Below are 46253 nucleotides of genomic sequence, written 5' to 3' on the forward strand. Positions count from 1 at the left end.
TGGCCCCGGTCCGGGACATGTCCCGCACCCCGCTGTGCCAGGTGGCCTTCACCATGCACCGCGAACGCACCACCGGCTTCACCCTGCCCGGCGTCGACACCGAGCCCCTGACCGCGACCTCCCGGGTCTCCCGCTTCGACCTCACCCTCCAGCTGCGGGAGAGCGACGACGGTTCCGTCACCGGCACCCTGGAGTACAGCACGGCCCTGTACGACCGGACCACCGTCGAGCGCATGGCCCGCCACCTGGTCCGGCTCCTGGCCTCCGCCGCCGCCGACCCCGACCGTCGCCTGTCCCGGCTGGACATGCTCGACGAGACCGACCTGGCCGTCCTGCTGCCCGAGGTCCACACCTTCGACGCGCCCACCCGCTGCGTCCACCAGCTCGTCGAGGAACGCGCCGCCGCCACCCCCGACGCCGTCGCCGTCGTCTGCGGCACCGAACGCCTCACCTACGCCGAACTCAACACCCGCGCCAACCGCCTCGCCCACCACCTGCGGACCCTGGGCGCCGGCCCCGGCCGCCTCGTCGGCGTCGGTCTCGACCGCGGCCCGCACCTGGTGCCCGCCCTGCTCGGCGTCCTCAAGTCCGGCGCCGGCTACCTGCCCCTGGACCCCGAGCACCCCACCGACCGCATCGCCTACACCCTCCGCGACGCGGGCGCCGACCTCGTCGTCACCTCCACCGGCCACGCCGCCCACCTGCGCGACGCCGCCGAGGGCCGGCTCGTCGTCCTCGACGACCCGGACGAGGCCGCCGCGCTGGCCGCCGCACCCGGTCACGACCCGGACTCCGGCGCCACCCCGGACGACCTGATCTACACGATCTACACCTCCGGCTCCACCGGCCGTCCCAAGGGCGTCGGCCTCAGCCACACCAACGTGCTGCGCCTGTTCACCGCCACCGAGGAACACTTCGGCTTCGACGCGGACGACGTGTGGACCCTCTTCCACTCGTACGCCTTCGACATGTCGGTGTGGGAGATCTGGGGCGCCCTCGTCCACGGCGCCCGGCTCGTCGTCGTACCGCCGGACGTGTCCCGCTCCCCGGAGGACTTCCTGCGCCTCCTCGCCGACGAGCGGGTCACCGTCCTCAACCAGACCCCGTCCGCCTTCCGCGGCCTGGTCGCCCTGGCCGCCGACGGAAACCCCCTGATCGACGAACTCGCCCTGCGCGTCGTCTCGTTCGGCGGCGAGCGGCTCGACGTTCCCGCGCTGCGGCCCTGGGTGGAGCGCCGCGGCCTCGACGTCACCGCCCTCGCCAACCTGTACGGCATCACCGAGACCTGCGTGCACACCACGTTCCACCGCGTCACCGAGGCCGACCTGGCCGCCGAGACCGGCAACCCGGTCGGCGTGCCGCTGCGCGACCTCCAGGTACACCTGCTCGGCCCGCACGGCGAACTCGTGCCCGTCGGCGTGCCCGGCGAGATCCACGTCGGCGGCCCCGGCGTCGCCCTCATGTACCTGGGCCGGCCCGCCCTCACCGCTGAGCGCTTCGTACCCGACCCCTACGGCACGCCCGGCACCCGCCTCTACCGCAGCGGCGACCTCGCCTCCCGCCGGCCCGACGGCGGCCTCGACTACCTGGGCCGCATCGACCACCAGGTCAAGATCCGCGGCCACCGCATCGAACTCGGCGAGATCAAGGCCGCGCTCACCACGCACCCGCGTGTCCGCGACGCCGTCGTCGTCGCCCGCGAGGACACCCCCGGCGACCGCCGTCTCATCGCCTACGTCGTGCCCACCGGCGACGCCGTCGCCGCACCCAGCGAACTGCGTGCCCTGCTCGCCCGCAGCCTGCCCGACTACATGATCCCGGCCGCGTTCCTCGTCGTCGGCCGCATCCCGCTCACCGTCAACGGCAAGCTCGACCAGGCGGCCCTCCCGGCCCCCGACCGCGGCGCCCTCGGCGTCGAGGCCGCGCACGTCGCGCCCCGCACGCCCGCCGAGGAGGAGATGGTCGCCGTCTGGCGCGAAGTCCTCGGAGTGGAGACCGTCGGCGTCGAGGACAACTTCTTCGACCTGGGCGGCGACTCGCTGCGCGCCGTAGCCCTCGTCGGCGCGCTCCGCGGCAGCGAGTACGACGTCACCGTCCGCGACGTCTTCGAGCACCGCACGCCCGCCGAACTCGTCGCCTTCGTCACCGGCCGCCCCGCCCCCGCCTCCCCCCGGCCGCCCGTCGCCCCGTTCGCCCTGATCGGCGACGACGACCGCGGCCGGCTCCCCGACGGCCTGGTGGACGCCTATCCGCTGGCACAGGTGCAGCTCGGCATGGTCGTCGAGATGCTCGCCGACGACGGCCGCAACCACTACCACAACTCCACCTGCTTCCGGATCCTCGACGACCGGCCCCTCGACCCCGACGTCCTCCAGCGGACCGTCGACACCGTCCTGGCCCGGCACGAGATCCTCCGCTCCTCCTTCGCCGTCGAGGGCTACTCCGTCCCCCTCCAGCTGGTGCACCCCGCCGCCGACGTGACCTCGCCCGTCGTCACGCGGGACCTCACCGGCCTGGACGCCGACACCGTCGAGCGCTCGCTGCGCGCCTACATGGCCGAGGAGCGCACCCGCCTCTTCGACCTGACCCGCGCCCCGCTGATCCGCTTCACCGGCCACGCCTGCGACGACGGCTCCTGGTGGCTGACCCTCACCGAATGCCACGCCGTCCTCGAAGGATGGAGTCACCACTCCCTCCTGATGGAGCTCGTCACCACCTACCACGCCCTGCGCGGCGGCGAGCCCCTCCCGGACCCGGACACCCCCGACATCCGGTACGCGGACTTCGTCGCCGCCGAACTGGAGTCCCTCGCCTCCGACGACGACCGTGCCTACTGGCGGGGCATCCTCGACGGCCACGCGCCCTTCGAGATCCCCTCCGGCCTCGGCGACGACCCCGCCACCACACCGCGCGGCCTCAACCGCTCCTGGGTGCCCTACCACGACCTCGAGGCCGGCCTGCGCACCCTCGCCACCCAGGCCAAGGTGCCCATCAAGAGCGTGCTGCACGCCGCGCACCTGAAGGTGATGAGTCAGCTGACCCCCGAGGAGGCCTTCTTCACCGGCCTCGTCACCAACGCCCGCCCCGAGGCGGCCGGCGCGGAACGGGTCTACGGTGTCTACCTCAACCCGCTGCCGTTCGCGCACCGGCGCGGCGCCCGCACCTGGCGCGAGCTGGTGCGCCAGGTCTTCGACCAGGAGATCGAGGTCTGGCCGCACCGCCGCTACCCCCTCGGTGCCATGCAGCGCGAGCTGGCCGGCACCGAACGCCTCGTCAACGTCCGCTTCAGCTACCAGAACTTCCGCCAGGTCGACCAGGACCTCGTCGACTACCCGGCCACGATCGACGACAGCCCCACGGAGTTCCCGCTCGGTGTCTCCACCCGGGCCGGCTTCATGGTGATCACCGCCCAGCGGCACTACTTCGGCCGGGCGGCGGTGGACCGGCTGGCGGCGATGTACCGGGCGGTTCTGGAGTCGATGGCCGCGGATGTGGACGGCGACGCGCGGGAGGCCTTCCTGCCGCAGGGCGAGCTCGAGCGCGTGCTCATGACCTGGAACGACTCGGTGGTGTCGGTGCCGGATCGCTCGGTTCCGGAGCTGGTCGCGCGGTGGGTGGCCGAGCGGCCGGATGCGGTGGCGGTCGTGTCGGGTGGTGAGGTCTTGTCGTTCGCGGAGTTGGATGTGCGGGTGAATCGTCTGGCGCATGCGTTGCGCGGGGCGGGTGTGGGCCGTGAGTCGTCGGTGGCGGTGCTGCTGGATCGTTCGGTGGATCTGGTGGTGGCGTTGCTGGCGGTGTGGCGTGCGGGTGCGGGGTATGTGCCGATGGATCCGGTGCTGCCGGTGGGCCGGGTCGCGGGGATGGTCGCGGATGCCGGTGTGGCGGTGGCGGTGACCTCGCAGGCGTATGCGGACCGGTTCGAGGTGCCGGTGGTGCGGGTCGACGACCCGGCGCTGTCCGAGTTCCCGGATTCGTCACCCGCTGTGGAGGTGGATCTGGACGGTGTGGCGTACACGGTGTTCACGTCGGGTTCGACGGGCCGGCCCAAGGGGGTGCAGGTGTCGCACCGGAGTCTGGTCAACCATGTGGACTGGGCGGTGCGGGAGCTGGCGTCGGCCGGGTCGGGTGGTGCGCCGGTGTTCTCGTCGGTGGCGTTCGACCTGGTGGTGCCGAACGTGTGGGCGCCGCTGGCGGCCGGGCAGCGCACCTGGCTGTTCGACGGTGAACTGACCGGTCTCGGTGAGGCGTTGTCGGAGGCTCGTCCGTTCTCCTTCATGAAGATGACGCCCGGGCATCTGGAGGTGCTGTCCGGTCAGCTCACCGACGACGAGATCGCCGCGCTGGCGGGCCGGGTCGTCGTGGCCGGTGAGGCGCTGCCGGGTGCTCTGGTGGATCGGTGGCGTCAGGTCATGGGGGACGGGGCGGTCCTCAACGAGTACGGGCCGACCGAGACGACGGTGGGTACGTGTGTGTATCCGCTGGTGGAGGCCGTGGACGGGGTGGTGCCGATCGGGCGTCCGCTGCCGAACATGACCATGCGTGTCCTGGACGGTGGCCTGCGGCCGGTGCCGGTGGGTGCGGTGGGTGAGCTGTTCGTCGGCGGTGCGGGTGTGGCCCGTGGCTACGTGGGCGATCCGGCGCGTACCGCGGACCGTTTCCTGCCGGATCCGTACGGGCCGGCGGGGAGCCGGATGTATCGCACGGGGGATCTGGCGCGGTGGCGGTCGGACGGTGCGGTGGAGTTCCTGGGCCGGATCGATGATCAGGTCAAGGTCCGTGGTTATCGCATCGAGCTGGGTGAGGTGCGTGCGGCGTTGATCGCGCGTCCGGAGGTGACGGACGCGGCGGTGGTCGTCTCGCAGGACCAGCGGCTGGTCGCCTACGTCGTGGGTGAGGTGCCGGATCTGGCCGAGGTGCTGCCGGAGTACATGATCCCGTCGGTGTACGTGCAGCTGGACGCGCTGCCGCTGACCGCCAACGGCAAGCTGGACCGTCGTGCCCTGCCCGACCCCGACGAGACCGCCGGCGACTCCTACGTCGCCCCGCGCACCCCCACCGAGGAACGCATCGCCGCGGTCTGGAGCAAGGTGCTGGGCGTCGAGCGGGTCGGGGTCGAGGACAACTTCTTCGACCTCGGCGGTCACTCGATCAAGGCGATCGCCCTGGTCGGCGCCCTGCGCGCGGAGGGCTTCGAAGCCGCCGTCCGGGACGTCTTCCAGCACCGGACCGTCGCGGGTCTGGCCGCCACCCTCACCAGCAGCGAAGCAGACGGTGCGGGGGAGGCGCTCGTCGCCCCCTTCGCTCTGATCGGCGACGAGGACCGGAGCCGGCTGCCGGAAGGGATCGTGGACGCCTATCCGTTGGCGCAGGTCCAGCTCGGCATGCTGGTCGAGATGCTCGCGGACGACGGGCGGAACAAGTACCACAACACCACGACGTTCCGCATCAACGACGGCCGCCCGTTCGAGGCGGACGCCCTGCGCCGCGCGGGACAGGCAGTGGTGGAGCGCCACGAGATGCTGCGGGCCTCCTTCGAGCTCGACGCCTTCTCGGTGCCACTGCAACTGATCCACGCCACGGCCGACCTCCCCGTCACCGTGCACGACCTGCGCGGCATGAGCCCCGCACAGCAGGCGGAGGCACGCCGGGCGCACATCGTGAACGAGCGGGCCACCGCCTTCGCGCTCGACCGGGCGCCCCTGCTCAGGGTGTCGGCGTTGGTCGAGTCCGACGAGGCGTGGTGGCTCTCGGTCAGCGTCTGCCACCCGATCACGGAGGGCTGGAGCCACCGCACCCTGCTCAGCGACATCGTCGAGGGCTACCTGCGCTTGCGCGCCGGCGAGCGGCTGCGCGCGGTCGACATCCCCGACGTCCGGTACGCGGACTTCGTGGCGGCGGAGCAGGCGTCCCTCGACTCGGAGGAGGACCGCGCCTACTGGCGGAACGTCCTCACCGACCACGCCAGGTTCGAGCTGCCGGCCGGCTGGGGCGACGCCGAGCCCGGCGACCGCGCGGTGACCGTGCAGGTGCCCCTCGGCGACCTCACCACGGCACTGCGGTCCGCGGCGCGCACGACGGGCACCTCGCTCAAGGCGGTTCTGCACGCCGCGCACCTCAAGGTGATGAGCGCGCTCACCGTCGAGGACGCCTTCTGCACCGGTCTCGTCTCCAGCGGCCGCCCCGAGGTCGAGGGTGCCGAGCGGGTCTACGGCATGTACCTCAACACGGTGCCGTTCGCGCACCGGCGCGGCGCCCGTACCTGGCGCGAGCTGGTGCGCCAGGTCTTCGACCAGGAGGCCGACCTCTGGCCGCACCGCCGCTTCCCGATGCCGGTGATGCAGCGCGAGCTGGGAGACGGTACGCGTCTCCTCGACGTCCGCTTCAGCTACCTCGACCTCTCCGACGCCCAGGCCGACAGCGATCTCGTCGATGCGGACTCCGGCGACGGCGAGGGCGCCACGGAGTTCGGCCTGGCGGTCGCCGCCCGCGGCAGCGGACTGCTGCTCACGGCCGACCCGGCCGTGCTGGGCCGGGCGGCGGTGGACCGGCTGGCGGCGATGTACCGGGCGGTTCTGGAGTCGATGGCCGCGGATGTGGACGGCGACGCGCGGGAGGCTTTCCTGCCGCAGGGCGAGCTCGAGCGCGTGCTCATGACCTGGAACGACTCGGTGGTGTCGGTGCCGGATCGCTCGGTTCCGGAGCTGGTCGCGCGGTGGGCGGCCGAGCGGCCGGATGCGGTGGCGGTCGCGTCGGGTGGTGAGGTCTTGTCGTTCGCGGAGTTGGATGTGCGGGTGAATCGTCTGGCGCATGCGTTGCGCGGGGCGGGTGTGGGCCGTGAGTCGTCGGTGGCGGTGCTGCTGGATCGTTCGGTGGATCTGGTGGTGGCGTTGCTGGCGGTGTGGCGTGCGGGTGCGGGGTATGTGCCGATGGATCCGGTGCTGCCGGTGGGCCGGGTCGCGGGGATGGTCGCGGATGCCGGTGTGGCGGTGGCGGTGACCTCGCAGGCGTATGCGGACCGGTTCGAGGTGCCGGTGGTGCGGGTCGACGGGGATCTGTCGCATCTGCCGGAGACCGCGCCGGAGGTCCGGGTGGACCTGGACGGTGTGGCGTACACGGTGTTCACGTCGGGTTCGACGGGCCGGCCCAAGGGGGTGCAGGTGTCGCACCGGAGTCTGGTCAACCATGTGGACTGGGCGGTGCGGGAGCTGGCGTCGGCCGGGTCGGGTGGTGCGCCGGTGTTCTCGTCGGTGGCGTTCGACCTGGTGGTGCCGAACGTGTGGGCGCCGCTGGCGGCCGGGCAGCGCACCTGGCTGTTCGACGGTGAACTGACCGATCTGGGGTCGGCGTTGAACGCGGCGGGCCCGTTCTCCTTCATGAAGATGACCCCCGGGCATCTGGAAGTCCTCTCGGGTCAGTTGTCGGACGACGAGATCGCCGCGTTGGCGGGGCGGGTGGTGGTGGCCGGTGAGGCGCTGCCGGGTGCTCTGGTGGAGCGGTGGCGTCAGGTCCTGGGGGACGGGGCGGTCCTCAACGAGTACGGGCCGACCGAGACGACCGTGGGCACCTGCGTGTATCCGCTGGTGGAGGCGTTCGAGGGTGTGGTGCCGATCGGGCGTCCGCTGCCGAACATGACCATGCGTGTTCTGGACGGTGGCCTGCGGCCGGTGCCGGTGGGTGCGGTGGGTGAGCTGTTCGTCGGTGGTGCGGGCGTGGCCCGTGGTTATGCGGGGGATCCCGGTCGCACGGCCGAGAAGTTCCTGCCGGATCCGTACGGGCCGGTGGGGAGCCGGATGTACCGTACGGGGGATCTGGCGCGGTGGCGGTCGGACGGTGCGGTGGAGTTCCTGGGCCGGATCGATGATCAGGTCAAGGTCCGTGGTTATCGCATCGAGCTGGGTGAGGTGCGTGCGGCGTTGATCGCGCGTCCGGAGGTGACGGACGCGGCGGTGGTCGTCTCGCAGGACCAGCGGCTGGTCGCCTACGTCGTGGGTGAGGTGCCGGATCTGGCCGAGGTGCTGCCGGAGTACATGATCCCGTCCCTCTACGTGCAGCTGGACGCGCTGCCGCTGACCGCCAACGGCAAGCTGGACCGTCGTGCCCTGCCCGACCCCGACGAGACCGCCGGCGACTCCTATGTCGCCCCGCGCACCCCCACCGAGGAGCGCATCGCCGCGGTCTGGAGCAAGGTGCTGGGCGTCGAGCGGGTCGGGGTCGAGGACAACTTCTTCGACCTCGGCGGTCACTCGATCAAGGCGATCGCCCTGGTCGGCGCCCTGCGCGCGGAGGGCTTCGAAGCCGCCGTCCGGGACGTCTTCCAGCACCGGACCGTCGCCAACCTCGCGGCCACGCTCACCGACGGCGAACCCGTCGACGGCCACCGGGCGGTGGAACCCTTCGCCCTGATCGGCGACGAGGACCGGAACCGCCTCCCGGACGGGATCGTGGACGCGTACCCGGTCGCCAAGGTGCAGCTCGGCATGCTGGTCGAGATGCTCGCGGGCGACGGGCTGAACAAGTACCACAACACGGCGACCTTCCGGATCAACGACGGGCGCCCCTTCGACGCCGAGGCCCTTCGCCGGGCGGCCCGCACCGTGGTCGAGCGGCACGAGATGCTGCGGACCTCCTTCGACCTGGAGGCCTACTCGGTGCCGCTGCAGCTGGTGCACCCGGCGGCCGAGCCGCAGGTCACCGTGCGGGATCTGCGCGGCACGGACACGGAGGGGTTCGCCGGAGCGCGGCAGGAGCACATCGCCGCCGAACGGTCCGTGCTGTTCGACCTGGACCGGCCACCGCTGCTGCGGTTCGCCGCCCTGGTCGAGTCGGAGGAGGCCTGGCACCTCGGCTTCACCCACTGCCACGCCATCACGGAGGGCTGGAGCCAGCAGTCGCTGCTGCGTGAGGTCCTCGACCTGTACCAGGCGTACGCGTCCGGCGCCACGCCCGAGGAGCCGGAGCCGGTGGCCGTGCGCTACGCCGACTTCATCGCCGCCGAGCAGGAGTCCCTCGCCTCCGGCGAGGACCGGTCCTACTGGCAGGGCGTCGTCGACCGGTACGCGCCGTGCCGGCTGCCGCAGGAGTGGGGGGCGGGGAACGGCGCCCCGCGGGAGGACTTCAAGCTGTCCGTGGACTTCCGCGACATCGAGCCGGCGCTGCGCGAGCTGGCCAGGTCCACCGACACGTCCTTCAAGGCGGTCCTGCTCGCCACCCACCTCAAGGTGCTCAGCACGGTCACCGGGGAGGACGCCTTCCACACCGGCGTCGTATACAGTGCCCGGCCCGAAGCGCCGGGCGCCGAGCGGGTGTTCGGGATGTACCTCAACACGCTGCCCTTCGCGCACGACCGGACCGCGCGCACCTGGCGCGAGCTGGTGCGCCAGGTCTTCGACCGGGAGGCCGAGGTGTACCCGCACCGCCGGTACCCGCTGCCCGCGGTGCAGCAACTGGCGGGCGGCCGACGCCTGTTCGACGTGATGTACCGCTACCAGGACTTCCACCAGACCGCCGGCAGCGCGGTGGACGTGCAGGCGGGCGCCGGGGACAGCTCCAACGAGTTCACGCTGTCCGTGGCCAACGTGCCGGGCCGGCTCGTGCTGCGCGCCGTCAGCACCGGGCTCGACCGGGCCAACGCGGAGCGCGTGGCCGGCATGTACCGGGCGGTGCTGGACGCGATGGCCGCCGACCCGGACGGCGACGTGGCCGCCTCGCTGCTGTCGGTGACGGAGCTGGCCCAGGTCCTGGACGACTTCAACGACACCGAGGTGGAGTGGGGATGAGACGCTACGTCCACGAGGTGATCGAGGGGCAGGCCGCGGCCACCCCCGACGCCGTCGCCGTACAGGCCGGCGACCAGACGGTCACGTACCGGCAGCTCGACGAACAGGCCAACCGCGTCGCCCACCGGCTGCGGGAGGCCGGGGTGGGGCCCGAGTCGGTGGTCGGGGTGCTGCTGCGCCGGGGCCCCGACACCCTGCCGGTGCTGCTCGGCATCTGGAAGGCGGGCGGATCCCATCTGCCGCTGGACACCGGGCTCCCCGCCGAGCGGCTGCGGTACATGCTGGACACGGCGGGGGCGCGGCTGACCGTGGCGCACGGCGGCAGCGCCGCGCTGCTCGGCTCCGCGTACCGGGGGGAGATCCTGGACCTGGACCGGGAGCGCGAACGGCTCTCGGCCTGTCCCGTGACCCCGCCCGACCGGTCCGGGGACCGCGACCCGGACGATCCCGCGCGCACGCACCGGCTGGCGTACACCCTCTTCACGTCCGGCTCCACGGGCCGGCCCAAGGGGGTGCAGATCGGCCAGTACGCGCTGCTCAACCTGCTCTTCTCGATGCGGCGGTGGCACCGTTCGCAGCCGGAGCACCGCTGGCTGGCCGCCACCTCGCTCGCCTTCGACGTGTCCACCGCAGAGCTGTACCTGCCGCTGGTCACCGGCGGCCGGGTGGTGCTCGCCGACGACGCCGAGGCCCGCGACCCGGCCGCGCAGCTGCGGCTCGTCGAGCGCGCCGGGGTCACCCATGTGCAGGCCACGCCGGCCGGCTGGAAGCTCCTGCTGGCCGCCGGGATGGACCGGCTGCCGGTCACCGCCGTCACCACCGGGGAGGAGTGTCCGCCCGGCCTGGCCCGTGACCTCGTGGGCCGCGTCGACCGGCTCAGCAACCTGTACGGGCCCACCGAGGCGACCGTCTGGTGCACCGGCACCGACCTGGTGCCGGACACGCCGTCGGTGCCGATCGGTCGGCCGCTGCCCAACTACCGCGCCTACGTGCTCGACGCGGCGCAGCGACCGGTGCCGGTAGGCGTGACCGGTGAGCTGTACGTGGCGGGCGCGGGGACGGCCCGCGGCTATGCGGGGCGGCCGGACCTCACCGCGGAGCGTTTCCTTCCGGAGCCGTACGGCGGGCCCCCCGGCTCCCGTATGTACCGCACGGGTGACCTGGCCAGGTTCCGGACCGACGGGCAGCTGGAGTGCCTCGGGCGCGTCGACAACCAGGTCAAGATCCGCGGCTTCCGCATCGAGCTCGGCGAGATCGAGGAGGTGCTGCGCGGCGGACCGGAGGTCCGTGACGCAGCCGTGGTGGCCAGGGACGACGACCAGGGCGAGAAGTGGCTGGTGGCCTACGTGGTCGGCGCCGACGGGCAGGACCCGGACCCGGCGGCGCTGCGGGACCGGCTGGCCGCCACCCTGCCGCCGTACATGGTGCCCGCCGCCGTCGTCCCGCTGCCGGAGCTGCCGCTGAACCCGGCCGGCAAGGTCGACCGGGCGGCGTTGCCCGTGCCCGGCCGGGCCGCACTCGCCGGCGACCGCGCCTACCTGGCCCCGCGCACCCCCACCGAGCGGCGGCTGGTGGAGATCTGCGCCCAGGTGCTGGGCGTGACCGACGTCGGCGTACGGGACCGGCTGCAGGACCTGGGCGCCGACTCCATGCGGATCGTGCACGTGATGGCCGCCGCGCGGCGGGCCGGGCTGGACCTGACCCTGCGGACGCTGCTGGACAGCGAGACCGTCGAGGACCTGGCGGAGGCCCTCGACGGCGCCTCGCCGAACGGGCCCGAGGACGGGACCGGCGACGGGAACGGCACCGGGACGGAAGGGACACCGGAGAGTGAGGAAGCGGCGATGACGTGGACGGCACCGGCGGGCGGGACCGCCGACCCGACCCGGACGATGGCCACGCACCGCGTGCCGGGCGCCGCGGTCGCCCTGCTGCGGGACGGCCGGCTGGTGGGGGTGCAGGCGTACGGGGTGCGGTCCGCGGAGAGCGGACTCCCGGTGACGCTGCGCACCCGCTTCCAGGCGGGGTCCATCAGCAAGCAGGTCACCGCGTTCGCCGCGCTGCGCCTCGTCGCCCGGGGCGTACTGGACCTCGACGCGGACCTGGACCGGTACCTCGCCGGGCGTCGCGCGCCCCGCACCGCCACCGGCGCCCCCGTCACCCTGCGCCACCTGCTGTCGAACACGGCGGGTTTCTCCGGGGCCACCCCGACCTGGTGGCGTCCCGGCGAGCCGATGCCGAAGCTCGACACCGTGCTCGACGAGGTGAGCGCGGAACACGAACCGGGCACCCGGTTCCGCAAGGCGGGCAGCCAGTGGGCGCTGGCCGAACGGCTCCTCGAGGACGTCACCGGGCAGGACTTCGCGGACCTCGCGACGGAGCTGGTCTTCGCACCGCTCGCCATGACGGACAGCTCCTTCACGCCGCCCGGCGACGCCCGCGACGAGCACGACGCCCGCGACGACTGGGCCTCGGGGCACGACCAGCACGGCCGGCCGCTGCTCGACGGCTTCCGGGTGCGGCCGGTGCGGGCCGGCAGCGGGCTGTGGTCCACCGCCGCCGACATCGCCCAGCTCGCCGCGGAGATCCGCCAGGCCCATCTGGGCTGCTCGGGCCTGCTGCCCGCCCCGCTCGCCACGCAGATGCTCACCGAGGCGTTCCCCGGCAGCTTCTACGGCCTGGGCACGGTCGTCGACGGGTCCCTGGGGGAGCCGGAGTTCGGCCACGGTGGGCAGACCGCCGGATTCCGGGCGCTGGTGTCGGTACGGCTGCGCTCCGGCAGCGGCTGCGTGGTCCTGACCAACGGCGACGGCGGCAAGCACGTGCACAGGACGGTCGCCGCGTCCCTCGGCCGCGAGCTGGTCGTCGGCGACGACTGACCTGCGACGACCGGCCGGCCCCGTACGTCACCGTGCCGAATCGGTGGTGTTACCGAACGGATAACGCGAGAATAGGTCTCCCGCGTAGCTTCTGTCACGAGCACGTCGTTCGTACATGCCAAACGGGGGGAGTCGCATGGACTTTCGAGTCCTCGGCCCGGTAGAAGCTCACAGGGGCGGCTTACGGATTCCGCTCTCCGGATCCAAGGTCCACACGGTACTGGCGGCCCTGCTGCTCGCCAAGGGCCGTGTGGTGTCGGACAGCAGACTCAACTTCCTGCTGTGGGGCTGGGAACCCCCGGCCACGTCCGGAGCGCAGATCTACACGTACATGTCGCGGCTGCGCAAGCTCCTCGGCGACGAGGTGTGCATCGAGCGCAGACCGCCCGGCTACCTGCTCCAGGCGCCGCACAGCGCGGTGGACCTGCTGGAGTTCGAGCGGCTGGACCGGCTCGGGCGCGCCGCGCTCGCCCAGGGCCGTCACCGGGAGGCGGGGGCGCTGCTCGCCGAGGCGCTCGGCCACTGGCGCGGCACGGCCCTCGCCAACGTCACCGAGCACCTCGCCGACGCGGAGCTGCCGCAGTTGGAGGAGGCGCGGATGCACGCGCTGGAGAGCCGCATCGAGGCCGACCTGGCGCTCGGCCGGCACGAGCAGCTCACCGCCGAACTCACCGGCCTCGTCGCCCGGCATCCGCTGCGGGAGAAGTTGCGGGCACAGCTGATGACCGCCCTGTACCGGGGCGGCCGGCAGAGCGACGCCCTGCAGAGCTACTACGAGGGCCGCACCCTGCTGGCCGACCAGCTGGGCATCGACCCGGGCGAGGCGCTCGACTCGACCTACGCGGCGGTCCTGAAGGGCATCCAGGGGCCGGGCCCCGGAGGCGCCACCCGGCCCGCGCGGGAGCCGGCGGCCGGCTTCGCCGCACCGACCACCCTGCCGCCGGACGTCGACGAGCTGATCGGCCGGGACGGCGAGACCCGGGTGCTGCGCACCCAACTGGCGGAGTCGGCGGCCGGACGGGGCCCGCGCCATCTGCTGATCACCGGCATGGCCGGCGTCGGCAAGACCGCCCTCGCCGTGCACGTCGCACACGCCGCCCCCGAGGACTTCCCCGACGGCCGGCTCTTCGCCGAACTGTCCGAGGCGGACGGACGTCCCCGCCGCCCCCAGGACGTCCTCGCCCGGATCCTGCGCGATCTCGGCGAACCCCTGGAGGAGACCGACGCGACGCCGGCCGTCCCCGGTGCGCGGGCCGACCGCAGACAGTGCGAGGACCTCGTACGGCTGTTGCGCGCCCGCACCACGGGCCGCCGCCTGCTGGTGGTGCTGGACGGGGCGGCCGAGGGAAGGCTGCTCGACCCGCTGCTGGCCGGCCTGCCGGACGTCGTGGTGCTGATCACCGGCCGTACCAGGCTCACCCAGGTCACCGGTGCGCGGACCACGGCCCTCGCACCGCTCGGTGACCCTGCGGCGCTCGACCTGCTGGCCGCCACCACGGGCCGGTCCCGTCTGCTCGCCGAACCCGACGCGACGGACGACCTGCTCGGCTACTGCGGCGGGCTGCCGCTCGCGCTGCGCATCGTCGGGAGCCGCCTGACCGCCCGCCCGTTCTGGCCCGTGGCCCGTCTCGCCCAGCGGATGGCAGCCCCGGGGAACCGGCTGCGGGAGCTCTCCCACGGCGGGCTGGACGTGGCCGCCGCACTGCTGCCGTCGCTGTACGCCCTGTCGTCGCCGGCGCGTGCGGTACTGGCCCGGCTCGCGGACATCGGCACCGAACCGTTCCCCGCGCATCGCGCGGCCGGCCCCCTCGGTATGACGGAGGCCACCGCGGAACAGTGGCTGGAGCAACTCGTGGACGGTGCGCTGCTCGACCTGTGCGGCGTGGACCTGAGGGGGCGGCCCCTCTACCGCTTCCACGAACTGGTGCTGCTCTTCGCCGCCGCCCGGCCCGCCCCGCCCCGCACCCACCCGAGGTCTCCGGCCGCCCGGTGAACCGGCCGGGCCCGGACGCGACGCGGCCCTGTCCCCGAGTCAGGCTCGGGGACAGGGCCGCGGTGTGGCTCGGTGGGTGGCTCAGTGCCAGCTCTCGTCGTCGGAGCCGGTGGCCCGGGCGGTGTGCGGGTGGGTGACGCGGATGTCCATCATTTTTCTTCCCCCATGGATCGGATCCTGTGAACCACACGCTAGTGCGGAGAGTTTTCCTCTGATTATCGAAATGCTTTTCCGCCCTCTTTTTCTCTCCCTGTCAGTTCGCATCGGGAAGTTCGGCGAGAGCGGCGTGGGTCCGCTTTATCCAGGCGTCCACGCCGATTCGCTCGAAATTCGCCAACGCGCCCAGGAAATTGCGTCGCGCCTCGAAGGGGTCGCCGCATTTCCAGCCGGCCGTGCCGAGGGCGAGCTTGATGCGGCCCTCGACGAGCGCGCCGCCCGCCAGGGCGGCGGCCTCCAGGGCCTGCCGCAGCGTGGCCCGCGCCTGCTGCCACCGCCCGGCGCCCATCCGGGCCTCCCCGAGCGCCAGCAGCCCGTGCGCCAGCCCCAGCATGTCCAGCTGACCCCGCACGATGTGGATCACCCGGAGCAGGGCCTCCTCGGCCAGGTCGTACTCCCGGCGGGCCAGATGGACCCGGGCCAGCCGGTGGGTGCCCAGGGCCAGGCTGCGGGCGCCGCCCTCCCCGATCCCCATGGACACCCGCACCGACTCCTCGCTCAGCCGCTGCGCGTCGTCGACGTCGTCCTGGTCGAGGCGGATCTGCGCCATGTTGTTCAGCACGTGGGCCTCCGAGGAGCGGTCGCCGACCGCCCGGAAGACCTCCAGCGCCGCCGTGCTGTACCGCATCGCGGTCTCCAGCTCGCCGCGCATCTCGTCGATCATCGCCATGTTCCGCAGCACCAGGGCCCTGCCGTGCTCCTCCCCGGCCCGCTCGTGCAGGTCGAGCGCCCGGGCGAACAGGTCGTAGGCGGTGGTGAAGTCCCGCTGGCGCATCTCCAGCGCGCCGAGGACGTGCAGCATGGCCGCCTCGCCCCGCGCGTTGTCCGCGGCGCGGGCCGCGGCCAGCGAGCGCTCCGCGCACTCGCGCCAGTCGTCGAGGTAGTTGCGGGTCTCGAAGAGGACCAGGACCGAGAGCGTCAGGTCCCAGGCGAGCTCGTCCAGACCCGCGGCGGCCGCCCGGGCGACGACCGCGGTCAGCGAGAGCCGCTCGGCCTCCAGCCAGTCCAGCGGCCGGGCCAGCAGCACGTCGGTCAGCTCCCGCGGCAGCGGGTGCGGGACGACCGTGCCGTGGATGATGCTGAAGTCGCCGCCGTAGGACCGCCGGTGGGCCTCGGACGCGAGGAACAGATAGGTGCGGAAGACGCGGTCCAGGACGGCGTGCCGCTCCTCGGCGCTCTCCTCCTCGGCCCGCTCCCGGGCGAACAGCCGCAGCAGGTTCTGGAAGCGGTAGCGGGTGTGTCCGGACGCGTCCTGGCCGACCACGTCGAGGAACTGGGCGTCGACGAGTTCCTCGATGAGACGGTCCCCCGTGTAGAGGTCGGTGTCGAGCAGGGCGGCGGCCACCCAGGAGGAGAAGTCCGGCACGTCCAGCAGCCCGAGTCTTCGGTAGAGCCGCGCCGTCTCGGGGGCCAGCCCCCGGTACGTCAGCGCGAAGCTGGCCCTGACCTGCGACTCGCCCTGGCTCAGCTCGTCCAGCCGGAGCCGCTCGTCGCTGAGCCTGCGCACCAGGTGCTCCACCGTCCAGTGCGGCTTCGAGGCGAGCCGGGCCCCGGCGATGCGCAGCGCCAGCGGCAGCAGGTCGCACAGCTCGGCCAGGGTGGCGGCGGCGCCCGGTGCCTGGGCGACGCGTTCCTCGCCCACGATGCCGCCCAGCAGCTCCACCGCCTCGTAGGTGGAGAGCGGCCCGAGCCGCACCCAGGCCCGGGGCGGCCAGGCCACCAGCTCCGGGATCTGCTCGCGTCCCGTGACGAGCACGCAGCAGCCGCCGCCGCTCGGCAGCAGCGGGCGCACCTGCGCGTAGCTGCGGACGTTGTCCAGGACGACGAGCACCCGCCGGTCGGCGAGCAGGCTCCGGTAGAGCGCGGCCCGCTCCTCCGGCTCCGCGGGTATCTGGGCGGCGGGCACGGACAGGGACCGCAGGAAGCGGCCGAGGACCTCGTCGGCGCCGGTCGGCTCCAGATGCTCGTCGTAGCCGTGCAGGTCGGCGAAGAGCTGGCCGTCGGGAAAGGACTCCGCGACACCGTGCGCCCAGTGGATCGCCAGACCCGTCTTGCCGACTCCGGCGACGCCGGTGATCAGGCCGGTGGCCGGCCCCCGGGTGGCGCCGTTCGTGTCGAGCAGCTCGCCCAGCAGGGCCAGCTCCTCCTTGCGGCCGGCCAGCCTCGGCACGTCCGGCGGCAGCTCCAGCGGGTCGCCGGGGTTCGGCCGGGGCACCGGCTCGCCGTCCGGGTCGTGCACCGACAGCGACCGCTCGTCCTGCAGGATGGCGTCGCGCAGCTCCGTCAGGGCGGGGCCCGGCTCGATGCCGAGCTCCTCCATGAGCCACCGCCGCCCCTCCTGGAAGGTCTCCAGCGCCTCGGCCCGCCGGCCGGAACGGTACTGCGCGGTGATCAGCTGGTGGCGGGCGCGCTCCCGCAGCGGATGGCTGCGGACCATCGCCGCCAGGTCGGGCAGGACCCGCTGGTGGTCGCCGAGCTGCAGCCGTACGGCGGTGGCGTCCTCGAAGGTGTTGAGCCGCAGCTCCTCCAGCCGCCGGGCCTCGTCCTCCACGCGCAGGCCCATGACACCGGACAGCGGGCGGCCGCGCCACAGCCGCAGCGCGTCCGCGTAGGCGCGGGACGCCTCCGGCAGCCGCTCGTCGCGCACCGCCGCCTCGGCCCTGGCGACCAGCCCGGTGAACTCGGCCGTGTCCAGCGTGTGCCGGTCCGGCCGCAGGAGGTACCCGGGATGCGTCGTGACGATGACCTCCTCGGGGCAGCCCGCGGTCTTGAACGCCTTGCGCAGCGCCGCGATGCAGATGGAGACCTGGGTGCGCGCCGTCGCGGGCGGGTGCTCGTTCCACACCGAGTCGATCAGGGAGTCGACCGGGACGACACGGCCCGGACTGAGGAGCAGCAGAGCGAGAATCGTGCGGTGCCGTGGCCCTCCCAAAGGCACCTGGGCGTCCCCGAACCGTACTTCGAGTGGCCCCAGCATCCGGAATTCCAGCCGCTTCTCCATGCTCCCCTTGATCCCCGTGCTTCGCGGACAGATGGAAGCGGTATCCCCGTTGCCACCCGAATACCGACGACCCGACCCTGATCCCACGATACGACGGAGGCAGAAGTTACTGAACGGTAGACAAGCCCTAACCGGCAGTAACGAAAGGGAGTTGACCCAAAAAGTGTCCGCTTCGGGCTTCCGCCGAATGAAGGTGAGTACTGTTCAGTTTTCCGGTGGTGACTTCCGGCCATACGAAATTGGCCCGGTGGTCACCCGGCGGCCACGCCCACTCCCGTGGCACACGGGCGGGGCGCCGGGGCGTGCGCGAAGATGGAGGCATGCCCAATCGACTCGCGCAGGCAACGTCCCCGTACCTCCTCCAGCACGCGGACAACCCCGTCGACTGGTGGCCCTGGGAGCCGCAGGCGTTCGAGGAGGCGCGGCGGCGCGACGTCCCCGTCCTCCTGAGCGTCGGCTACAGCGCCTGCCACTGGTGCCACGTGATGGCGCACGAGTCGTTCGAGGACGGACCGACCGCCGAGTTCCTCAACTCGCACTTCGTCAGCGTCAAGGTCGACCGCGAGGAGCGCCCCGACGTCGACGCCGTGTACATGGAGGCGGTGCAGGCGGCGACCGGGCACGGCGGCTGGCCCATGACCGTCTTCCTCACCCCGGACGCGGAGCCCTTCTACTTCGGCACGTACTACCCGCCCGAGCCCCGCCACGGCATGCCGTCCTTCCGGCAGGTGCTCCAGGGTGTCCACCAGGCCTGGACGGAGCGGCGGGACGAGGTCACCGACGTCGCGGGCAAGATCGTGCGCGACCTCGCCGGGCGGGAGATCTCCTACGGCGACCAGCGGGCACCCGGCGAGACGGAGCTCGGGCAGGCGCTGCTCGGGCTCACCCGGGAGTACGACCCGCAGCGCGGCGGATTCGGCGGGGCGCCGAAGTTCCCGCCGTCCATGGTGATCGAGTTCCTGCTGCGGCACCACGCCCGCACGGGTGCCGAGGGCGCGCTGCAGATGGCGCGGGACACCTGCGAGCGCATGGCGCGCGGCGGGATCTACGACCAGCTCGGCGGCGGCTTCGCCCGGTACTCCGTCGACCGCGAGTGGGTCGTGCCCCACTTCGAGAAGATGCTGTACGACAACGCCCTGCTGTGCCGGGTCTACGCCCACCTGTGGCGGACCACGGGCTCGGGGCTCGCCCGCCGGGTCGCCCTGGAGACCGCCGACTTCATGGTCCGCGAACTGCGCACCGCCGAGGGCGGGTTCGCCTCCGCGCTGGACGCGGACAGCGACGACGGCACGGGCCGGCACGTCGAGGGCGCCTACTACGTGTGGACGCCCGCGCAGCTCACCGAGGTCCTCGGGGCCGACGACGCCGCGCTCGCCGCCCGGTACTTCGGCGTCACCGAGGAGGGCACCTTCGAGCACGGCTCCTCCGTGCTGCAACTCCCCCAGGAGGAGGGCGTCTTCGACGCGGAGCGGATCGCCTCCGTCAGGCGGCGGCTGCGGGCCGCGCGGGACGGGCGGCCCGCCCCCGGCCGCGACGACAAGGTGGTCGCCGCCTGGAACGGCCTGGCGATCGCCGCGCTCGCCGAGACCGGCGCCTACTTCGAACGCCCCGACCTCGTCGAGGCCGCCGTGGCCGCCGCCGACCTGCTGGTGCGGCTGCACCTCGACGAGCACGCCCGGCTCTTCCGCACCAGCAAGGACGGCCGTGCGGGCGCCAACGCCGGTGTGCTGGAGGACTACGCCGACGTGGCGGAGGGCTTCCTCGCGCTGGCCTCCGTCACCGGTGAGGGCGTCTGGCTGGACTTCGCCGGGCTGCTGCTCGACCACGTCCTGACCCGCTTCACCGACGACTCCGGCTCCCTCTACGACACCGCCGCCGACGCCGAGAAGCTGATCCGCCGCCCGCAGGACCCCACCGACAACGCCACCCCGTCCGGCTGGAGTGCCGCCGCGGGCGCCCTGCTGACCTACGCCGCCCACACCGGCTCCGAGCCCCACCGCACCGCCGCCGAGCACGCCCTCGGCGTGGTGAAGGCGCTCGGCCCGCGCGTGCCGCGCTTCATCGGCTGGGGCCTCGCCGCCGCCGAGGCCCTGCTCGACGGGCCCCGCGAGGTCGCCGTCGTCGGACCCGGCCCGGGCGACGGCGCCACCCGGGGCCTGCACCGCACGGCACTGCTGGGGACGGCGCCGGGCGCGGTGGTCGCCGTCGGCGCCGAGGGCAGCGACGAGTTCCCGCTGCTCGCCGGCCGCCCGCTGGTGGACGGCGCGCCGGCCGCGTACGTCTGCCGCGACTTCACCTGCGACGCGCCGACGACCGACCCCGAGCGACTGCGGGCCGCGCTGAACAGCTGAGACGACACGGACGAGCCCCCGCGACGGGACCGGTGGGCGAACTGTTCGGAACCGGTTCTCGTTGTGAGGAAACACGCTCTTCACCGAAACAGCTGATGCGTTTCACAGAAGACCCCTAGCCTCTTCACCGTGACGTGACGGACGCCTGATCCGGGCGGTCCGTCACGACAGGGGGATTTTCGAAGATCTGGGGGGATCTTTCCTTGCTGACGTCCGTTTTCGTCGCCGCCGTCTCACTGGCGCTCTTCTGGATGGCCGCGTTCACGCTGTGGTGGCAGATGCACGCCTGGCGTACGCCCGAGGTGCTCGCCTCCACCCGGTTCAGCAGTCCCGACGGCGACGAGCACGTGTCGTTCTCGCTGCTGCTGCCCGCACGGCACGAACAGGCCGTGCTCGACCACACCGTCCAGCGGCTGCTGACCTCGACGCACACCGACTTCGAGATCATCGTGATCGTCGGCCACGACGACCCGGAGACCACCGCGGTCGCCGAGCGGGCCGCCGCCCGCGACCCGCGCGTGCGGGTCGTCGTCGACACCCACGAGCGGAAGAACAAGCCGAAGGCCATGAACACGGCGCTGCCGCACTGCCGCGGCGACGTCGTCGGGGTCTTCGACGCCGAGGACCAGGTCCACCCCGAGCTGCTCGCCCACGTCGACCACGCCTTCCGCACCACCGGCGCCGACGTCGTCCAGGGCGGTGTCCAGCTGATCAACTTCCACTCCAGCTGGTACAGCCTGCGCAACTGCCTGGAGTACTTCTTCTGGTTCCGCTCCCGGCTGCACCTGCACGCGCAGAAAGGGTTCATCCCGCTCGGCGGCAACACCGTCTTCGTCCGCACGGACGTGCTGCGCGAGGCGGACGGCTGGGACCCGGACTGCCTGGCCGAGGACTGCGACCTCGGCGTCCGGCTCTCCAGCACCGGCAAGAAGGTCGTCGTCGCCTACGACTCCGACATGGTCACCCGGGAGGAGACCCCGGGCACGCTGATGTCCCTGCTCAAGCAGCGCACCCGCTGGAACCAGGGCTTCCTCCAGGTGTACCGGAAGAAGGACTGGAAGCAGCTGCCCACCTTCACCCAGCGGCTGCTGGCCCGCTACACCCTGATGACGCCGTTCCTCCAGGCCTTCACCGGCGTGATCATCCCGCTGAACGCGGCCGTCGCGCTCTTCCTGGACGTGCCCGTCGGCATCGCCTTCGTCACCTTCCTGCCGGCCGTCACGGCCCTGGTCACCTTCGTCTTCGAGGTCGTCGGCCTGCACGACTTCGGCAAGCAGTACGGACTCCGCGTCCGCTTCACCCACTACCTGAAACTGATCGTCGGCGGCCCCTTCTACCAGGTCCTCCTCGCCGGTGCGGCCGTCCGCGCCGTGTGGCGCGAGCAGCGCGGCCGCACCGACTGGGAGCTGACCAGCCATGTCGGCGCCCACCTCGCGCCCGTGGACCGAGAGGACGTTCCCGCGTGACCTCCACCCTTCCCGCGGCGGCCGGCACCACGGTCCCCGGGCAACGCCGGCCTGCCCACGACACCGGCGCCGCCCCGCACGGCGCCGCGCCGCCGGACCGCCTGCGCTCCCGGCGCCCCGACCTCCTGCTGTGCGGCACGCTGCTCCTGGCGATCATGGTCGTGCAGGGCTGGAACATCTCCGACTACCCGGCCCTCAGCGACGACGAGGGCACCTACCTCGCCCAGGCCTGGGCCGTCCAGCAGGGCGAGGGCCTCGCCCACTACACCTACTGGTACGACCACCCGCCGCTCGGCTGGATCCAGATAGCCCTGCTGACCTGGATACCCTCACTGATCAGCCCCGAGTCGATGACCGTCGGCACCATGCGCGCGGTGATGCTCCTGGTCTCCGCCGTCTCCGCGGTCCTCGTCTACGTCATCGCCCGCCGGCTCTCCCTGCCCCGCTGGGCCGCCGGACTCGCCATGGCCCTGTTCGGCCTCTCCCCGCTGTCGGTCGTGCTCCAGCGGGAGATCTTCCTCGACAACCTCGCGGTGATGTGGACCCTGCTGGCGTTCGCGCTGGCCGCCTCCCCGAGCCGCCATCTGTGGCACCACTTCGGTGCGGGCGTCGCCGCCGCCACGGCCGTGCTCACCAAGGAGACGATGCTCGTCGTCCTGCCCGCCCTGCTGGTCACCATGTGGCGCCACAGCCACCCCGACACCCGCAAGTTCGCGCTGACCGGCGCCGTCACGGCCTGCGCGCTCATCGGGTTCGCCTACCCCCTGTTCGCCCTGCTCAAGGGCGAGCTGCTGCCGGGCGGCGGACACGTCTCCCTGTGGGACGGCGTCGTCTACCAGATGACCCGGCCCGGCTCGGGCTTCATCCTCGACGAGGGCTCCGGTTCCTGGGGCGTCCTCCAGTCCTGGCTGTACTACGACCGCGTCCTGCCCCTCGGCGGCCTCGCCGGGGCGCTGCTCCTGCTGGCCACCTGGCGCTGGTCGGTCACCGCGCGGGCCCTGGCCGGGCCGGCCCTGACGGTGGCGATCCTCGCCGCCCTCGCCCTGCGCCCGAACGGCTACCTGCCCGCCATGTACGTCATCCAGGCCCTGCCCTTCCTCGCCCTGGTGCTGGCCGGCGGCGCGGCGAGCATCGCCCACGCCGTGCTGCGCAGAGGCCGGGCCGAGGCGGAGAAGCGGGCCCTGAGCGCCGGCCGGTACGCGCTCGCCGCCGTCCTGGTGCTCGCCGCCGGCGCCTACGTCGTACCCCGCTGGTACGACGGCGACCGCACCGCCGTCACCGCCGACGCCAACGCCCCCTACGAGGCCGCCGCCGACTGGCTGGCCGACGAGGTGGCGGACCCCGCCGGCACCCGGGTGCTCGTCGACGACGCGCTCTGGCTGGATCTGGTGCACGCGGGGTACCGGCCCGGACTCGGGGTCATCTGGTTCTACAAGGCGGACCTCGACCCCGCGGTGACGAAGACGATGCCGCGCGGCTGGCGCGACCTCGACTACGTGGTCGCCTCCCCGACGGTACGGCGCGACGCGGCCGACCTGCCCAACGTCCAGGCCGCGATGAACCACTCCACCCCGGTCGCCGTCTTCGGCTCCGGTGCGGACCGCATCGAGATCCGCCGTATCCAGCCCACCGGAGCCGCCCGATGAGCCACGAGTCCACCGTCCCCGGCGAGCTCGGCCGTCCGGCCGTCCGCCCCGCGGCCGCGGAGGTGCCCGAGCCGGGCGCCGTCACCATCGTCGTACCGACCTTCAACGAGTCGGCCAACGTACGGCAGCTGCTGCACCGGATCACCGAGTCGGTGCCCGCCCGGCTGCCCTGCGAGGTCGTCTTCGTGGACGACTCCACCGACGACACCCCCGACGTCATCCGGGAGGCGGCCCTGGACTGCCCGTTCCCGGTCACCGTCCTGCACCGCGACGAGCCGGCCGGCGGACTCGGCGGGGCGGTCGTCGAGGGCCTCAAGGCGGCCGGGTCGGACTGGATCGTCGTCATGGACGGCGACTGCCAGCACCCGCCGTCCCTGGTGCCCGAGCTGGTCGCCACCGGCGAGCGGACGGGCGCCGGACTCGTCGTCGCCTCGCGGTACATCGAGGGCGGCAGCCGCGCCGGACTCGCGGGCGGCTACCGGGTGGCCGTCTCGCGCGCGGCGACCTGGCTGACCAAGGCCCTCTTCCCGCGCCGGCTGCGCGGCATCAGCGACCCGATGAGCGGCTTCTTCGCCATCCGCCGCAGCGCGGTCACCGCGGACGTGCTGCGGCCGCTCGGCTACAAGATCCTCCTGGAACTCGCCGTCCGCAGCCGCCCGCACGCCGTCACCGAGGTGCCGTTCGTGTTCGAGGAGCGGTTCGCGGGCGAGTCCAAGTCCACCGCGCGGGAGGGCCTGCGCTTCCTGCGCCACCTGGCCGGACTGCGCACCGCCTCGGCGCCGGCCCGCATGATCGCCTTCGGGCTGATCGGGCTGAGCGGTTTCGTGCCCAACCTGGCCGCCCTGTGGGCGCTGACCGCGGCGGGGCTGCACTACCTGCCCGCGGAGATCGTCGCCAACCAGTTCGGGGTGGCCTGGAACTTCCTCCTCCTGGACCGGCTCCTGTTCCGCGACCGGCGCCGGCACCGGCACTGGGCCGACCGGACCCTGCGGTTCGCGCTGATCGCCAACGCCGACCTGGTGCTGCGCATCCCGCTGATCGCCCTGCTCGTCGGGCAGTTCGGGCTGGCCGTGCTGCCCGCCACCGCGCTGGCCCTCGTCATCACCTTCGTCCTGCGCTTCGCCGGGACGGAGGCCCTCGTGTACCTCCCGCGCCGACGCCGTACGTCAAGGAGCGACGCATGAGACGACCCCTGAGACCCCTGAGACCCCCGAGACCCCCGAGACCTCCGAAGCCCCGGAAGCCCAGGAAGCCCCGGGGGAGGACCTCCGCCCTCCTGGCGGTGTCCGCCCTCACCGGAGGCCTTCTGCTCACCGCCCCCCAGCCCGCCTCGGCCGCCAACCTGATCAAGAACCCCGGCTTCGAGACCGCCGGCACCGGCGACATGCCGTACTGCTGGGAGAAGTCCGGCTGGGGCGACAACGACTTCTCCTTCACCACCACCGCCGACGCGCACACCGGCACCCGGGCCATGAAGGTCGAGCTGACCCGCCGGGTGGACGGCGACCGCAAGGCCCTGATCACCGAGTCCGCCGCGTGCGCGCCCGTGGTGACGCCGGGCAGGCAGTACGACCTGTCGCTCTGGTACAAGACCACCACCCCGGACGCCTCCCTCACCCTGTTCCGGCACGACGCCACCGCGGGCTGGCAGTACTGGACCGACCTCAAGACCCTCGGCATGGCCGCCGACTGGACCGAGGCGAGCGTCCGCACCCCCGAGGTCCCGGCCGGCACCGACCGCATCAGCTGGGGCGTCTCCGTCTACGGCACCGGTTCCGCCACCACCGACGACTACACGATGGAGCAGGTCTCCGACCCGGTCCCCGAACCGGAGTGCACCGCCACCGCCGAGGAGTGCGCGAACGGCCGCTGGGACGTGCTGCCCACCGAGAACCCCGTCCGCTCCATGCACTCCGTCGTCCTCCACAACGGCAAGGTGCTGCTGATCGCGGGCTCCGGCAACGACCCGGAGATGTTCGAGGCCGGCACCTTCACCTCGGCGGTCTACGACCCGGAGACCGGCGAGTACCGGACGATCCCGACGCCCAAGGACATGTTCTGCGCCGGGCACGTCCAGCTCCAGGACGGCCGCGTCCTCGTCATGAGCGGCAACAAGGGCTATCCGTCGGCGGACGGCACCATCGGCTACCAGGGCTACAAGGACTCGTACGTCTTCGACCCGCAGACCGAGACCTACACCCGGACCAACGACATGAACGACGGCCACTGGTACCCGTCGGCGACGGTCCTCGGCAACGGCGACGTCGTCTCCTTCGGCGGGCTGCGCGAGGACTCCAGCGGGTCGGTGACGGCCGAGCGGTGGTCGGACGCGCAGCAGAAGTGGCTGCCGGCCTGGCAGGTCAACCAGACCTGGTCCTACTGGGGCCTGTACCCGTCGATGATCCTCATGCAGGACGGCCGCCTCTTCTACTCCGGCAGCCACGTCTTCGGCGACAACATCCCCGGCACCGGTTCGGCGATCTACGACTACGACGCCAACACCGTCACGCAGGTGCCGGGCCTCCAGGACAAGGACGTACGGGACCAGTCGGCCAGCGTGCTGCTGCCGCCGGCGCAGGACCAGAAGGTGCTGACCCTCGGCGGCGGCAACATCGACTCCAACCCGGAGGCGAACCGCCTGACCGACATCATCGACCTCAAGCGGCCGAACCCCTCCTACGTCGCCGGGCCCCCGCTCCCGCAGGGCACCGTCGACCTCGGCGCCGGGCCGGTGCCGCAGACCGGGAAGCAGGGCAAGATGTACGTCTCCGCCGTGCTGCTGCCCGACGGCACGGTGCTGGAGACCGGCGGCGCGCTGCACAACCGGGCGAACCCGGTCTTCGAGTCCTCGATCTTCGACCCGGCCACGGAGACCTTCGACCCGGTGGCCGCCGACCCGGAGCCCCGCGGCTACCACTCGTCGTCGTTCCTGCTGCCCGACGGCCGGGTGATGTCCACCGGCGACAACCCGGGCAACGGCTCCTGGAACCACGACGTGTCGGTCTACACGCCCCCGTACCTCCTCAAGGGCGAGCGGCCCGTGATCACCTCGGTGATCGACACCGAGTGGACCTACGGCGACACCCAGCGCATCACCGTCGACCGGCCCGTCGCCAAGGCCGAGCTGATCCGCCCGGCCGCCGTGACCCACTCCTCCGACCCGAACCAGCGGTTCGTGGACCTGCCGCTGTCCGTGGACGGGAACAACGTCGACCTGAACGTGACGAGCAACCCGAACCTGGCGCCGCCCGGCTGGTACATGCTCTTCGCGGTCGACGCGAACGGCGTGCCCTCGGTGGCGAAGTGGGTGCACCTGAAGGGCCCCGACGCCCTCTCCGCGAAGGACGCGTCCGCGCACGTCCACTCCTTCGCCGACGCCCCGCGGGGCAAGGTCACCGGCCCCGGCCGCAAGCGCGCCTCACAGCCCGTCAGCCCCACCGTCTCCGGCTGCGACCGGCACTACGGCTCCGCCAACGTCTGCGTGCCGACCGCCTTCCCGGCCGAGGTGAGGAACACGACGGCCGCCCGCTGCACCTGGCTGGCCCGCAACGACTACGGCCGCCTGGAGGTCAACGGCGAGGACGACCCGCTGCGCCTGGACCCGGACGGGGACGGCGTCGCCTGCGGCAAGGGGGACGTCAGGCGCCGCTGAGGATCAGCGCGCCCAGCGTGAGCTGAGCGCACCACTGCAGGACGACGGCCCCGCACCTGGCGGACGTCCACCGGGTGCGGGGCCACGCCACCGCCAGGACGCCCAGGGCGGCCGCGGCCCAGAAGCAGCCCCACACGGCGCCGGGCGGAACGGTCGAGCACTGCTCGCCGTACATCAGGCAGCGGCTGCCGCGTTCGCCGGCGAGCACGACGATCCAGGCGAGGACGACGGTCGGCAGGAGCAGGACGAGACCGGTCACGGACCATCCGGTCAGGGCGCGGGAGACGGGCCGCGGCGTGGTGGCCCGCGGTGCGGTGGGCCGGGACGTGATGCTCATGCCGCCCATCCCACCGCGCCGGCCGGCCCGCGGGGACCGGCCCGGATACTCAACCGCCCTGAGTACCCCGGCTCACCGCGCGCTCCACGATGGCCTCCAGCTGTTCGTGGTGCGCGCCCTTCCAGTACGCCCTGCCGCACGCGGTGCACCGGGCGAACACGTCGTACGACCGCTGGGTGCCGCCCTTGAGCTGGTCCGCCACCTCCTCCTTGCTCGCCCGTCTCAGCAGGCCGTTGCAGGCGGTGCACCGGGTCCAGGGCCGCAGTTCGGGCCGGAAGCGGTCCAGGACGTCGTGGAGCTGGTCGTCGGGGCGGGTGCTGTAGACGTAGGCGCCGGACCACAGTTCGCGGCGGCGCAGCAGGCCCCGGTCGCGGCTGAGCAGGACCCGTTTCTCGGCCGCCGACAGCGCGGCGAGCGCCGGGTCGCCGAGGTCCGTCGACTCGTACGCCGTGTCCACACCGAGCAGCCGCAGCCGGCGGGCGAGGGTGCCGAGGTGCACGTCGAGGAGGAAGCGCAGGGGCGCGCCCGGGACCCGCTGGGGGTGCTCGACGGCCCGCACGGTCACCGACTCGCCGCCGGCGGGGACGTGTCCGGGCGGCACCTCGCGGCCGTCCACGAGGAGCGCGCCGACCTCGGTCAGCGGCACGCCGAGGGACTCGACGACATGGCCGAGGGTGGAGACGCCGTCGGTGGCGGCGCGGACGGCGCCGGTGGGGCGGGCCCGGGGGACGAACAGGCGCAGCCCGGGGGCGAACTCGACGTGGATCTCGGGACCGTTCACCTGGTCAGGATGCCACGCGGGAAGCCGGTGCCCTCAGGCTTTCCCGGAGGCCGGCAGGCCGTGCTCCAGGACGTCCAGGGCGCGTTCGGCCAGGTCGGCCAGGTTCTCCTCGTGACCGTGCTCGGCCCAGTACCGCGAGACCTCCACCAGGCAGGCGACCAGGGACGCCGACAGGACCCGCACCTCCACCCCCTCGGGGTCGAGGCCGGTGCGGGCGGCGATGGCGCGGGCGAGCAGACGGCCGGTGACCGACGTGCTCTCCAGCATCCGGGAACGCACCGCGGGCACCTCGGACATCAGCCGGGTGCGCAGCCGGGCCGCCTCGGGATCCGCCTCGACGCCCCGGACGATCACCTCGCGCATCACGCACCGGACGGAGACCGGCCACGGCTCGTCCGCGGGCCGCGCCCGGAACCCCTCCAGCAGGAGCGGGTCGTACGCGTCCGTGAGGACGATGTCCTCCTTGACCGGGAAGTAGCGGAAGACGGTGGACGGCGACACCTCGGCGCGGTCGGCTATCTGCTCGACCGTGATGGTGTCGTAGCCCTGCTCCCGGATCAGTCCGTAGGCCGCGGCGCGGATCGCCTCGCGGGTCCGGGCCTTCTTGCGTTCCCGCAGGCCGGGCCGCGGCCGGCCTGCGGGGGAGGGGGCGGAGAGGGGAGAGGGGGGCGCGGCCGTCATACGGCCCATTGTCGGGCACCACCGCGAGCCCCGGCCACGCCCGGTGACGCCGGCATGATCCGGACGACGGGCCTCAGCCCTGCTGGTACGCCACCAGCGAGATGCCCACGTAGTGCGCGATGAAGGCCGCCAGGGTGAAGGCGTGGAAGACCTCGTGGAAGCCGAACCAGCGCGGTGAGGGGTTGGGGCGCTTGATGCCGTAGATGACGCCGCCCGCGCTGTAGAGGAGGCCGCCCACGATCACCAGGACGAGGACGGCGATGCCGCCGGCCCGCATGAACTCGGGCAGGTAGAAGACGGCCGCCCAGCCCATGGCGAGGTAGCAGGGGGTGTAGAGCCAGCGCGGGGCGCCGACCCAGAAGACCCGGAAGGCGATGCCGGCCGCCGCGGCGGCCCAGATGCCCCACAGCAGCCACCGCCCCTGGGAGCCCGGCAGGAGGAGCATCGTGAGCGGGGTGTAGGTGCCCGCGATGATCAGGAAGATGTTGGCGTGGTCGAGCCGCCGCAGGACCCCGTCCATGCGCGGGCTCCAGTTGCCCCGGTGGTAGAGCGCGCTGACTCCGAACAGCAGGCACGCCGTGAGGGCGTAGATCCCGCAGGCGACACGGCCTCTGGTCGAGTCGGCGAAGGCGGTGAGCGCCAGGCCCGCGACGAGGACGGCCGGGAACATGCCGAGGTGCAGCCAGCCGCGCAGCTTGGGTTTGACCGGGTGCGGGAGGGAGAGCGCCACGGGGCCACGGCCGGCGGCCTGTGTGTCCCTGGGCGCGTCGGAGGCGGACGTCGTCATGGGCGCATCGTACCTACGGGACCGTAAGTTACGCATCAGTACAGATGCCGGACAGACGGCAAGTGGCCATCGTCTCACGGGAGTACCCGGCCCGGCGCCTTCCATGCGCATCGTCTGCGCACCCGCGACCGTCCCGTCGGCCGCGGAGTAAAGGAAGTTTCAGGCGGACTCCAGGTGTACGCAAAAAAACGCGGACGCCGCCGCTGGTACGTGGCGATCCTCACGCCGCTCAGGTGTGAGGCCCTCTGGACAGATGGGCACTCTCATCGGATGATCAAATGAGTGCGGTCGGCACCGGATGAGCAGCGTGAGCTCCTCGCGTGACGCATCCGGGTCGCAGCCCCCACGGGGCCTCCAAACAAAAACCCCTCATCTAGGAGCAATCGTGGCGCGCGACATCGTGGCATCCCCGGACGTCCCCACCCGGCATCAGGAGCTGATCTCGTGGGTGAACGAGATCGCCGAACTGACGCAGCCCGACCGGGTGGTGTGGTGCGACGGGTCCGAGGCCGAGTACGAGCGGCTGTGCGAGGAGCTCGTGGCGAAGGGCACCTTCAAGAAGCTCGACCCGATCAAGCGCCCCAACTCCTACTACGCGGCCTCCGACCCCTCCGACGTCGCCCGCGTCGAGGACCGCACCTTCATCTGCTCCGCGAAGGAGGAGGACGCCGGCCCGACCAACCACTGGAAGGACCCCGCCGAGATGCGGGAGATCTTCACCGGTGACCAGGGCGAGGGCGGCCTGTTCCGCGGCTCCATGCGCGGCCGGACCATGTACGTCGTGCCCTTCTGCATGGGCCCCCTCGGCTCGCCGCTGGCCGCGCTCGGCGTGGAGATCACCGACTCCGCGTACGTCGCCGTCTCCATGCGCACCATGACCCGCATGGGACAGCCGGTCCTGGACGAGCTCGGCGACGACGGCTTCTTCGTCAAGGCCGTGCACACCCTGGGCGCCCCGCTCGAGGAGGGCCAGGAGGACGTCCCCTGGCCGTGCAACAGCACCAAGTACATCTCGCACTTCCCCGAGGACCGCGAGATCTGGTCCTACGGCTCCGGCTACGGCGGCAACGCCCTGCTCGGCAAGAAGTGCTACGCCCTGCGCATCGCCTCCGTCATGGCCCGCGACGAGGGCTGGCTCGCCGAGCACATGCTCGTGCTGAAGCTGACCCCGCCCGTCGGCGAGCCCAAGTACGTCGCCGCCGCCTTCCCGTCGGCCTGCGGCAAGACCAACCTCGCCATGCTGGAGCCCACGATCTCCGGCTGGACCGTGGAGACCATCGGCGACGACATCGCCTGGATGCGCTTCGGCGAGGACGGCCGCCTGTACGCCATCAACCCCGAGGCCGGCTTCTTCGGTGTCGCGCCCGGCACCGGTGAGCACACCAACGCCAACGCCATGAAGACCCTGTGGGGCAACTCCGTCTTCACCAACGTCGCCCTCACCGACGACGGCGACGTGTGGTGGGAGGGCATGACCGAGGAGGTCCCGGCCCACCTGACGGACTGGAAGGGCAACGACTGGACGCCCGAGTCCGGCACGCCCGCCGCGCACCCCAACGCCCGCTTCACCACGCCCGCCGCGCAGTGCCCGATCATCGCGCCGGAGTGGGAGGACCCCAAGGGCGTGCCGATCTCGGCGATCCTCTTCGGCGGGCGCCGCGCCACCGCCGTACCGCTGGTCACCGAGTCCTTCGACTGGAACCACGGCGTCTTCCTCGGCGCCAACGTGGCCTCCGAGAAGACCGCCGCCGCCGAGGGCAAGGTCGGCGAGCTGCGCCGCGACCCGTTCGCCATGCTGCCGTTCTGCGGCTACAACATGGGCGACTACATGGGCCACTGGATCGACGTGGCGAAGGACAAGGACCAGTCCAAGCTGCCGAAGATCTACTACGTCAACTGGTTCCGCAAGGACGACGAGGGCAGGTTCGTCTGGCCCGGCTTCGGTGAGAACAGCCGCGTCCTGAAGTGGATCGTGGAGCGCCTGGAGGGCAGGGCGGACGGCGTCGAGACCCCGATCGGCGTCCTGCCGACCAAGGAGTCCCTGGACACCGACGGCCTCGACCTGCCCGAGTCCGACCTGGACTTCCTGCTCAGCGTCGACAAGGAGGTGTGGCGCGAGGAGGCGGCGCTCGTCCCCGAGCACCTCGGCACCTTCGGCGACCACACGCCCAAGGAGCTGTGGGACCAGTACCACGCGCTGGTGAAGCGCCTGGGCTGATCCCCCCTGGTTCCGCGGCCGGTCCGGCTAGCCCTGACCCGCGAAGTCGTCACGAAGGCCGGCCGCGAGGGGTCTCCTCCCGCTCCAGTAGCTCGATGTCCCGGAGCACGGGGAGGCCCCGCTCGGGCCGGGTCACCGCACAACGGCGTGCGGAGGACCCGGCCCTTCGGCGTGTCCGGCACTCCTCGGCGGCCGGCGACCGGCGGCGGTGCGACGCCGGCCGGGGGAGCCGGGCGACGCGACGGACGGCCCCCCCGGTCCGTTCCGCGTGCGCCACGCCGCCGGAAACCCGCCACGCTGCGGGGCGGGGCGGTGTACGCTCCCGATCTTGCACGACCCGAACTGCTGTTCCCCACCCCGCGGGGAGGGGGACGCCGTTCCGCAACGGTCGCCAACACAGCCTGTGGGGGGCACAGTTGAATACCACTCGAGGTGCCGGACGTACCAGACGCACCGGACGTCTCGCAGCCACGCTGATCGCCGCCGCGCTCGCCGCCGGCGGTCTGACCGTCGGCGCCGCACCCGCCGCGTACGCGGCGGCCTCCGACGTCGTGGCCAAGCTGCCGATCTCCTCGTTCTCGGCGCTGACGGTCGACTCCGCGCACCAGCGCGTGTACGTCGCCGACAGCAACCTGGGCAGCTACGACAACAAGGGGCTCGTCGCCGTCTACGACTTCTCCGGCGAGCGCGTCACCACCATCACCACCCAGCGCCACGTCTCCGGCCTCGCGCTGAACGCCGACGCCACCACGCTCTACGTCGGCGGACGCGAGGGCATCCTGAAGTACGACACCGCGACCCACCAGCCGCAGGGCGGTCTGTCCCTGTCCACGGACACCTGCGGACGGAGCGTGGCCCTCGCCGGCGGCACGGTGTACTACACCTCGTCGTACACGAACTACGTGTCCGAGTGCGACGCGTCGCTCACGTACCTGAACTCGTACCACGCCGACAACACCGCCCAGGTCACCGGCTGGCAGGACTACGGCCGGCTGCAGCTGGAGGCCGGTCCCGGTGACCGGCTGCTGATGGGCCAGCCGCTCAACCCGAAGGCGGCCGACCCCTTCCTCGCGGTGTACGACGCGAGCGGGGCGACCCTGGTGCGCACCGCCGGACGCCGCTTCGCCGACGCCGACGGCAAGGGCGCCCAGAACCTCAAGGACATGGCGTTCTCCGCGGACGGCACCAAGGTCGCCGTCGCCGACGCGGCCGCCGGGACCCGGCTGCTGAACACCGCCGACCTGTCCGACGCCGCGACCGGCTACCCGGCGCTGCCGGCCGGGTCCTCCGCCTCCGCCGTCGCCTTCAGCGGTGACGGGAAGTACCTCGCGCGCGGCGCCTCGGCCTCCGGTGCGACGCCCGACCTGCTGCTGACGCCCGCCGACCCGGGCGACGCGACCGCTCCGCTGGAGTTCGTCTTCGAGGGCAGCCTCGACGGCGACCGGGTGGCGCCGCGCGGGCTGGAGTGGTCCGCCGACGGCTCCCGGCTGTTCGCGGTCACCGCCAACGCCGTCGGGAACCAGTACTGGCTGCACGTCATCCAGCCGCCGGCCGTCCAGTACGACGCCCGCTTCACCGGCGGGCTGACCCACAGCCCCGCCCAGGCGGTCGCGGGCGAGGCGCTGGCGGTGCGCGGCAGGCTGGAGCTGGACGGCCCGGCCCCCGCCGAGCCGCTGAAGGTCACGGCGACCCGCACCGACGCGAGCGGTACGCACGCGCTCGGCACCGCGACCGTCAAGGCGGACGGCACCTTCACCGTGCTCGACGAGCCGGACCGGCTCGGCGACGCCACGTACACCGTGTCGTTCCTCGGCGACCTCACCCACCGCCCGGCCACCGACGTCATCCACACGGTGTCCGTCGGCAGGGCGGCCAGCTCGATCGCGCTCACCGCCCCGGCGGAGGCGTCGAAGAGCACGGGCGTCCACATCACCGGCACGTTCACCGCGCAGGGGAAGGCGCTGCCCGAGCGGGCCGTGCTGAAGGTGGAGCGCACCGACCGGCTCGGCACCGGCACGCTGTCGTCGGTGACGGTCGCCGCCGACGGCACCTTCACCGTCGACGACCTGCCGCGCACCCGCCGGGACACGACCTACACGGTCAGCTGGCCCGGCGACGACCTGCACACGGGGTCCACCGCGTCGGCGACGGTCCGCGTCACCGGCTGACCACGCGCACACGCGGGCGGGGCACCCGGGGCAGCGCGCCCCGGGTGCCCCGCCCGTCGTGGGGGATGAAGGGCGCCCGGTCCGCGCGTCGCTGCGGGTGCGCGCGGACCGGGGCCGTCGGGGGGAGCCCGGTGAGGGCTCAGCGGGACGCCAACTCGCGTGGCTCCAGGGCCGCGGCGTGGGCGTCCATGCGCTCGGCGGCCAGGATCGCGGCCGCCGTGTCGGCGCGGGAGGCCGCCACCACCAGGGCGCGGCCGGCCAGGGTGTGCGCCCGGCGGTGCAGTGCCGCCAGGTGCGACGTGGGCGGCGCGGCGGTCACCGGCAGGCGGGCCGGCGCGTGGCCTCCCCGCAGTCGGGCGACCTGCCCGGCGAGCCGGCCGGCCGCGGTGTCCAGCTCGTCGGAGGGCGCCAGCGCCCGCAGCTCGTCCGTGGCGGCGAGCAGGGCGGCGAGATGGCCCGCGAGCTGGATGTCCAGCTCCTCCTCACGGGAGCGGTGCGGGAAGTCCGAGGTGCCGTCGGCCACCGTGCTGTGGACCGACTTGCCGCGGATCGGTTCGTACATGGGACGGCCTCCTGAACGCTTACAGGAAGCCATCCTACATTGGAATCGATCTAAAGTTGAGTCCGGTCGCGCAAGTGGTTTCCGTATGCACGGATCGTGGGGGGTCAGGGCTGGCCGTAACCCTCCAGGAAGGTCCCGATCCGGCCCACCGCCTCCCGCAGGTCACCGGCCGTCGGCAGGGTCACCACCCGGAAGTGGTCGGGCTCGGGCCAGTTGAAGCCGGTGCCCTGGACGACCATGATCTTCTCCTGGCGCAGCAGGTCCAGGACCATCCGCCGGTCGTCCTTGATCTTGAAGACCTTGGGGTCGAGGCGCGGGAAGAGGTACAGCGCCCCCTTCGGCTTCACGCAGGTCACCCCCGGGATGCTGGTCAGCGCCTCGTGCGCGGCGTCGCGCTGCTCGCGCAGCCGTCCGCCCGGCAGCACCAGGTCCTTGATCGTCTGCCGCCCGCTGAGCGCCGCGACCACGCCGTGCTGGCCCGGCATGTTGGCGCACAGCCGCATGTTCGCCAGGATCGTCAGGCCCTCGATGTACGACTCGGCGTGCGCGCGCGGCCCCGAGACGGACATCCAGCCGACCCGGTAGCCGGCCACCCGGTACGCCTTCGACATGCCGTTGAAGGTGAGCGTGAGCAGGTCCGGGGCGATCGCGGCCGTCGGGGTGTGCACCGCGTCGTCGTAGAGGATCTTGTCGTAGATCTCGTCGGAGCAGACCAGCAGGTTGTGCCGGCGGGCGATGTCCGTGAGGCCCCGCAGCACCTCCTCGTCGTACACCGCGCCCGTCGGATTGTTCGGGTTGATGATGACGAGGGCCTTGGTGCGGTCGGTGACCTTGCGCTCGACGTCCGCGAGGTCCGGCATCCAGTCGGACTGCTCGTCGCAGCGGTAGTGCACCGCGGTGCCGCCGGACAGGGAGACGGCGGCCGTCCACAGGGGGTAGTCCGGCGCCGGGACGAGGACCTCGTCGCCGTCGTCCAGTAGGCCCTGCATCGCCATCACGATCAGCTCGGAGACGCCGTTGCCGATGAAGACGTGCTCGACGTCCGTCTCGATGCCGAGGGTCTGGTTGTGCATGACGACCGCCCGGCGCGCGGCCAGCAGGCCCTTCGCGTCGCCGTACCCGTGCGCCGTCGAGACGTTGCGGAGGATGTCCTCCAGGATCTCGGGCGGGCACTCGAAACCGAAGGCCGCCGGGTTGCCCGTGTTCAGCTTCAGGATGCGGTGACCGGCCGCCTCCAGCCGCATCGCCTCCTCGAGCACCGGGCCCCGGATCTCGTAACAGACGTTGGCGAGTTTGGTCGACTGGATCACCTGCATGCCCGCGAGCTTACGGCCCGGTGGCGTCCGGTGGGCCGTGTCATCCGCCACGTGGGATCCGCGGGAGGCGTCGTCGGGGCAGCTCGCGCCTCCCGTGCCCCCGCTGTCCCGTCCGTCCCGCCGTTCACCCGGACGTGTCGCCGGGCGCGGTCGCGGGGCCGGCCGTGGGCGTCCGTCAAGGCCGCGCATTCGGCCGTCTTCCGTCCCCCTTCTTGTCGCGCACCCCGGACATACAAACAATGTCCATGACAAGACGCGGCGCCGGAAGATCTCCGGCCGCCCGCGTCCGAAGAGGGGACCCCACATGAACAAGCCTCTCCTGGCCGCGCTCGCCACCCTGGCCGTCACCGGGGCGGGCGTGGCACCGGCGGTCGCGGCGGCCCCGGCACCCGCCGCCGCCCCGGCACCCGCCGCCGCCCCGGCACCCGCCGCCGCCCCGGCGCCCGCCGCCGTCCAGGCCGTCACCTTCGCGGGCACCGTCTCGCTCAGCAACTGCTCCGGCTCGGTCGTGCGCCTTCCCGCCTCCCAGGACACCGACCCGGCCCTGGTGATGTCCAACGGGCACTGCCTGGAGACGGGCTTCCCGGCGGCCGGCGAGGTCGTCGTGAACCGGGCGTCCAGCCGGTCCTTCGGGCTGCTGAACGCCTCCGGCACCCGCGTCGGCACCCTGCGCGCGAGCAGGATCGCCTACGCGACGATGACCGACACGGACGTCTCGCTGTACCAGCTCACCAGCACCTACGCCCAGATCCGCACCGCCTACGGGATCAGCCCGCTCACCCTCGCCGACACGCACCCGGTCGCCGGCACCGCGATCACCGTCGTCTCCGGCTACTGGAAGCGGACCTACGCCTGCGACATCGACGGCTTCGCGTACCGCCTGAAGGAGGGGGAGTGGACCTGGAAGGACTCGGTCCGCTACACCTCCGCCTGCCGGACCATCGGCGGCACCTCCGGGTCGCCCGTCCTCGACAACGCCACCGGCAAGGTCGTCGCGGTCAACAACACCGGCAACGAGGACGGCGGCCGCTGCACCGACAACAACCCCTGCGAGGTCGCCGCCGACGGCACGGTGACCGTCCGCGAGGGCATCAACTACGCCCAGCAGACCTACCAGATCCCCGCCTGCTTCGGCGCCGGCAACAGGCTGGACCTGAGCCGCAGCGGGTGCGCCCTGCCCAAGCCGTAGCCGCCCGCGGCTCAGCGCGGCGTCCTGCGCACCGACCGCCCCGCCAGGACGTCCGTGCGCCGCCCGTCCTCGATCGTGAACCGGCCGTCGACCAGCACGTACGGGATGCCCGTCGGAAGCCGGCGCGGCTCCTCGTACGTGCTGCCCGCCGCGACCGTCGCCGGGTCGAAGAGGACCAGGTCGGCCCGGTACCCCTCGCGGATCCTGCCCCGGTCCGGCAGCCGCAGCCGGGCCGCCGGGCGGGCGGTGAGGTGGGCCACGCACTCCTCCAGCGACAGCACGCCCAGCTCGCGGACGTAGTGGCCGAGGTAGTGCGGGAAGGTGCCGTAGGCGCGCGGGTGCGGCTTGTCGCCCTGGAGGATGCCGTCCGAGCCGCCGGTGTGGACGCGGTGCCGCATGATCGCGCGGACGTTCTCCTCGTGACCGACGTGCTGGAGGATCGTCGGGGCCAGCCGGTCGGCGAGGAGGAGACGCCGGGCGACCGTCCACGGCGTCTCGCCGCGCAGCCGGGCCGACTCCAGCACCGTACGGCCGACGTACTCGGCCAGGGCCGGGTCGTTCACGCCGGAGATCTCGATCGTCTCCCACTCCACGGGCACCCCGTGGCAGCCGTCGGAGCCGGTCACCTCCAGGTGGTGGCGGACGCGCTCGGCCGTGTCGTCGTCGGCGAGCCGCTCCAGGACCCGCTCCGGCCCGCCCTCGCTCGCCCAGCTCGGCAGCAGCGCCACGAGGGTCGTGCAGCCGGGGGTGTACGGGTAGGTGTCGAGGGTGATGTCGGCACCGGCGGCCAGCGCCTCGTCCAGCAGCGTCAGCAGCTCGGGCGCCCGGCCCTCGTTCACGCCGAAGTTCATGGTGGCGTGGGCGAGGTGGAGGGGGCAGCCGGCCTCGCGGGTCAGCTCCACCATCTCGGCGTACGCCTCCAGCGCGCCCGCCCCGTACGAGCGGTGGTGCGGGCAGTAGTAGCCGCCGTAGGACGCCACCACCCGGCACAGCTCGGTCAGTTCGGAGTCCTTCGCGTACATGCCCGGCGTGTAGGTCAGCCCGGACGACATGCCGACCGCGCCCTGCTCCATGCCCTCGGCGACCAGCCGGCGCATCCGCTCCAGCTCGGCCGGTGTCGCCTCGCGGTCCTCCCAGCCGACCGCGAGCGCGCGGACCGTGCCCTGCGGGATCAGATAGGCGGCGTTGACCGCGATGCCCCCGTCGAGGCGGTCCAGGTACTCGCCGACCGACCGCCAGTCGAGGTCGACGTCGTCGCCGGGGCCGTTCCACCCGGCGATCGCGCGGCGCACCTCGCCGAGCGTGCGGTCGTCGACCGGCGCGTACGACAGCCCGTCCTGCCCGAGGACCTCCAGGGTGACGCCCTGGGCCGCCTTCGCGCTGTGGTCGGGATCGCGCAGCAGGGCCAGGTCGCTGTGGGCGTGCATGTCGATGAAGCCGGGGGCCAGGACCAGGCCCTCGGCGTCCAGCTCGCGCCGGGCCCGGGGGCGCTGGCAGCCGGCGGCCGCCGCCTCCTTGACGATCGTCACGACGCGGCCGCCGTCGACGACCACGTCGGCGCGGTACGAGGGCTCACCGGTGCCGTCGACGACCTCGGCGTCCCGGATGACCAGCTCTTCCACCAGGGTCTCCTCTAGAAGAACGTGCGGATGTAGTCGACGACCGTCCCGTCCGCCTCGGCGACCGGGATCAGCTGCCACTTGTCGAAGGAGGTGCACGGGTGGGACAGGCCCGTGCCGACCCAGTCGCCGACCTCCAGCTCCGCCTCCGGGGCGGTGCGCAGCCAGGCGTGCTGGTCGGACAGGGCGGTCACCGTGATGCCGGTCGCCGGACGCTCCGGGCCGCCGGACGCCGGGCGGACCACCTGGGCGAAGGGCAGGTGCAGGTCGTACGCCGCGTCCCGCTTGCCCGCGTTGGTGAACGCCTGCGTGGGGGAGGGGCGGGAGACGACCTGCGACCACAGGCGGAACGCGGGCTCCAGGGCGCCCTCGGCGGGGACGCGGTTGAAGGGGGTCAGCTCGCGGTAGTGCCCGTCGTCGTGGCTGACGTAGGCACCCGAGCGCAGCAGCTTCAGCACCGGGAGGGAGAGCTCCGGGACCTCGGCGAAGACGTCGGCCACCGCGTCGAACCAGGCGCTGCCGCCCGCGCTCAGCACGATCTCGTCCGTGTCCGCGAAGCGTCCCTCCTTGTCGAGGCCGACGGCGAGCGCGACCAGCCGGCGCAGCCACGCCCGCACCTTCTCCGGGCCGGCGTCCGGCACCTCGCCCTCGTACCCGGCGACCCCGACCAGACGCAGGGACGCGGCGGCCGTCACGGCGTCGGCGACCGCCGCGCACTCCGCCTCGGTGCGCACGCCGGTGCGGGCGTCCTCGCCGGCGGCGAGTTCCACGACCACGTCCAGCGGGCGGGAGAGGCCCGCGAGCGCCGCGTCCATCAGCTCCGCACCGCGCACCGAGTCGACGTAGCAGACGAAGCGGAAGTCCGGGTCGGCGTCCAGCTCGGCGGCGATCCAGCGCAGGGCGGCGGCGTCGACCAGTTCGTTGGCGAGGAAGACCCGCTGGACGCCGTAGGCCCGTGCGACGCGCACCTGGTGCGGCACCGCGAGCGTGATGCCCCAGGCGCCGTGCTCGATCTGCCGGTGGAAGAGCTGGGGGGCCATGGAGGTCTTGCCGTGCGGGGCGAACGCGAGGCCGTGCCGGGCGGTGTACGTCTCCATGAGCCGCAGGTTGTGCTCCAGGCGCTCGGCGGAGAGGGCCAGGACGGGGGTGGTGAAGCCGCCGGTGAAGAGGTTGCGGCGCTGGGCGGCCAGCTCGGCGACGGTCAGGCCCGCGGCGTCCGGCGGGAGGCCCTTGAAGCGGTGGTCGACGTGCTCCTCGGCCAGACGGGCGAGGGCTTCGGTGCCGGTGTCGAGGGCCATGGAGCCTCCCTGAGGTGGGGCATTGCATCCTCTGCAACACCCATTGCGTATATCGCTCACTGCTGTCTAACATCTCGGCCAACGCGGGGTCAACGGAGCCGCCGCCCGCGACAGCGCAAGGAGCCCCACCATCGTGACCGCCACCGGACCCCGCAGCACCGCCTCCGACGTCGTGGATGTGGTGGCGCTCGGCGAGTCCATGGTCACCTTCCTGCCCTCGCGCCCCGGCCGCCTCGCCGACGTCCCCTCCTTCGACCGCGCCATCGGCGGCGCCGAGTCCAACGTCGCCTGCGTGCTGGCCGCCGCCGGGCACACCGCCCGCTGGGTCAGCGCCGTCGGCGCCGACGGCTTCGGCGACCACCTCGTCGAGACGATCGGCTCCTACGGCGTCGACGTCTCCGCCGTCCGCCGCGACCCCGACCGCCCCACCGGCGTCTACTTCCGCACCGCCGGCGACCGCGCCACCGACGCGCACGAGGTGGCGTACTACCGGGCCGGCTCGGCCGCCTCCGCGATGTCGCCCGCCACCGTGGACCTCGACGCGCTCCACGCCGGACGCGTCCTGCACCTGTCCGGCATCACCGCCGCGCTCTCCGCCGACTGCCTCGGCCTGATGCGCGAACTGACCGTCCGCCGCCCCGGCCGCCCCCTGGTCTCCTTCGACGTCAACCACCGGCCCGGCCTGTGGCGCGACGGCGACGGCCCGGCGGTGCTGCTGGAGCTGGCGCGCGGCGCCGACCTCGTCTTCGTCGGCGAGGACGAGGCCTGGGGGCTCGGCGGCCCCGAGGCCGTGCGCGCCGCCCTGCCCGAGCCGGAGCTGCTCGTCGTCAAGCAGGGCGCGGCCGGCGCCACCGCCTTCCACGGGGACCGCGTCGTCTCCGTCCCCGCCCTCACCGTCGACGTCGTCGCCGCCGTCGGCGCGGGCGACGCCTTCGCCGCCGGCTTCCTCTCCGCCACCCTGCGCGGACTGCCCGTGCGCGACCGCCTGCGCCACGGCCACCTGACGGCCGCCGCCGCCCTCACCGTCCCCGGCGACCTCGCCGCGCCCCCGGCGCGCGCACACGCCGACCGCCTGGCCGCCCTCGACGACGACGCGTGGGGGAGACTGCGACTCGGCCCCGGCTGGACCCAGGCCGACGAAGGGGCCGACGAGGAGGTACGCACACCATGAGCCAGACCGTCGACCGCGCGCTCAGCATCCTGCCGCTGCTCGCCGAGGGCCCCGCCGACCTGGGCCGGGTCGCCGACCGGCTCGGCGTCCACAAGTCCACGGCCCTGCGCCTGCTGCGCACCCTCCACGAGCACGGCTTCGTCTACCGCCAGTCCGACCAGCGCTACCGCCTCGGCGCCCGCCTCATCTCCCTCGCCCAGGAGGCGATGGAGAACCTGGACGTCCGCGAGATCGCCCACCCCCACCTCGTACGCCTCAACGAGCAGATCGGGCACACCGTCCACCTCGCCGTCCACGAGGACGACGAGGTGCTGTACATCGACAAGGTCGACAGCCGCTACCCGGTCCGCATGTACTCCCGGATCGGCAAGCCCGTCGCCCTCACCGTCGCGGCGGTCGCCAAGCTGCTGCTGGCCGACCTTCCCGAGCACGAGCGCCGCGCCGTCGCGGAGAAGCTCGACTACCCCCTCTACACGGCCCGTTCGACGCCGAACGCCGACGCCTTCCTCAAGGAGCTGGCCACGGTGCGCGAACAGGGCTGGGCCACCGACCTCGGCGGCCACGAGGAGTCCATCAACTGCGTCGCCGCGCCCATCCGGGGCGCCGACGGCAGGGTCGTCGCCGCGATGTCGGTCTCCGCGCCGAACGTCGTCGTCACCGCCGACGAACTCCTCACCCTGCTCCCGCTGGTGCGCCGCACGGCCGACGCCATCAGCGGCGAGTACTCCGGCAGGACCCCCGTGCAGAACCCCGCGCACCACCCTTCGCGCACCCCCTCGCACAACCCCGAGAAGGACACGCCATGACCGACAAGACCGCTCTCACCCCCGCGACCCACACCGTCCCGCCGGCGAAGTTCTCCCACGGCGTCCGCAAGGGCAACATCCTCCAGGTCGCCGGCCAGGTCGGCTTCCTCCCCCATGAGGAGGGCAAGGCCCCCACCCCGGCCGGCCCGACCCTGCGCGAGCAGACCCTCCAGACCCTCGCCAACGTCAAGGCGATCCTCGAAGAGGGCGGCGCGGGCTGGGACGACGTGATGATGATCCGCGTCTACCTCACCGACGTCGACCACTTCGCCGAGATGAACGACATCTACAACGCGTACTTCGAGGAGCAGGGCCTCACCCAGCCGCCCGCCGCGCGCACGACCGTCTACGTCGGTCTGCCCGCCGGACTCCTCATCGAGATCGACGCGCTGGCCGTCCTGGGCTGACCCCTTCCGGCATCCCGCCTGTCTGTCGCACGGCACGGCGCCCCCCGGGGGCGCCGTGCCGCGCCCCGCCCTGCCCGAAAGCTTTATGCGTTCACCCAGAGGACCCCCGTATGTCCTTCCCGTCCCTCCAGTTCGCCGCCCCCGAGGCCCCGCCGCACACCGGCGGCCTGCTCGCCCTGATCGACGGCACGGCGGGTCTGCTGACCGTCGCCGCGATCGGTATCGCGCTCCTGCTCTTCCTGATCATCAAGGTGCGGCTGCAGCCCTTCGTCGCGCTTCTCGCCGTCTCCATAGCCGTCGGCCTGCTCGCCGGCCTGTCGGTCACCGAACTCTTCGGCACCGTCCAGAAGTCCGACGCCGTCTCCACCATCGAGTCCGGCATGGGCGGCATCCTCGGCCACGTCGCCATCATCATCGGCCTGGGCACCATGCTCGGCGCGATCCTCGAAGTCAGCGGCGGCGCGGAGGTGCTGGCCTCCCGGCTCCTCGGCCTGTTCGGCGAGAAGCGCGCCCCGCTCGCCATGGGCCTGACCGGCCTGATCTTCGGCATCCCCGTCTTCTTCGACGTCGGCATCTTCGTCCTCGCGCCGATCGTCTACGCCGCCGCCAAGCGCTCCGGCAAGTCGGTCCTGCTCTACTGCCTGCCCCTGCTCGCCGGCCTGTCGATGACCCACGCCTTCCTGCCGCCGCACCCCGGCCCCGTGGCCGCCGCCGGACTGCTGCACGTGGACCTCGGCTGGGTGATCCTCATGGGCATCGTCTGCGGCGTCCCCGCCGTGCTCGCCGCCTGGGCCTACGCCGCCTGGGTCGGCCGCCGCATCTTCGTCCCCGTGCCGCAGGACATGGTCGAGGCCGCCGAGGAGGCCAAGCAGGCCGTCATCGACGAACAGCGCAAGGCCGGTGTCGCACCGCGCGAGACGCCGGTGCCGCTCGGCACGGTCCTCGGCATCATCGGCACCCCGCTGGTCCTCATCCTCGCCGCGACCTTCTCCTCCATCGCTCTGGACCCCTCCACCGGCCGCTCGGTGATCGAGTTCTTCGGCAACCCCTTCGTGGCCCTGACCATCGCCCTGTTCCTCGCCTACTACCTGCTCGGTATCCGGCGCGGCTGGTCCCGCAAGTCCCTGGAGACCGTCTCGACGGCCTCGCTGAAGCCGGTCGGCAACATCCTGCTGGTGGTCGGCGCGGGCGGTGTCTTCGGCGCCGTCCTCAAGGCCAGCGGCGTCGCCCAGGCCCTCTCCGACACCTTCCACGACGTCGGCCTGCCGGTGATCGTCCTGTCGTACCTGATCTCCCTGGTGCTGCGGGTCGCGCAGGGCTCGGCGACGGTCGCCATCGTGACGACGGCGGGCATCGTGGCGCCGCTGCTCGCCGGGGGCGACCACTCGCAGGCGTTCACCGCCCTGGTCATCATGGCCATCTCGGCGGGCTCCATCTTCGCCTCGCACGTCAACGACGGGGGCTTCTGGATGGTGGCCAAGTACTTCGGCATCAGCGAACGGGACACCTTGAGGACGTGGACCGTGCTGGAGAGCGTGCTGTCGCTGGGCGGCTTCGTGGTCGCCGCCGTGCTCAGCCTGTTCGTCTAGGCATCGTCGGCGTAACGATGCCGGGCCCGGCTGTCCTCCGCACAGGAACGTCGACCATACTGCCCGCTGTGGAGCAGCGCATTGGATCGAGCAGCCGGCCCCTGCCGGGCGAGCCCGTGGTGAAGGGCGCCGGTTTTGACCCGGCCTTCGTCCCCGGGCTCACCCCGCCCCCTTCCGACCAGCCGGAGGACGCGACACCGGCCGAGGACGCCTCCGTGTCCCCGGCCGAGGAGACCGCCTCCGAAGGGACCGAGGCGGTCTCCGAGACGGCCTCCGAGGTGGCGGAGGAGCCCGAAGCGGCCCCCGACGGGCCGGTCTTCGAGGCCGCCGACCGCCGGGCCCGCATCGTCGCCGACCACCGGGGCGTACGGCTCGCGCTCGACGACCAGGCGTGCGAGTTCCGCTGGGACGAGATCGGCGCCGTCGAGACCGAGACGGCCCGCTTCGGCAAGCGATACACCGTCACCGTCCACACACCGGACCGCCGTTGGTACCCGATCGAGATCGAGGCGCCGTCCAGGAGCCGCTTCAAGGAGTGGGACGCGGCCCTGGACGAGGTCCTGGACGCGTACTTCGACGACGAGGCGGACGCTGAGACGGACGGCGAGCCGGAGTCCGGTGCGGCGTCGGGCGCGAAGCCGGAGTCCGAGGCGGCGTCGGGCGCGAAGCCGAAGTCCGAGGCGGCGTCGGACGCGAAGGACGACGCGGACGCCGGCGAGCGGGAGGCCGCGGCCACCGCCGAGTAAGCGCATCGCGTGGAGATCCCCGTACGCCCTCTTGCCTCACCGGCCGCTTTCCGCTTCCTTGATTCACATGGCGGACACCACGGGCAACACCAGGGACACCGGTGCACCACGCGACGCCGGGGCCGGAACCGACCCGGCCCCCCGTAAGTCCAGTTGGCGCCACATCGGCCCCGGCATCGTCGTCGCCGCGACCGGTGTGGGCGCCGGCGACCTCGTGGCCACCCTCATCGCGGGCAGCAACTTCGGCTACACGCTGCTGTGGGCGGCGATCGTCGGCTGTCTGGTGAAGATCTCCCTCGCGGAGGCGTGCGGCCGATGGCACCTGGCCACCGGCCGCACCCTCTTCGACGGCTGGGCGAGCCTCGGCCGCTGGACCATGTGGTTCTTCGCGGTCTACGCCGTGATCTGGGGCTTCGTCTACGGCGCGGCGGCGATGTCGTCCAGCGCCCTGCCGCTGCAGGCCCTGTTCCCGCACGTGATGGACCTCGAGTGGTGGGGCGTGGCCTGCGGGCTGGTCGGCCTGGTCTTCGTCTGGTTCAACAAGTACGCCGTCTTCGAGAAGGTCATGACGGTCCTGGTCGGCGTCATGTTCGTGGTGACCGTCTACCTGGCCGTCCGCGTCACGCCCCACCTGGGCGACGCCTTCGCCGGTCTCCTGCCGGTCCTCCCGGACGAGAAGGACTCCGTCCTCAACACGCTCGGCCTGATCGGCGGCGTCGGCGGCACGATCACGCTGGCCGCGTACGGCTACTGGGTCAACGCCAAGGGCTGGACGGACACCGGCTGGATGAAGGTCATGCGCCTCGACAACCGGGTCGCCTACGCCACCACCGGCATCTTCGTCGTCGCGATGCTGTTCGTCGGCGCCGAGCTGCTGCACTCGGCGAACATCGCCATCGCGAGCGGCGACAAGGGCCTGATCCAGCTCGGTGACGTCCTGGAGGACCAGTACGGCACCGCGACCGGCAAGCTCTTCCTGATCGGCTTCTTCGCCACCTCCTTCACCTCCCTGATCGGCGTCTGGCACGGCGTGAGCCTGATGTTCGCCGACTTCCTGGCCCGGCAGCGGGGAGAGCGGGAGGCACGCGGCGACGAACTGGCCTCGGGCCGCCGTGAACGTTCCTGGTCCTTCCGCGCCTACCTGCTCTGGCTCACCTTCCCGCCCATCGTCCTGCTCTTCCAGGGCCAGCCCTTCCGCCTGATCATCATCTACGGCGTCCTGGGCGCCGCCTTCATGCCCTTCCTCGCCCTCACCCTGATCTGGCTCCTCAACTCCGCCCGCACCCCCCGGGAATGGCGCAACGGCGCCCTGAGCAACGGCATGCTCGCCGTCGCCGGGCTGCTGTTCCTGGTCCTGTGCGTGAAACAGGTCTGGGACCAGCCGTGGGCGGAGTTCTTCTGACCCCGGGAGACCGGCGGGGGGGGGGGGGGCGCCCCCCCCCCCCGCCCGGGGGGGGCCGGGGGGGGGGCCCCCCCCCCCCCCCCCCCCCCCCCCCCCCCCCCCCCACCCCCAACCCCCCCCCCCCCCCCCCCCACCCCCCCCCCCCCCCCCCCCCCCCCCCCCCCCCCCCCCCCCACCCCCCCCCCCCACACCCCCC

Annotated in this window: 26 protein-coding genes (1 of these 26 only partly in view); 17 read left to right on the top strand and 9 right to left on the bottom strand. The window is 72.7% G+C overall.

From position 1 onward, the window contains the following. The 3 genes from ACIRFH_RS26325 to ACIRFH_RS26335 all read left to right on the top strand — a co-directional run. Positions 1 to 9776: the 3' portion of an amino acid adenylation domain-containing protein gene (locus tag ACIRFH_RS26325; RefSeq protein WP_403525543.1), read on the top strand. Its footprint begins 1201 nt before the window's first position; 9776 of the gene's 10977 nt are visible here — the last part of the coding sequence; its start codon lies beyond the left edge, outside the window; it ends in the stop codon at positions 9774 to 9776. After that, positions 9773 to 12655, top strand: coding sequence for an amino acid adenylation domain-containing protein (locus ACIRFH_RS26330; protein ID WP_403525546.1), 2883 nt, complete (start codon positions 9773 to 9775; stop codon positions 12653 to 12655). Before ACIRFH_RS26325 ends, ACIRFH_RS26330 begins: the two co-directional genes overlap by 4 nt. A gap of 136 nt (positions 12656 to 12791) precedes the next feature. Further along, on the top strand, positions 12792 to 14648 hold the full coding sequence (locus tag ACIRFH_RS26335) for a BTAD domain-containing putative transcriptional regulator (RefSeq protein WP_403525549.1): 1857 nt from the start codon (positions 12792 to 12794) through the stop codon (positions 14646 to 14648). 253 nt (positions 14649 to 14901) lie between these two features. Here ACIRFH_RS26335 and ACIRFH_RS26340 read toward each other — a convergent pair whose 3' ends face one another. After that, a complete protein-coding gene (locus tag ACIRFH_RS26340) occupies positions 14902 to 17865 on the bottom strand; it encodes an AfsR/SARP family transcriptional regulator (RefSeq protein ID WP_403525552.1) in 2964 nt (987 codons plus the stop codon). Positions 17866 to 18185: 320 nt separating this feature from the next. Between ACIRFH_RS26340 and ACIRFH_RS26345 the strand changes: the two genes are divergently transcribed. The 5 genes from ACIRFH_RS26345 to ACIRFH_RS26365 all read left to right on the top strand — a co-directional run bounded on the left by ACIRFH_RS26345 (position 18186) and on the right by ACIRFH_RS26365 (position 26980). Continuing rightward, positions 18186 to 20216 (top strand): thioredoxin domain-containing protein, encoded by a 2031-nt coding sequence (locus tag ACIRFH_RS26345; protein WP_403525555.1) that lies wholly within the window; start codon positions 18186 to 18188, stop codon positions 20214 to 20216. Between the two features lie 203 nt (positions 20217 to 20419). Next, positions 20420 to 21682, top strand: a complete 1263-nt coding sequence (locus tag ACIRFH_RS26350; RefSeq protein ID WP_403525558.1) for a glycosyltransferase — start codon at positions 20420 to 20422, stop codon at positions 21680 to 21682. Beyond that, a complete protein-coding gene (locus tag ACIRFH_RS26355) occupies positions 21679 to 23328 on the top strand; it encodes an ArnT family glycosyltransferase (RefSeq protein ID WP_403525561.1) in 1650 nt (549 codons plus the stop codon). Before ACIRFH_RS26350 ends, ACIRFH_RS26355 begins: the two co-directional genes overlap by 4 nt. Further along, positions 23325 to 24512: a polyprenol monophosphomannose synthase gene (locus tag ACIRFH_RS26360; protein ID WP_403525564.1), complete on the top strand. Its 1188-nt coding sequence runs from the start codon at positions 23325 to 23327 to the stop codon at positions 24510 to 24512. Before ACIRFH_RS26355 ends, ACIRFH_RS26360 begins: the two co-directional genes overlap by 4 nt. Before the next feature lie 98 nt (positions 24513 to 24610). After that, positions 24611 to 26980, top strand: a complete 2370-nt coding sequence (locus ACIRFH_RS26365) for a galactose oxidase-like domain-containing protein (protein WP_403525567.1) — start codon at positions 24611 to 24613, stop codon at positions 26978 to 26980. On the opposite strand, the gene ACIRFH_RS26370 is transcribed toward ACIRFH_RS26365, so the two are convergent. The 4 genes from ACIRFH_RS26370 to ACIRFH_RS26385 form a co-directional block, all read right to left on the bottom strand. Then, a complete protein-coding gene (locus ACIRFH_RS26370) occupies positions 26967 to 27317 on the bottom strand; it encodes a hypothetical protein (RefSeq protein ID WP_403525570.1) in 351 nt (116 codons plus the stop codon). The genes ACIRFH_RS26365 and ACIRFH_RS26370 overlap by 14 nt on opposite strands. Before the next feature lie 49 nt (positions 27318 to 27366). Further along, entirely contained in the window at positions 27367 to 28098 is a 732-nt protein-coding gene (locus ACIRFH_RS26375; RefSeq protein WP_403525573.1) for a Mut7-C RNAse domain-containing protein, read from the bottom strand. A gap of 33 nt (positions 28099 to 28131) precedes the next feature. Further along, entirely contained in the window at positions 28132 to 28779 is a 648-nt protein-coding gene (locus tag ACIRFH_RS26380; RefSeq protein WP_403525576.1) for a TetR/AcrR family transcriptional regulator, read from the bottom strand. Between the two features lie 73 nt (positions 28780 to 28852). Beyond that, a complete protein-coding gene (locus tag ACIRFH_RS26385; protein WP_403525579.1) occupies positions 28853 to 29566 on the bottom strand; it encodes a hemolysin III family protein in 714 nt (237 codons plus the stop codon). A 385-nt stretch (positions 29567 to 29951) separates the two neighbouring features. Between ACIRFH_RS26385 and ACIRFH_RS26390 the strand changes: the two genes are divergently transcribed. Both ACIRFH_RS26390 and ACIRFH_RS26395 read left to right on the top strand, forming a co-directional pair. After that, positions 29952 to 31784: a phosphoenolpyruvate carboxykinase (GTP) gene (locus ACIRFH_RS26390; protein WP_403525582.1), complete on the top strand. Its 1833-nt coding sequence runs from the start codon at positions 29952 to 29954 to the stop codon at positions 31782 to 31784. Between the two features lie 416 nt (positions 31785 to 32200). Then, positions 32201 to 33952 (top strand): Ig-like domain repeat protein, encoded by a 1752-nt coding sequence (locus ACIRFH_RS26395; protein WP_403525585.1) that lies wholly within the window; start codon positions 32201 to 32203, stop codon positions 33950 to 33952. A 139-nt stretch (positions 33953 to 34091) separates the two neighbouring features. Here ACIRFH_RS26395 and ACIRFH_RS26400 read toward each other — a convergent pair whose 3' ends face one another. Both ACIRFH_RS26400 and ACIRFH_RS26405 read right to left on the bottom strand, forming a co-directional pair. Further along, on the bottom strand, positions 34092 to 34514 hold the full coding sequence (locus ACIRFH_RS26400) for a hypothetical protein (RefSeq protein ID WP_403525588.1): 423 nt from the start codon (positions 34512 to 34514) through the stop codon (positions 34092 to 34094). 104 nt (positions 34515 to 34618) lie between these two features. Further along, the gene (locus ACIRFH_RS26405) at positions 34619 to 35830 is read right to left on the bottom strand and encodes a pyridoxal phosphate-dependent aminotransferase (RefSeq protein WP_403525591.1); all 1212 of its coding nucleotides are present in this window, start codon (positions 35828 to 35830) and stop codon (positions 34619 to 34621) included. A 304-nt stretch (positions 35831 to 36134) separates the two neighbouring features. On the opposite strand from ACIRFH_RS26405, the gene ACIRFH_RS26410 reads away from it, so the two are divergent. Continuing rightward, positions 36135 to 37019: a serine protease gene (locus ACIRFH_RS26410; RefSeq protein ID WP_403525593.1), complete on the top strand. Its 885-nt coding sequence runs from the start codon at positions 36135 to 36137 to the stop codon at positions 37017 to 37019. A gap of 11 nt (positions 37020 to 37030) precedes the next feature. Here the strand turns inward: ACIRFH_RS26410 and ACIRFH_RS26415 are convergent, their stop codons facing one another. Together ACIRFH_RS26415 and ACIRFH_RS26420 are read right to left on the bottom strand one after the other, a co-directional pair. After that, positions 37031 to 38641, bottom strand: a complete 1611-nt coding sequence (locus ACIRFH_RS26415; protein WP_403525596.1) for an amidohydrolase family protein — start codon at positions 38639 to 38641, stop codon at positions 37031 to 37033. Positions 38642 to 38652: 11 nt separating this feature from the next. Beyond that, on the bottom strand, positions 38653 to 39936 hold the full coding sequence (locus ACIRFH_RS26420; RefSeq protein ID WP_403525599.1) for an amino acid deaminase: 1284 nt from the start codon (positions 39934 to 39936) through the stop codon (positions 38653 to 38655). A gap of 133 nt (positions 39937 to 40069) precedes the next feature. Here ACIRFH_RS26420 and ACIRFH_RS26425 point away from each other — a divergent pair, with 133 nt between their 5' ends. The 6 genes from ACIRFH_RS26425 to ACIRFH_RS26450 all read left to right on the top strand — a co-directional run bounded on the left by ACIRFH_RS26425 (position 40070) and on the right by ACIRFH_RS26450 (position 46057). After that, positions 40070 to 41107, top strand: a complete 1038-nt coding sequence (locus ACIRFH_RS26425; RefSeq protein WP_403525602.1) for a sugar kinase — start codon at positions 40070 to 40072, stop codon at positions 41105 to 41107. Then, complete coding sequence (locus ACIRFH_RS26430; protein ID WP_403525605.1) at positions 41104 to 41913, top strand: IclR family transcriptional regulator; 810 nt, start codon at positions 41104 to 41106, stop codon at positions 41911 to 41913. The genes ACIRFH_RS26425 and ACIRFH_RS26430 overlap by 4 nt, the downstream gene beginning before the upstream one ends. Then, entirely contained in the window at positions 41910 to 42320 is a 411-nt protein-coding gene (locus ACIRFH_RS26435) for a RidA family protein (RefSeq protein ID WP_403525608.1), read from the top strand. The genes ACIRFH_RS26430 and ACIRFH_RS26435 overlap by 4 nt, the downstream gene beginning before the upstream one ends. A 110-nt stretch (positions 42321 to 42430) precedes the next feature. Continuing rightward, the gene (locus tag ACIRFH_RS26440) at positions 42431 to 43909 is read left to right on the top strand and encodes a GntP family permease (RefSeq protein WP_403525611.1); all 1479 of its coding nucleotides are present in this window, start codon (positions 42431 to 42433) and stop codon (positions 43907 to 43909) included. A gap of 68 nt (positions 43910 to 43977) precedes the next feature. After that, positions 43978 to 44655: a hypothetical protein gene (locus tag ACIRFH_RS26445; protein ID WP_403525614.1), complete on the top strand. Its 678-nt coding sequence runs from the start codon at positions 43978 to 43980 to the stop codon at positions 44653 to 44655. Positions 44656 to 44722: 67 nt separating this feature from the next. Further along, positions 44723 to 46057, top strand: a complete 1335-nt coding sequence (locus ACIRFH_RS26450; protein ID WP_403525617.1) for an Nramp family divalent metal transporter — start codon at positions 44723 to 44725, stop codon at positions 46055 to 46057. Positions 46058 to 46253 lie beyond the last annotated feature (196 nt).

Origin of the sequence: Streptomyces sp. NPDC093586 (assembly GCF_044764905.1) — a bacterium.
Lineage (GTDB): Bacteria > Actinomycetota > Actinomycetes > Streptomycetales > Streptomycetaceae > Streptomyces.

Excerpts from the sequence above, each read along its gene's own strand:
- ACIRFH_RS26330 (WP_403525546.1), top strand. The coding sequence starts at position 9,773 with ATGAGACGCTACGTCCACGAGGTGATCGAGGGGCAGGCCGCGGCCACC.
- ACIRFH_RS26335 (WP_403525549.1), top strand. The coding sequence starts at position 12,792 with ATGGACTTTCGAGTCCTCGGCCCGGTAGAAGCTCACAGGGGCGGCTTA.
- ACIRFH_RS26340 (WP_403525552.1), bottom strand. The coding sequence starts at position 17,865 with ATGGAGAAGCGGCTGGAATTCCGGATGCTGGGGCCACTCGAAGTACGG.
- ACIRFH_RS26345 (WP_403525555.1), top strand. The coding sequence starts at position 18,186 with ATGCCCAATCGACTCGCGCAGGCAACGTCCCCGTACCTCCTCCAGCAC.
- ACIRFH_RS26360 (WP_403525564.1), top strand. The coding sequence starts at position 23,325 with ATGAGCCACGAGTCCACCGTCCCCGGCGAGCTCGGCCGTCCGGCCGTC.
- ACIRFH_RS26370 (WP_403525570.1), bottom strand. The coding sequence starts at position 27,317 with ATGAGCATCACGTCCCGGCCCACCGCACCGCGGGCCACCACGCCGCGG.
- ACIRFH_RS26380 (WP_403525576.1), bottom strand. The coding sequence starts at position 28,779 with ATGACGGCCGCGCCCCCCTCTCCCCTCTCCGCCCCCTCCCCCGCAGGC.
- ACIRFH_RS26385 (WP_403525579.1), bottom strand. The coding sequence starts at position 29,566 with ATGACGACGTCCGCCTCCGACGCGCCCAGGGACACACAGGCCGCCGGC.
- ACIRFH_RS26400 (WP_403525588.1), bottom strand. The coding sequence starts at position 34,514 with ATGTACGAACCGATCCGCGGCAAGTCGGTCCACAGCACGGTGGCCGAC.
- ACIRFH_RS26405 (WP_403525591.1), bottom strand. The coding sequence starts at position 35,830 with ATGCAGGTGATCCAGTCGACCAAACTCGCCAACGTCTGTTACGAGATC.
- ACIRFH_RS26410 (WP_403525593.1), top strand. The coding sequence starts at position 36,135 with ATGAACAAGCCTCTCCTGGCCGCGCTCGCCACCCTGGCCGTCACCGGG.
- ACIRFH_RS26420 (WP_403525599.1), bottom strand. The coding sequence starts at position 39,936 with ATGGCCCTCGACACCGGCACCGAAGCCCTCGCCCGTCTGGCCGAGGAG.
- ACIRFH_RS26430 (WP_403525605.1), top strand. The coding sequence starts at position 41,104 with ATGAGCCAGACCGTCGACCGCGCGCTCAGCATCCTGCCGCTGCTCGCC.
- ACIRFH_RS26435 (WP_403525608.1), top strand. The coding sequence starts at position 41,910 with ATGACCGACAAGACCGCTCTCACCCCCGCGACCCACACCGTCCCGCCG.
- ACIRFH_RS26440 (WP_403525611.1), top strand. The coding sequence starts at position 42,431 with ATGTCCTTCCCGTCCCTCCAGTTCGCCGCCCCCGAGGCCCCGCCGCAC.
- ACIRFH_RS26450 (WP_403525617.1), top strand. The coding sequence starts at position 44,723 with ATGGCGGACACCACGGGCAACACCAGGGACACCGGTGCACCACGCGAC.